Genomic DNA, 56,931 nt, shown 5'->3' with positions numbered 1-56,931 from the left:
TCTCACACGCTGCAAGGTATCTCTTGAAAACTGTGTGCGCACACTTTACCGGCGATTAGCCTATCCTGCAGTAGTCCTTCGTAGCAATCGAGATTTCGTCATGACGAAGAATTTGGGATGCATGGCACTTTCAGATAGTGAGCCAAAGTGAGATAATAAATACCGCCAAAGAGCAGTGCTTTGGTTTTATTCCATGAACGCTGTAACCGCCTCGCTGATGCTTATTACATTATGGGCGCGGCCCTTAAAAGACGGGGCCTACACCGGGTAAGACTGGCGCATAGTCACCCCAAGAACGGTATAGCCGTACCGGGTGCGATTCCTGAGCAGATCGACAGGCCGGACAGACGGCCCAGCGTTCACCATGTCCAATGGAGAGGTGACTATGGGTCTGTTCAAGCGTCTCGCCTTCAAAGGCGTACGGCCATTTAGTTTTGCGACAACGCTCGCGTTGATGCTCGGCTCGCAGCAGGGATACGCGCAAATCCCTGTAACCGTTACTACCCAAGTGACGGATTCCCCCATGACTGTTGCAGAGTTCGCATCTAACACGACTCGCTGGGCCCAACAGGTTCAGCAGATGACATCTCAGATTGATCAGATGAAGCAGCAGTACGGTGCGCTCACAGGGTCGCGTGGACTCGGTCGAGTATTCGATGACCCGCAGCTGCGAGATTATCTGCCCCAAGATTGGCAGGCTGTGTATGACGCAGTGAAGCGTGGCGGCTATTCAGGCCTGAATGGTCGCGCTGGCTCGATCTATGCGGATAACAAGGTGTTCGATGCCTGCGAAAGCCTGGTTCAGGATCAGCAGCGCGATGCTTGCCGAGTACAAGCGGTGAAGCCTTCGCAAGATAAAGCGTTTGCGCTGGAAGCCTATGACCAGGCCGAAGCCCGACTACGTCAGATTGACGAGCTCATGGGGCAGATCAATCAAACACAAGATCCCAAAGGGATCGCAGAGCTGCAAGGTCGCATCGCTGCAGAGCAAGCGATGATCCAGAACGAGCAGACCAAATTGCAGATGTTCCAAATGGTCGCTGAGGCCGAGGGCAAGATTCAGGAGCAGCGGCAACGGGAACTGAATGCCCAGGTGCTCGACAAGAGAGGCTACAAGAATCGCGAATTGCTGAACCTGGGGGGCAACTGAAATGATCTCGTACGCTCATATCCTCCCCTTGGTCGTGTGCTTCTTCATCCTCACTTCCTTACGGCGATTCTGGATTTGCATTGGCCGGTTCGGAGCTTTGAAAGAGGTGTCACGACGTGCACCTGAGTTGATCCAGAGCGATCTCCTGGCGGCGTCGGCCGCGATCATGCCTTTTGTACTGGCGCCTGCCGATTGGTTGCAGATAGTGCCGCCCCGAGCAACTGGGCCAATCTCCTCAACACTCGCCGTTTTCATCTCGTTCGCATGTGCGCTGGGTTCGTCGCTATTGATTTCGAGGTCCGAATATCGCATCGCGGGTAGTTGGGCAGGGACAAGGGAAAGCGCGTTGAGAACGCTTGCAGCCCTCCAGATTATCAACGCTGCTGAGCTGGCCTATTCGCTGAAATTTGCTGGGGAATTCCGTACCGAGGCGGAGCATGTGCTGCCTCGTGATGTGAACGGGACGGATCAGAATCGGGAGGGCCGGAAATGACAGCCTCTCGTTTCTCAATTGTCGTTTTTTTTCTGCTCACAGGCTGCGGGGCGGATGAACCGGTCCATTCTGTCGATTGGTACAAAGCCCACAGCTCGGAGAGGGATATCCGTATATCGGAGTGCGAGCGACACGCCGGGAGTCTGGCCCTTACGCCGAACTGCGTTAATGCCAAGCAAGCCAGGAATGAGCAGCAGCTCGATCAGCGTGGCTATCGGAAGCGTGAGTTGCTGAATTTGGAGGGGCAGTGACTATGGAGTCGAATATCTTCGAATGGATAGGAGGCTCAGTCGACGCAGTGTTGAACAGCTACGTTCAGCTCATGGCACATAGTGTCATTGATGATTTCTCAGGCTTGTTCGTTGTCGGCGGTGGTCTGTTCTTCATGACCCTGGGCCTTTTGTCAGTCGGTGGATTCATCGAGCATCCCCTTCCACATCTCTTCAAGCTGATGCTGAAGTGGGTATTTGTCGGCGCATTGGCACTCAATGCTGATACTTACCTTGGTTGGGTGGTGGACGCGATTAACGGCCTGGAGGTTGGCCTGGCAGATGCATTTTCGCCAAACGGCGACGGTGTAGCTGCGAAATCGGTCTATCAGGTGATTGATAGAGCTATGACAGATGGCATGGATATCTTTTCCGATCTCATTGCTCGTGCAGGACGGCGTGGGATGACCGAGATAGGCATGATTCTTTATGACTGGCTCATCGCTGGAACGATGCTCATTGCAACATTCCTGATGACGGTGCCCGCTGGAGCGATGATCATTACAGCCAAGGTGCTATTGGCATTTTTGCTGGGGTGCGGACCGCTCTTCATTGCTCTGCTGCTGTTCGGACAGATGACCAGCAAGTGGTTCGATCAATGGTTCGCCCAAGTGATGACCTACATCATCCAATGCGCAGCGATCACGTCAGTGCTTACGCTGGGGATGAAGTTCTTTTCGACAATGCTTGCTGATGTGCAGCCCACTGCTGGAAACGGTCCAGCGACCGACGTGCTGGAGATCCTCGCATTGAGTGGGGTCGTGCTCTACATGGTTTATCAGGCTTACTCTTTAGGAGGCCAGCTTGCATGTGGATTGTCGTCCAGTGCGATCACATTGCGGCAGATGGCTCAGGCTGCGTTAAACCCAGCCAAAGCTGTCTTCAACACAGTCAATCCGATGTCAACGCGCCGTGACCTTCAGTCGGGCATGATGACCACTGCAAGAGGTGTGAATCATGTGATCGCGGGAAACAGTGTTTGGAACCCAGCCTACCGGCAGCATGTGATGCAGAACCTGGGCAAGAACTGGGGTAGGGCGAGAGGAGGGAGAGTTGGTAGTTAGCGGGTATCAGTGCCGTGGACACTGCTGCGCGCCCTGGCGGGCTTGCCCAAAGGGGCTCTGCCCCTCTGGACTTCCCGCCCTCGCCGGTAGCAGGGGCTGCTGGGAAAAACACCCAGCAGCCCCGCAAGTAGGATTGGGCGGGCGCAGCGTCAAGGGTGCGCTTCGCCGTCATCCTCGCCCGGTCCCGTTTCACGGGCTGCGGCCTCCGGTGACGCCCTTGACCCTCGTTTATCTGTTCAGCGCTGAAATTGTCTTGCTTTAGTCACCGACACGAGGGGAGGCCCGTGAATACTTCGGAGAGCATCATCATCACGAGTGCTGAGCGGGAGCGGCGTCGGAAGGCTGTCGAGTATGCTTGCGCGTCAATCGGGCTGGAGGGCTTTGTATTGAGCGTTGAAGAAAAGCGACGCGCTCAAGCTTTTGTGGACGGGAAGCTCACCTTGACCGAATTTGTTTCAGCCAGCATCCACGAATAGCTGGAAGCTGGGTCAAGGGCATCACCGCAAGCCGCAGCGGAGCGCAGCCCGGAGTGGCGAGCACCGAACGGGTGAAGATGATGGGCGTAGCCGTACCCTTGATGCAGCTGTAAGCGACCAAGCCTAGCGACAGGGGGAGGAACAAGGCGTAGCCGCCGGACCTGCCCCTGCCGCCCGTCCGGCAAGGATAGGACGCGGGATGCAACCGAAGGGGTTGCCCAAGCGGAGCGCGGAGATGAACGGCGAATAAATGCGAGGTTTCACAGCGCTCCGCTCCTACGCTTGTGGCTGCTGATATTTTCTATTCAGAACTGCGGCTATGTGCTTTGGCATGCCGGAGATGTTTGCATCCGCAACCGATCTCGTTTTAATTACTCGCTTCGTTTTTGGGGGATGGTCCGGCAATGTCGAGTTCTGCTTATTTGCCATGGCGCGTGCAATCGTGGGTGAGAACTTACCTTCCCTGTAGCGTTTGAGAACTGCTTTAAACCATCTGTTAGGTGCCTTAACTCTACCTGCTTCCAGATTGCCTGCTAGCTCATCAAGAAGCATCTGAGCGGCTTGTTGGTCCACATCTATCAACAATGGCTCAATGAGGCTCCGCTCTGTGGCGGCCAGTGTTGGCCATGTGAGCGTATGCTTCGGTGAAATCTCGCTGGTGTTAGGTTTTGTTCTAGTTTCTTTTATAATGGTATGGTTTGTATTGTTTTCTCTTTTTATTGGTATATCCCCCTTGGGGCCAGGGGATGGTTTCCCGGGCAGTGGCTCGCCATGGCATGATCGGCCATCCCCTGGTTTTTGGGGGGATGGTTCACTGGGGGTATACGTGACAAAATTCTCCCAGATGATCTTCCCTGATTCATTCTGGAATCGCTCCTGCTTGAAGTAGCCTAGCGCCCGTAGCTCTTTGCTTGTAGCGCTCCATTGCTGCTCGCTGAGGCCAAATTTTCCACGTATGTGGCCGACTCTAAGCTCCCAGCCTTCGTTCTGACCCAGCATCCAAGACAAGACCACACGCGCGCGCCAGCTCAGCCTGCTCTCGGTTAGGACGCTTGCTGGAACAATGCAGTAGGGCGGCCTTTTGACTTTGAAGGTTTGATCCGTGCTCATGGGATTGCACTTCCACGCTCTCCGTCGAGCGACAATACCTCCTTGACTTGGAGGGTGCGAAAATAAACTCGCCGGCCGATCTTGAGCATCGTAGGTTTGAGTCTTTTAGAAATTTCGGTGTTTGAATAAAGGGCCACTCTAACTCCTCCTGGAGATCGGCCTAATATCGCGGCAAGATCTACGATGCTCATCAGTGGGCCAAAGCGCTCAAGCAAATATTGTTCGGTCGTCATTGTCAATCAACCATAGTTGCTAATAGTTAGGCGTATATTTGGGTAATGATGCACAGTCGTCAAACGGCTACGCCTCGGTTTTCAACCAAGGCGTATTAGTTTGGATTAGAGACTTTACTAATCAGAGATTGCCAAAGTATGTGGTTTTGGCTAGTTGGCAGGTGTGGAAGAGCCAATATATATAGGGGGTTGCCTGAAATCTATTGTCGGTGAATGTGTGATAGAAATTATTTTTTGCCTGTTTTTTTGGCTTTCAAGCCATCAAGCCTCACCACCAGGTCCTCCGCGCGAAGATGCGTATATCGTTTCAACATCTGCATTGACTTGTGGCCGCTGATGCTAGAAACCTCTTGGTCTGAAAGCCCACCTTCAACCAATCGGCTGACTGCCTCATGGCGGAGGTCGTGGAAGCGGAAATCTGGCATGCCCAGCTTAGATTTGAGCAATCCCCAGATTTTCGTGAAGGCATAAGGGCGCCGCTTTCCGTCCTTTCCAGGTTCACCAAAAAAGATCAAATCGCAATCGATGGGGCGCACAGGGTTTTGAAGCGCTGCTTGGAATGTTGCTGCAGCGAGCTTACTAAGTGGCACAGTCCGGGCGCTGTCGTTCTTCGTGACCAGAAGACGTGCTACGCGCTTTTTGACATCGACCTGATGCCGACGTAGCCCTGTGATTTCAGACGACCGCATACCCGTTTCCAAGGCGATGCTGACGATCCATCCGAGCATAGGGTTGCTGTGCTTGTTTACCTCTTTCAGCAAGCGACGTTCCTCGTCTGCTGTAAGCCGACGATTTCGGCCTTCACCTGGGCTCGGTTTCCGAATGTTGAGCACAGGGTTGTATGTGAGTCCGAGGCCCCACTCCTGAATTGCGACAGTGAATAGGTGGCTGAGTAGGGCAAGCTCCAGCCTCACAGTGTTATTGCTCGTGGGTTGACCGCGGTTGGTCAGCGAGCCCAGGCGCGTATCGCGATAGTTGGCGATCACCTCGGATGACAGAGCCGCCAGCGAGTATTTGCCCAGGTGCTTGATCAACTGCTGAGCCTTGGTTGCCTCAGCCTTCTGCGTGGTGGGCTTTTTGGTAGGGCTGACTTCGCGCAGATATCGCTGCAGCGCATTTTCGAGTGTCAGCCGCTCGGACCCGCTGCGCTGGATATAGACACCCCGCACCATTTCATCTTCGGTGCGTCGTGACCAATCTTCGGCGTCGCGTTTGGTGCGAAAGGTTTTGGCGTTGGTCGGCCATCCGGTCTTGCGGATGACGGCCTTCCAGGTGCCGGCAGGGGTTTTGACGATTGTGGCCATCTGAAGGACTCCAAAGGCGTGCAAGCGAAGCCGCACTGTACCTAATTTGTACCTTCGGACCATAGGACTGATCCGGCTGCCACAAACCCAAAAAGCCGAAAGCCGCGTAGTACGCGGCTTCAAGGTTGGTGGGCCCACACGGACTCGAACCGTGGACCAAAGGATTATGAGTCCTCTGCTCTAACCAACTGAGCTATAGGCCCTCAGTCAGGCGGCGGATTATAACGATGGTTTCCGTGCTGTGCTATCCGAAAAGTCTGAAACGGTGATACGAAGAAACGTCGCGCAAAACTCTTCCGGGCGCAGGGGCAGGCTGACGATGTAGCCCTGGATCTGTTCGCAGCCTTCGTCGGCCAGGAATTGCTGCTGTTCGAGGTTTTCAACGCCTTCGGCGATGACGGTCAGTTGCATGCTGCGGCCCAGAGCGATGATGGCGCGCACGATGGCGGCGTCGTGAGGGTCGTCCGGGAGGCCGCGGACGAAGGATTGGTCGATTTTCAGGATGTCCAGTGGCAGGCGTTTGAGGTAGCTGAGCGAGGAGTAGCCAGTACCGAAATCGTCGATGGCCAGTTGTACGCCGAGCTTCTTCAGGCGATGCAGCACCGAGAGGGCTTCTTCGGTCTGGGACATGATGAAGTTTTCGGTGATTTCCAATTGCAGGCAGCCGGGTTGCAGCTCGTATTGTTTGAGCAGGTGTTCGATGCGGTTGACCAGATTGGGCTGGCGCAATTGGGCCCCGGCCAGGTTGACCGAGAGTGGCCCGAAAATGTCATAGGACTGGTTCCATTCATAGAGCTGTTGGCAGGCTTGCTCCAATACCCATTCGCCGATTTGCAGGATCATGCCGTTTTCTTCTGCCAGCGGAATGAACCGTTCGGGGGGGACTTCTCCGAAGGTGGGGTGAGTCCAGCGAATTAGCGCTTCGGCGCCGACCAGTCGCTGCGTCAGCAGGCTGACTTTCGGCTGGAAGGAAAGCGTGAACTCGTTGCGTTCAATGGCGCGGCGCAGTTCATGTTCGAGTGCAATGCGTTCGCTGGCTTGGGCGGTCAGGTCGCGGGTATAGCTTTCTACGCGGTTGCGGCCTTTGGCTTTGGAGCGGTACATCGCCGCATCGGCGTTTTTGATGAGTGTGGCGACGTCTGCGCCATCCGTGGGGAACAACGCAGAGCCGATGCTGGTGCTGATGAAGAATTCATGTTCTCCGGCCTGAAAGGGGGCGGAGAAGCTGTTCAGCAGTTTGGTCGCAATGACTTCCGCGTCATGGCTGGTTTGCAGGCCAGGCAACAGGATGATGAATTCGTCACCGCCCAGTCGGGCGACGGTGTCGATGTCGCGCAGGTTTTCTTTAAGCCGCTGGGCGATGCCTTTCAAAAGCAGGTCGCCCACTGGGTGACCGAGGCTGTCGTTGATGTGTTTGAAGCGGTCGAGATCGAGAAACAGCACAGCGCCCAGGCTGTGAGCCTCTTTGCTGTGCACCAGCGCGGCATGCAGGCGGCTTTCGAACAGCGTGCGATTGGGGAGGCCGGTGAGCGGGTCGTGGTGAGCCTGATAATCCAATCGCGCCTGGGCCTGTTTGAGGCTGGAGATGTCGGCGAATACGGCGACGAAGTGCGTGATGAACTTGTCGCGGTTGCGAACCGCGCTGATGGTCAGCCAGCTCGGGTAAATCTCGCCGTTTTTGCGACGATTGCTGATTTCCCCTTGCCAGTGACCCTCGGCGGTCAACTGGTACCACATCGCCGCATAGAACGCGCTGTCGTGCAGGCCTGACGCCAACAAGCGTGGCGTTTCGCCAATGGCCTCGCCCTCGCTGTAGCCGGTGATTTCACTGAAGGCGCGGTTGACCGCATTGATGCGCTGGCGGGTGTCGGTGATCAGTACGCCTTCGGCAGTGCTCTCGAATACCGTCGCCGCCAGTTGCAGTTTCTCCTGCATTTGATGGCGTTCAGTGATGTCTCGGGCGATGGTCAGCATGCAATCTTCGCCGCCAATGGGGAGTGGTCGTGATGAAATTTCGCACAGGCGAATCTGGCCGTCCCGACGGCGAATGTGGCTGGTGAAGTCCTTGACGAAGCCGTCGCGGCTCAGTTGCTCCAGTAATTGTTGACGCTCGTTGAGATCGACCCAGATGCCGAGGTCCAGCGTCGTGCGATCCAGTGAGAGCGAGCTGTGATAGCCAGTGATGCGGCTGAATCCGTCGTTGATCTCCACCAGCATCCCATCGCTTTGTCGGGAAATGAGCATGCCGTCCGGGGAGGAGTGAAAGGCTTTGGCGAACTTTTCTTCGGACAGTTGCAGCTGTTGCTGCGCCTCTTTGAGCGGGGTGATGTCCCGGACAACCACCACCACGGCAGGTGTGGAGTCCAGGTCGAACGGCTCGGCCGAGAGTAGCCCAGTGAACGTCTGGCCATTGCTGCGACGGAAGGGCATTTCCAGGTTGCGAATGCTGCCCTTTTGCAAGCGTTGCAGCAGGCTTGGGCCGATGTCGGGAATGCCCCAGATGTTCAGTTCGCTGGGCTTGCGGCCCACGACTTCGCTGGCATCGAGACCAATCTGTTCGACGAACGCCTGGTTCGCCTCAAGGAAACAGCCGTCGGACAGTCGTGCGATGACCAGAATGTCAGGACACTGGGCGAATACGGAGGCGAATTTGCCTTCCGAGCGACGCAGGGCTTCTTCGGTCTGCTTGGCCTCGGTGATGTCGATCATCAGGCCACGCATGACCGGTTCGTGACCGTAGCTGATCAGGCTGACAATGTCGCGTACCCACAGCACGTTGCCATTAGCGTCAATGACGCGGTAATCGAGGCTGTGATCGTTGCCTTGTGCTGTTTGCTGATCGCAATACGCTTGTGCGCATGCGAGGTCGGCGGGGTGCACGATGCTGCGCCAGAAGCCCGGTTTGCGCCATTGGTGAAGTGGATAACCGAGCAGGTTTTCAGCGTGAGGGGAGACGTAGTTGTAGGAATAGTCCTGAATATTGGCTTCCCAGGCGATGGCCGACAGGCTCTCGATCATGCCGCGATAGTGGTATTCGCTGCTGCGAAGTTCTTGTTCCAGTGCTACGCGTCGAGAGATTTCCGAGCTGAGACGGCGGTTGATGCGTACCACCACGGCCAGGATGGTCGACAATAGCAACAGGCCAGGCAGTCCGTAGAGCAGAAAATCTCGCCAGAATCTCGCCAGCTCGGAAGGGCGTGCGGTGGGCGTTGTGGGGTTAGCCGAGTTGGTTTCTGGCAGTTCGGTATACGCCAGGGCTTCATGAAGGCGATCATCAATGCTCGAAAGTCCGTCACCCACGGTATCCGGGTGCGAACCGGTCTCGCTGATGCGTTCGATGTCAGGCGACGCAGCGTCCTTACTCTGCATTGTTTCCCTGTGCACGCCCTGCCAGGACAGCGCTCCCTGAGAAGGCGCCGGAGTGTCAGCAAGCGCCGACCCCGTCAAGCACAAGAAAACAATGGCTGGCATCCAAAACATGGCAGCCTCAGTCGTTTCAGTGTTGAGATTGAGTCGAGTGTAGCTGGGCTGAGGGGCAGTGGCACAGTGCCGAAATCTTATTCCCTTAAAATGCAAAACCCCCGGCAGTGCCGGGGGTTCTGGGTAACGCGGATCGCTTACTCGTCCAGGAATGAACGCAAATGTTCGCTCCGGGTCGGGTGGCGCAGCTTGCGCAGTGCCTTGGCTTCGATTTGACGGATACGTTCACGGGTGACGTCGAACTGCTTACCGACTTCCTCAAGGGTGTGGTCGGTGTTCATGTCGATACCGAAACGCATGCGCAAAACCTTGGCTTCTCTGGCGGTCAGGCCGGACAGCACTTCGCGTGTCGCTTCCTTCAGGCTCTCAACGGTGGCGACATCGATTGGCGACTGCATGGTCGAGTCTTCGATGAAGTCACCCAGATGCGAGTCTTCGTCGTCACCGATCGGGGTTTCCATGGAGATCGGCTCTTTGGCGATCTTCAATACCTTGCGGATTTTGTCCTCAGGCATTTCCATGCGCTCGCCCAACTCTTCCGGCGTCGGTTCGCGACCCATTTCCTGCAACATCTGGCGGGAAATGCGGTTGAGCTTGTTGATCGTCTCGATCATGTGCACCGGAATACGGATGGTGCGGGCCTGGTCAGCGATCGAGCGAGTAATTGCCTGACGAATCCACCACGTGGCGTAAGTCGAGAACTTGTAGCCGCGACGGTATTCGAACTTGTCCACCGCCTTCATCAAACCGATGTTGCCTTCCTGAATCAGATCCAGGAACTGCAAGCCGCGGTTGGTGTACTTCTTGGCGATCGAGATCACCAGACGCAGGTTGGCCTCAACCATCTCTTTCTTCGCGCGGCGGGCCTTGGCCTCACCGATCGACATGCGACGGTTGATGTCCTTGATTTCCAGCACGCTCAAGCCGGTTTCTTCTTCCAGCGCGGTCAGCTTCTGCTGGCAACGCTGAATGTCGGCTTGAAGGCGGCCAATGGCTTCGGCGTATTTTGTCTTGCCCTTGGCCAGTGCTTCAGTCCAGCTCTGGTCGACTTCGTTGCCCGGGAACTGGCGCAGGAAGTCAGCGCGCGGCATGCGTGCATCACGGACGCACAATTGCATGATGGCGCGTTCTTGCGCGCGCAGACGCTCCAGAGCACTGCGTACTGTTTCAACCAGGTTCTCGAATTGCTTGGGAACCAGCTTGATCGGCATGAACAGGTCAGCCAGAACCAGCAGTTCCTCGTTGGCCTGTTTGCTGCCGCGACCGTGCTTCTTCAGCGCCTTGAGGGTGATCTCCATCTGCTCGGAGACGGCACCGAAACGCTGGGCAGCAACAACAGGATCCGGCCCGCTTTCGGTTTCTTCCTCGTCGTCGCCGTCGCTTTCTTCGTCTTCTTCGTCGTCCGACTCATCGGCCTTGTCGGCTTTCTGATCCATCGGCATTGGCGCTTCCGAAGGTGGCGCAATGCCGTCGTCCGGGTCGATGTAGCCACTCAGAACGTCGGACAGGCGTCCGCCTTCGCTGGTAACGCGATCGTATTCGGACAGGATGTGCTCGACGGTGCCCGGGAAGTGGGCGATAGCGCCCATCACTTCGCGGATGCCTTCCTCGATGCGTTTGGCGATTTCGATTTCGCCTTCACGAGTCAGCAGCTCAACCGTACCCATTTCGCGCATATACATGCGCACAGGGTCGGTGGTGCGACCGATATCGGTCTCCACCGCTGCCAGCGCGGCGGCTGCTTCTTCCGCAGCGGCCTCGTCGGTATCGGCGTCGGCCAGCATAAGGGCGTCCGCATCCGGAGCACTCTCGTGTACGGGAATCCCCATGTCGTTAATCATGCGGATGATGTCTTCCACCTGCTCCGGATCTGAAATATCCTCGGGCAGGTGGTCGTTGACCTCGGCGTAAGTCAGATACTTCTGCTCACGGCCCAGTTTGATCAACTCAATGATACGAGACTGCTGTTGCGCTTTTCCGGACATAACACCCTATCCACTGAAGGTCTTGGCGGGCAAAAAACAAGCCGAGGATTATACCCGAGCTAGGACCTCACGCGCCAGTTGAGGTCGGGGTTTGTGCAGGAAGATTGCGATTTAACAGGCTGAGCAGCCGAACTTTTTCATCGGCGTTCAATCCTGTCTGCCTTTCCTTCCTGATCAATTCATCCAGGTGGCGCTCGCGTTGGCGAGCGGACAACCTAGTTATAGTGTCGAAAAACTGTTGTTCAAGGTTGTCGGCCGCGATCAGCCATTCCTTTTCCGCCAGTTGTCGTAATAATTTTCCCTGATCGGTTCCATGCCATCGAGCGATGAGTTGCATGGGTTTCAGCTTTGGGTTTTTTTGCATGGCTTCGATCAGGGCCACCAAAAGCTGAGATGTGCTGTGTTCTTCGTCGGCGAACGTGCTCGCATTGGCCACTTTTGCCGAAAGGTCAGGATGATGAAGCAGTGTCCTGAGTGCAGTCAGGATTGGCGCTTCAACGCCTATCGGGACCCAGCGTGGTTCAAAATCCGACCGTTTGCCGTTCTTGTCCCACTTTTTGCCTTTGTCCCAAGGCTTGTTTTCCCATTTCTTTTTCTGGCCGCCACTGCTTGGCGTTTGTGGTGCCCATTCCTGCTGTGGTTCGTAAGCGTCGTGTGGCTGGTAGTCGCCATAATCGGGCACTGAATCGTAATCGAAGCCCGGATCGTAAGGCGGTGGCGCCTCGGCAGGGGCTGATTGCACCAACTGGTTTACCGTCGCCGTATCCAGCCCGGTTATTTCCTTGAGTCGCCGACGCATCAATTCGCGCAGATTGGCGCCTGGCACTTTTTCGATCAGTGGCGCAGCCAGGGTGACCATGTGCGCCTTGCCTTCCAGAGAGCGCGGATCCGCTTCCTTGGTCAGTTGCTCGAAAAAATAATCGGCCAGTGGCTGCGCATGTTGGTTGATTCTCGCCTTGAACGCGTCTGTGCCTTCGGCTCGAACCAGCGTATCCGGGTCTTCACCCTCCGGCAGAAATAGAAAGCGTGCCCGTCGGCCGTCTTGCAGGCTGGAAAGGGTGGCTTCCAGTGCTCGCCAAGCGGCGTTTCGCCCCGCCTGGTCGCCGTCGAAGCAGAACAGCACGTTCGGGACGATGCGATACAGGCGTTTCAAGTGTTCTTCGCTGGTTGCGGTACCCAGCGTGGCGACGGCATTGCGCAGGCCCTGTTGGGCGAGGGCGATGACGTCCATGTAACCTTCGACAACGATGATTTCGTCGAGGTTGCGATTATGTTTGCGCGCCTCGAACAGGCCGTAGAGTTCCTGGCCCTTGTGAAATACCGGCGTCTCCGGAGAGTTCAGGTATTTCGGTTTGTCGTCACCCAACACGCGGCCGCCAAAGGCGATGACTCGGCCTCGCGTATCGCGGATGGGAAACATGACCCTGTCGCGGAAGCGATCGTAGCGCTTGCCGGTTTCGGCATTTTCAATCAGCAGACCAGCGTCGATCATTGCCTTTTGCTGAAGCGTGTCGCTGCTCAAATGCTTGTAGAGATTGTCCCAGCCGGGCGGAGCGAACCCCAGTCCGAAATCACGGGCAATCTCGCCTGACAGGCCACGGCCTTTCAGGTAATCCACTGCAGCTTTGCGTGTCGGATGGCTTTTCAGCGCAGCACGGTAAAAATCGGCAGCGGCGGTCAATAAAGGGTAAAGCGGCGAATCTGTGGGCTGTCTTGGCTTTTGACCTCTGACGCCCTGTTCGCGGGGTACTTCCATGCCCGCGGCTTTGGCCAGTTCCTCGACGGCCTGGGGAAAGTCCAGATTGTCGTGGTCCATGATGAAGCCGAGGGCGTTGCCGCCTGCGCCACAACCAAAGCAGTAATAGAACTGTTTGTCCGGGCTGACACTGAAGGACGGCGTCTTTTCCTTGTGGAAAGGACAGCAGGCGCTGAAGTTCTTCCCGGTTTTCTTGAGCTGGACGCGTGAGCTGACAACATCGACGATGTCGGTGCGGTTCAGGAGGTCGTCAATAAAACCTTGGGGAATCAATCCAGCCATGGCGTTCTCATCATCAGGCGCCCCGCCAGAAAGATCGTGGAGAATCCAAAGCGTAACGACGGTTGCCTGGTCAGTGTAGACCGGTCAGCGTAGCCTGGTTCAGGCTGGAAGAATTTGACTGGGCTTGTCGTGATTACGTCGAGGACGCTGAAAGCCTTTGTCTGTGCTGCGTGGGGCTAAATCTATAACTGCCGACAGCCCGGCTTTGAGGCCGGGCAAGGCAGAAGCTTGCGACAGACGTCTGTATTAGTACAGACGAACGGCGCGGCGCTGTTCGCGCTGAACTTTCTTGGCGTGACGCTTAACAGCAGCAGCTGCTTTACGCTTACGCTCGGAAGTTGGCTTCTCGTAAAATTCGCGGCTACGAACTTCGGCCAGAGTGCCGGCTTTCTCGCAGGAGCGCTTGAAACGACGCAGAGCTACGTCGAAGGGTTCATTCTCTTTAACTTTGACGGCTGGCATCCAGAGCTACCTTCATTCATTACCGGGGTCGACGCCTCGCACAACGCTTGTACTGAGTACGCCGGTTTTAAGGGTTGCGGATGTTAACCCCTCGGCGAGAGGAATGCAAAGCCTCTGATCGAAAAGCACTGGTCGCAGGCATGAGCGGCGACTATCATGCGCGCCTTCGAAATCAGCGTCCACAAGGCGTACCCCATGTTAGTACTGGGTTTGGAAACCTCCTGCGACGAGACCGGCGTAGCGTTGTACGACAGTGAACGCGGTCTGCTCGCCGATGCATTGTTCAGCCAGATCGACCTGCACCGGGTCTATGGTGGCGTGGTGCCTGAGCTTGCCTCTCGTGATCACGTAAAACGCATGCTGCCCTTGATTCGTCAGGTGTTGGCCGAGGCCGACTGTGCCGCGACCGAGATCGATGCGATTGCCTACACCGCAGGCCCTGGGCTGGTCGGCGCCTTGCTGGTTGGGGCCTCCTGCGCCCAGGCACTGGCATTCGCCTGGGACATTCCGGCACTGGGGGTTCATCACATGGAAGGCCACCTGCTGGCCCCCATGCTGGAGGCGCAACCGCCTGAGTTTCCGTTCGTCGCTTTGTTGGTGTCGGGCGGTCACACGCAACTGGTGCGTGTCGATGGCATCGGCCTTTACGAACTGCTGGGCGAGACGCTGGATGACGCCGCCGGCGAGGCTTTCGACAAAACGGCCAAGATGATGGGCCTGAATTACCCCGGAGGCCCCGAAATTTCGCGTCTTGCACTAAAGGGCACCCCAGGGCGCTTTTCGTTTCCACGACCCATGACCGATCGTCCGGGTCTGACTTTCAGTTTCAGCGGTCTGAAAACCTCCGCGCTGAACACGTGGCAGCAATGTCAAAGCGCTAGGGACGACGGCGAGCAAACCCGTTGCGACATCGCGCTGGCCTTCCAGGATGCGGTGGTGGAGACTCTGACCATCAAGTGCAAACGCGCGCTGAAACAGACGGGCCTCAAACGTCTGGTGATTGCGGGGGGCGTGAGTGCGAACAAGGCGCTGCGTCAATCGCTGGAAGAGATGCTGCGCGGTATGGGGGGGAACGTTTTCTACGCCCGTCCGGAATTCTGTACCGATAATGGCGCGATGATCGCGTTTGCCGGATGCCAGCGTTTGCAGGCCGGTCAGAAGGAAGACCTGAGCATCAGTGTTCGGGCCCGCTGGCCGATGGAGCAATTGCCGGGGTTGTAACGTCCGGATGAGATAGAAGAAAAAGGCTCGTATGAGCCTTTTTCATATTCTGGTTTCAGAAATGCCGTTCGCGCCCGGCAAAGAGGTCGCGTAGATTGCCACGATGGCGCCAGACGATCAGCAGGGTCAGAACGCTCATGGGCAACAGCGCGTGAGGTTGCTGCCAGGCGAGTAGCGGCAGGGTCAGCGGCGTGGCAATCAGCGAAGCCAGCGAGCTGGTGCGGGTGAGGTAGAACGTCAGCAGCCATGCGGCAATTGCCAGCAGGGCGGCGGGGGGATACAGGCCGAGTAACATGCCGGCTGCCGTCGCCACGCCCTTGCCACCACGAAAGCGGAAGTACAGTGGAAACAGGTGACCGAGTACCGCGCAAAGCCCGATCCAGGCTTGGCCTCTGGCGTCGAGCCCGGCCCAGGCGGCGATCAGCACGGGAATCAATCCTTTGCAGACATCGCCGATCAGGGTCAGGATAGCGAGCTTCTTGCCTGCCAGACGCAACATGTTGGTCGCGCCCGCGTTGCCCGAGCCACTGTCGCGCGGGTCCGGGCTGCCGTTCAGGCGGCTGAGCAGGATGGCGAAGGACAGCGAGCCGAGCAGGTAGGCGAGGATCGCCAGTAACCAAAACATGCTAACCATTCCGGGCGGGGATGCCCTGATTCTAACGGCGCATTGCGCCCTTGTCGTGCAGCGGAGAGAAAGGCTTGGACAGAGTTTTCATTGAGGGTCTGGAGGTCGATACGGTGATCGGCGCCTATGACTGGGAGCGTGGCATTCGCCAGGTTCTGCGTCTGGACCTGAGTTTTGCCTGGGACAACCGCCCCGCAGCGGCGGGCGACGATCTGAGCAAGGCCCTCGATTACGCCAGTGTGTCTGCACGCATTCAGGCCTTTGCCGACGTCTCTCAATTCCAACTGGTGGAGACCTTCGCTGAGCGGTTGGCAGAGGTATTGATGAGCGAATTCAATATTCCCTGGCTGCATTTGAAATTGACCAAGCCAGGGGCCGTAGCAGCGGCCAAGGGCGTGGGTGTGGAGATCGAGCGCGGATGCCGCTGACACGGGTTTTTCTCGGCCTGGGCAGTAATATCGATCGGCACCGTCACCTGTGTGCCGGGCTTGATGCATTGGCAGGCATTTTGACGGACATGTCGTGCTCTGCGGTGTTCGAGAGCCATCCTGTCGGGATCAAGAGCGGGCCGTTCATCAATCTGGTGGTGTCGGCGCTGACCGATCTGCCGCTGATCGAGCTGGATCGCCGCTTGAAGTTCATCGAGGCGGATAACGGTCGTTACGCGCCTGATCGTAAAGGTCTGCCGCTGGATATCGACGTGCTGCTGTATGGCGAGCACGTGGGGAACTTCGATGGTCTTGTTCTGCCGCGCGCTGAAATCCTGAAAAACGCCTTCGTGCTGTGGCCACTTTCTTTGATTGCGCCGGAAAAGGTGCATCCGGAGACGGGGCTTACGTTTGCCCGGCAGTGGGAAATTGCTCAGATCGAACAGCAGTTGTGGCCAGTGGCGTTTGAGTGGCGGGGGCAGCAGTTGACCCCGGATTCAATCTTGTCTGCGGTCTAATCAGCACCGCATATCTCTCGTGGGAGCGAATGAATTCGCTCCCACAGAGGTCAGATGGCCTCCAGCGAAACCTCGGTCACGCCTGAGATGCCGCCTTGTAGAACGTCAGCGTATCCAGACGTTCACGCTTCAACGCCTCGCCCAACTCTTGCCCTTGATAACCCTTGTCCAGTAGCGGTTGAATCGCCACTTGCCTGGCCGCTTCCGCTGCGCCGCGCAGGTACTCGGCCTGTGGATAACTGCGATCCTCAAAGCCTTTGCGGCCACGGGCGTCCATTTCGCAGGCAATGATGAACTCTTCGAACCGCTGAGGACGGCGGTACACGTCGAAGCTTTGCAACAGGTCCAGAAGGGTCGATGGCTTCAGTTCCAAAGCGCGATGACCATGGGTGTGGTACTGGCCGACCAACAGCGCCAGTTCCTGACACTCTTTCGGCACTTTGAAGCGCAGGTTCACAGCCTTGATCGCTTTCAGTCCCTTCTGTTCATGAGCAATGTGTCGTGGCCAGTCCTCCTGCGGGGTCAGCCCCTTGCCAAGATCATGGAGCAGGCACGCCCAGCGCACGCTAAGTGGCTGGTGATGCAGCGCAGACTGATGCAACACGCTCAGCACATGCACGCCAGTATCGATTTCAGGGTGATGGGCTTCTGGCTGAGGGATGCCGAACAGGGTGTCTATTTCGGGCATGAGCACGTTGAGCGCGCCACAGTCCCGCAGCACCTGAATGAATACCTGAGGCTCCGGCTCCATCAATGCGCGAGAGATTTCCTTCCAACTGCGCTCGGGTGTCAGGGCTTCGAGCTCGCCTGACGCGCTGAGCTCACGCATCAATTCCAGCGTCTCGGGGGCAATGGTGAAACCGTCAGGTGCATAGCGAGCGGCGAAGCGGGCAACCCGCAACACACGCAGTGGATCTTCGGCGAAAGCGGGGGAAACGTGGCGCAAGATGCGTGCTTCGAGATCGCGTTGACCGTGGTACGGATCGGTGAGGTGGCCGTCCTTGTCTTCGGCCATTGCGTTGATCGTCAGGTCGCGCCGAATGAGATCTTCTTCGAGCGTGACGTCGGGGTCGGTGTGGAACACAAAGCCGCCATAGCCTCGGCCGTTCTTGCGTTCGGTGCGCGCCAGCGCATATTCCTCACCCGTGAGCGGGTGGAGGAAAACCGGAAAATCCGTCCCCACCGGGCGATAACCCTTGATCAGCATTTCGTCGGTCGTCGCGCCGACAACCACCCAGTCCGTGTCCGAGACCGGTTTGCCAAGCAGGCGATCGCGAACGGCTCCGCCAACTTTATAGATCTGCATAAAAAACCTCCGTAAGCGCGACAGGATAAACCTTACGTCGCTCTTGCGGAGGTGCAAACCGCTTTATCTTCTAAAGGTGAACGACGGCCAAGTCGAGCCGGGGATATTCACTGTCGGCGTGATCGCCTCTCGGTGGGACGTGATGGGTTTTCATGACCTGGTCGCCTTGCAGTGTTTCCAGATGAATATCGAAACCCCACAGACGGTGCAGGTGTTTGAGCACTTCTTCGGTCGAGTCGCCCAGTGGCTTGCGGTCGTGTTGTTGATGGCGCAGGGTCAGCGAGCGATCGCCACGGCGGTCAATGCTGTAGATCTGCACATTGGGTTCGCGATTACCCAGGTTGTACTGAGCAGCGAGGGTTTCTCTGATCGTTCTGTAGCCTGATTCGTCATGAATGGCGGGAACGAGCAGATCGTCTTTCTGATCGTCATCCAGAATGCTGAACAGTTTCAGGTCGCGAATGACCTTGGGCGACAGGTATTGAAGGATGAAGCTTTCATCCTTGAAGCTGCTCATCGCGAACTTCACGGCGGTCAGCCAATCGGTGCCTGCAAGGTCGGGGAACCAGCGACGGTCTTCTTCGGTGGGGTGCTCGCACATCCGCCGAATGTCCTGATACATGGCGAAGCCCAGCGTATAGGGGTTGATGCCGCTGTAATAAGGGCTGTCAAAACCGGGCTGGAACACCACGCTGGTGTGGGATTGCAGGAATTCCATCATGAACCCGTCTGTGACCAGACCTTCGTCGTACAGGTCATTCATCAGGGTGTAATGCCAGAAGGTTGCCCATCCCTCGTTCATCACCTGCGTCTGGCGTTGCGGATAGAAATACTGGGCAATCTTGCGCACGATGCGCACCACTTCACGCTGCCATGGCTCCAGCAACGGCGCGTGTTTCTCGATGAAATAGAGGATGTTCTCCTGCGGTTCGGCCGGGAAGCGCGCGTTGTCCTCCTTGTCGTTCTTGCTCGCGCTTTTCGGGATGGTGCGCCACAGGTCGTTGATCTGCTTCTGTAGGTGCTCTTCCCGATCCTTCATGCGCCGACGTTCTTCTTCTGCCGAGATCGGATAGGGGCGTTTGTAACGGTCCACACCGTAATTCATCAGCGCATGGCAGGAGTCGAGCAAGTCCTCCACGGCGTCGATGCCATGGCGCTCCTCGCACTGCATGATGTACTGCTTGGCGAACACCAGGTAATCAATGATTGAGCTAGCGTCGGTCCAGGTGCGGAACAGGTAATTACCTTTGAAGAAGCTGTTGTGGCCATAGCAGGCATGAGCCACGACCAGTGCCTGCATGCAGATGGTGTTTTCTTCCATCAGATAGGCGATGCACGGATCGGAGTTGATGACGATCTCGTACGCCAGACCCATCTGCCCTCGCGAGTAGGACTTTTCCGTACTGAGGAAGTGTTTGCCGTAGGACCAATGGTGATAGCCCAGCGGCATGCCGACTGACGCATAGGCGTCCATCATCTGCTCGGCGGTGATCACCTCGATCTGATTGGGATAGGTGTCCAGTGCGTACCGTTCGGCAATGCGGCTGATCTCCCGGTCATAGGCCTGGATCAGTTCGAACGTCCACTCTGAACCCGTGGAAAGGGGTTGGCGTTTCTGTTCTCTACCGGTCATGTCACTAACCTGCGCTGGAAGAGTTCACGGAATACCGGGTAGATGTCCCCGGCGGAGACCAACTGTTGCTGCGCGAAGGTGTCAGCGAAGGCTTCACCGATGCGCTCATATTCGAACCACAGCGCCTGATGTTCGCGCGGGGTAATTTCGACGTAAGTGTAGTACTGCACGAACGGCATGATCTGTTTGATCAAAATGTCTCGGCAGATTGGCGAGTCATCGTTCCAGTTATCGCCGTCCGAGGCTTGCGCTGCGTAAATGTTCCACTCGTTGGTGGGATAGCGCTCGGCCATTATTTCCTGCATCAGTTTCAGCGCACTGGAAACGATAGTGCCCCCGGTTTCCCGAGAATAGAAAAACTCTTCTTCGTCGACCTCGCGGGCGCTGGTGTGATGGCGGATGAACACGACCTCGATCTTGTCGTAGTTACGCTTCAGGAACAGGTACAGCAGGATGAAAAAGCGCTTGGCGATGTCCTTGGTCGCCTGGGTCATAGAACCCGACACGTCCATCAGACAGAACATGACCGCCTTGGAACTTGGGTTGGGCTGTTTGACCAGCAAGTTGTATTTGAGGTCGAAGGTGTCGAGATAGGGCACGCGCTTGATGCGTGCGCGCAACCGTTCGACTTCAGTTTCCAGCTCCTGAATATCACCAAAATTGTCAGGTTCTTCGCGTTTCATGCGCTCAAGTTCGGCGAGCGCTTCCTTGAGTTTGGCGCGGCTGCTGCCGGACAGGGCGATGCGTCGTGCGTGTGCCGAGCGCAATGTGCGAATGATGTTGATGCGCGACGGGTTGCCTTCGTTGCTGATCCCTGCGCGTACGGTTTTGAAGGTGTCGGTACCGGTCAGGTTGCGTTTGACCAGGTTGGGCAGTTCGAGGTCTTCGAACATGAATTCGAGGAACTCTTCCTGGGTGATCTGGAACACGAACTCATCCATGCCTTCGCCGGAGTTGCTCGCTTTGCCAGCGCCTTTGCCACCGCCGCCGCCTTGAGGCCGGGCGATGTGTTCGCCAGTGGTGAACTCCTTATTACCGGGGTGGACGACTGTCTGTTTGCCGCCACGCCCATGATGCAGAACCGGTTCGTCGATATCTCGCCCCGGAATGCTGATTTGTTCGCCGTGTTCCATGTCAGTGATAGAGCGACGACTGACCGCTTCTTCCACTGCTTTCTTGATGTGATCACGGTAACGCCGCAGAAAGCGCTGACGATTTACCGTGCTCTTGTTCTTGCCATTGAGACGTCGGTCGATCACATAGCTCATAAGCCCTCCGGGCAGCTACAAGGTAAAAACAGCCACAAGCTGCAAGCTGATCTGGCCGGACATCAGGCGCCGCTCCGTTCAGCTTGCCGCTTGAAGCTTGTAGCTCACAGCTGTGTTATTGGGACTTACGCACGCGCAGGTACCACTCGGAGAGCAGCCGTACCTGTTTGTCGGTGTAGCCCCGCTCGACCATCCGGGTAACGAAGTCGTTGTGCTTCTGTTGGTCCTCTTTGCTGGCTTTGGCGTTGAAACTGATCACCGGCAGCAGGTCTTCGGTGTTAGAGAACATTTTCTTCTCGATCACCACCCGCAGCTTCTCGTAGCCAAGCCAGGTCGGGTTTTTGCCGTTGTTGTTGGCGCGGGCACGCAGCACGAAGTTCACGATTTCGTTGCGGAAATCCTTCGGATTGCTGATGCCGGCCGGTTTTTCGATCTTTTCCAGTTCCTCGTTGAGCGCAACGCGATTAAGGATCTCGCCGGTTTCCGGATCGCGGTACTCCTGATCCTGAATCCAGAAATCCGCGTACAGCACATAGCGGTCGAAGATGTTTTGACCATATTCGCTGTAGGACTCCAGATAAGCCGTCTGGATCTCCTTGCCGATGAACTCGATGTAGCGCGGCGCCAGGTATTCCTTGATGAAGCGCAGGTAGCGCTCACGGGTTTCGGCCTGGAACTGCTCCTGCTCGATTTGCTGCTCAAGCACGTACAGCAGATGAACCGGGTTCGCGGCGACTTCGTGCGGGTCGAAGTTGAAGACCTTCGACAGAATCTTGAACGCAAAACGGGTCGACAGGCCGTTCATGCCTTCGTCGACACCCGCCGCATCGCGGTACTCCTGAATCGACTTGGCTTTCGGATCGGTGTCCTTGAGGTTTTCCCCGTCGTACACCCGCATCTTGGAATAGATGTTCGAGTTTTCCGGTTCTTTGAGGCGTGACAAAACAGTGAACTGCGCCAGCATTTTCAGCGTGTCGGGCGCGCAATGGGCCTTGGACAGCGAACTGTTGAACAGCAGCTTGTCGTAAATCTTGATTTCGTCGCTGACGCGCAAGCAATACGGCACCTTCACGATGTAAATGCGGTCGATGAACGCTTCGTTGTTCTTGTTGTTGCGGAAGCTGTGCCATTCCGATTCGTTGGAGTGGGCCAGCAGAATACCGGTGAAGGGGATCGCGCCCAGGCCTTCGGTACTGTTGTAGTTACCTTCCTGAGTGGCCGTGAGCAGTGGGTGCAAGACCTTGATCGGCGCCTTGAACATCTCCACGAATTCCATCAGGCCCTGGTTGGCCCGGCACAGCGCGCCCGAGTAGCTGTAAGCGTCGGCGTCGTTCTGTGGGTATTCCTCAAGTTTGCGAATATCGACTTTACCGACCAGTGCCGAGATGTCCTGGTTATTCTCGTCACCCGGTTCGGTTTTGGCCACGGCGATCTGATTAAGGATCGACGGATACAGCTTCACCACCTTGAACTGGCTGATGTCGCCCCCGAACTCAGCCAGACGTTTGGTCGCCCAGGGCGACATGATGGTGTTCAGATACCGGCGCGGGATGCCGTAGTCCTCTTCGAGGATCGCCCCGTCTTCGGAAGGTTTGAACAGGCCCAAGGGCGATTCGAAAACCGGCGAGCCCTTGATGGCGTAGAAAGGTATTTTTTCGACAAGCTGTTTGAGTTTTTCAGCCAGAGACGATTTACCACCGCCTACCGGGCCGAGCAGATAAAGGATCTGTTTCTTCTCTTCCAGACCTTGGGCCGCATGGCGGAAGTACGAGACGATTTGCTCGATGCAGTCCTCCATGCCGTGGAAATCCTCGAACGCCGGATAGCGCCGGATCACCTTGTTGGAGAAGATTCTGGACAGCCTGGAGTTGGTCGACGTGTCGAACAGCTCAGGCTCGCCAATGGCCATCAGAAGACGTTCTGCGGCTGAGGCGTATGCACTGCGATCGGTTTTGCAGAGCTCCAAGTACTCCTGTAGCGAGAGCTCTTCCTGGCGGGTCGATTCAAAGCGTTGTTGGAAGTGGCTAAAAATACTCATGACGTCACCTCGCTCGATACGTGGAGCCGGCGGCGGATCGTCAGTCGATGCTGGATGACGGCTGATCAGTCAGTCGCCATTTACCCCCCAAACACCATAAAAGTAGCTACCGATGACCCACGCGCCGGTGTACCGGCTCTCCCCTGATTCGGATGGCCTGAGGACAAGGATAGTTCGGATTCGCACACAGAAAGAAGGAAGGCGTGTGAATGTGAGGCAACCGTTCGTCAGTTGGATGCGCGAAGCCGCGTAGGACGCGGGCTTGCGCTCGGAAAAAATATTTTTCGATCAGCCTTGCGCGGTTTCGCTCGGAAACGTGGTTTTCCAAAGCTCGAAACCGCCATCCATGCTGTAGACCTCAGAGAAGCCCTGCCCTACAAGATAGGCCGCCGCGCTCTGACTTGAGTTGCCGTGATAGCAGACGACGACGAGTGGTTTGTCCAGATCGGCATTGCGGATGAAATCGGCGACCGAATGGTTGTCCAGGTGGTGCGAGTCAGGGATGTGATTACTGGCGAACGTCTGCGCGTCGCGGACATCGACCAGCACGGCGCCTTTTTCACGCAAGGCATGGGCCTGCTCCGGCGGAATGCGTTTGAAGTCGGTCATGGCATTGGGCTCCTGGGCCAGTGGGTTCTCGACCCGTCGAGAACGAAAAAGGGATTTTAGCGCGGGGATGCGGTCGAGTGCTCGGTCGCTTGGGCGGGGGATGCTGTCGCGATGTTGCCTCGGTCGTCGCACTTGCAGCGGATCATTTCCCGTGTGTCGACATTGAGCATCGACATCGCGCCGCCCCACACACAACCGGTGTCCAGGGCGTAGACGCCAGGTTCGTCGCAGCGGCCTTCAAGGGCTGCCCAATGGCCGAAAATGATGTTCAGGCCTTTGGTCTTGCGATCCTTGTGGCTGAACCAGGGGGCGTATCCAGCAGGTGCGCTGTCCAGGCCTTCCTTGCTCTTGAGGTCGAGCTTGCCGTCGCTGGTGCAGAAGCGCATGCGGGTGAAGTAATTGGTGATCACGCGCAGCCGGGTGACGCCCGTCAGGTCTTTGTCCCATTTGGCCGGTTCGTTGCCATACATGCCATCGAGGAACGGCTCGAAGCGGTTGTCGTCACGCAAGGCTTCCTCGACTTCTTGCGCGCAACGCAGCGCTTTTTTCAGGCTCCATTGGGGCGGAATGCCCGCGTGAACCAGCGCGATATCGCGCTCGGCGTCGTAATGCATGAGCTTCTGCTGGCGCAGCCAGTCGAGCAGGTCGTTGGCGTCGGGCGCTTCGAGGATCTCTCGCAGCGTGTCGCCTTTTTTGAGGCGTTCGATGTTGCGCCCCGCTGCGAGCAGGTGCAGGTCGTGATTGCCCAGTACGCAGACGACAGCGTCACGCATGCTGTAGAGAAAACGCAGGGTTTCCAGCGATTGCGGGCCACGGTTGATCAGGTCACCCACCAGCCACAGCTTGTCGTTGACGGGGTCGAACGCTACTCGTTCGAGCAGGCACTTCAGCGGTTCAAGGCAACCTTGCAGATCTCCGACTGCGTAAACCGCCATCAGTGAAGCGCCCCTGGCACCGCCAGACGGAACGGCGCAATGATGGCATCAAAGTGGGTGCCGTCGTCCGCGAGCATCTGGTAGCTGCCCTGCATGTTGCCGACTTTGGTGTTCATGACCGTGCCGCTGCTGTAGGTGTGGCTTTGCCCGGGCTGAATCAATGGCTGCTGACCCACGACGCCTTCGCCGCGCACTTCTTCGACATTGCCGTCGCCATCGGTAATCACCCAGTGCCGCGAGAGCAGTTTGGCCGGTAGCTCGCCGTTGTTGTGTACCGTGATGGTGTACGCGAAAGCGAAGCGGTTTTGCTCAGGCTGTGATTGTTCTGCGAGAAAGCGGGTCACGACGCTGACGTCGACCTGGTAACGAGGATCAGACATGCAAAAGGCCTTGGAAGCTGGGGCGGAAAAAGCCGGAAAAGCCCGGAGATGAAAGAGTCTAGGACATGTCGCAGGTAAAAGACCAATAGCGGTTCTGACCGGACATGTCCTGAGTGCATCAGCTTGCGACAGATTTATCCGCAAGCTTGTCGGCCAGACGTACGAAAGCGGCCAAGTCCAGTTGCTCAGGGCGTAGGCTGCCGTCCACGCCTGCGTCAGCGATTTCGTCGCTGGTCAGCAGCGCTTTGAGCGTGTTGCGCAAGGTCTTGCGGCGCTGGTTGAAGGCTTCGCGCACGATGCGCTCCAGTACGCGATGATCCTTGGCCGGATGCGGCAGGGTCTCGTGCGGTACAAGGCGCACGATCGCCGAATCGACTTTCGGCGGCGGATTGAACGCGCCAGGCCCAACGTTGAACAAGTGCTCCACGCGGCAGTGGTACTGAACCATGATCGACAGACGGCCCCAGTCGCCACCGCCCGGACCGGCAGCAAGACGCTCGACGACTTCTTTTTGCAGCATGAAGTGCATGTCGCGAATCAGATGCGCGCTATCGAGCAGGTGGAAGATCAGCGGTGTAGAAATGTTGTAGGGCAGGTTGCCGACCACGCGCAGTGTATTGGGCGCTGCGTTCAGGGTGTTGAAGTCGTACTTCAGGGCATCGCCCTGGTGCAGGTTAAAGTTCGGCAAATGGCTGAACTGGCCCATCAGGATCGGCACCAGGTCCTTGTCCAGTTCGACGACGTCCAGCTTGGCGCCGCTGCTCAACAGACCTTCGGTCAACGCACCCTGACCCGGGCCGATTTCCAGCATGCGATCGTCGGCCCTGGCGCGGATGGAGCGCAGGATTTTGTCGATCACGCCCGCGTCATGCAGGAAGTTCTGGCCGAAGCGCTTGCGCGCCTTGTGTTGGTATTGCTCAGTCATTTACGTACGGGTCTCGGCCATCTGATAGGCGTTTTCCAGAGCGACCTTGAGGCTGCCGGTGTCGATTTTTCCGCTGCCCGCCAGATCCAGCGCGGTGCCGTGATCGACAGACGTACGGATGATCGGCAGACCCAGTGTGATGTTGACCGCCGCGCCGAAGCCTTTGTACTTCAGCACGGGCAGGCCCTGGTCGTGGTACATCGCCAGCACTGCATCGCAGTGCTCCAGATATTTTGGGGTAAACAGAGTGTCGGCGGGCAACGGGCCGCGTAGATCTAGGCCGTCGTTGCGCAGACGCTCCAGAGTGGGTTCGATGATGTCGATCTCTTCGCGGCCCAAATGACCGCCTTCTCCCGCGTGCGGATTCAGTCCGCAGACCAGAATGCGCGGCTGGGCGATGCCGAACTTGTTGACCAGATCGGCGTGAAGAATACGTGTAACGCGCTCCAGTCGTTCAGGGGTGATGGCGTCGGCGATGTCGCGCAGTGGCAGGTGAGTGGTCACCAGCGCCACACGCAAATCGCCTGTGGCAAGCATCATCACCACTTGTTCGGTTCGAGTCAGTTCAGCCAGAAACTCGGTATGGCCTGAAAACGCGATGCCGCTCTCGTTGATCACGCCCTTGTGAACGGGCGCTGTGATCATTCCGGCAAAATCGCCGTTCATGCAGCCTAGACCCGCACGGGTCAGGGTTTCGAGCACAAACGGGCCGTTCGCTGTGTTCAATTGCCCGGCAACCACGGGCGCTTGAAGAGCGGTATCCCAGACATACAGGCTGTCAGCCGGTGCTGGGGCGTCAGGCCATGCGTCCGGCGTGACGGGAATCAGTCGAACAGCCACGCCCAGTTGCGCGGCCCGCTCGTTGAGCAGGTCGCAACTGGTGATGGCAATCAGGGGGTAGGGCTGGGATTGCGCGGCGAGCAGCAGGCAAAGGTCAGGACCAATGCCGGCGGGCTCGCCGGGTGTCAGCGCGAAGCGCCGGGGCTTCACTTGGCAGCCTGGTCAGCGCCAGGCAGCTTGATTTCAACGTAGGCTTCGTCGCGTATCTGGCGCAGCCAGGTTTGCAGCTCTTCGTCGTATTTGCGGTTGCGCAGCACGGTCATGGCCTGCTGTTCGCGAGCCTGGGTGGTGCTGTCGGTAGCGCGGCGGCCCAGAACTTCCAGAACATGCCAGCCAAACTGAGTCTGGAACGGTTTGGACACCACGCCTTGTGGCGTTTCGTTCATCACGTCGCGGAATTCAGGGACCAGGTTGCGTGGGTCAACCCAGTTCATGTCGCCGCCATTGAGCGCCGAACCCGGGTCTTCCGAGAAGTTCTTCGCCAGTTCGGCGAAGTCTTCACCGTTCTGAATACGATCGTAGATGCGCTGAGCCAGCATTTTGGTCTCAGCTTCGCTACGGATCTCGCTTGGCTTGATCAGGATGTGACGGACATGAACTTCGTCGCGCATCTGGGTCTCTGTCTCGCCGCCGCGTTTTGCCAACAGCTTGAGAATGATGAAGCCACCCGGCGTGCGGGCTGGAGGCGTCACTTCGCCAGGGCTCATCGAGTTCAGCATGTCGCCGAACGGCGGAGGCAGTTGCGCGGCTTTACGCCAGCCCATGTCGCCGCCGTCCAGTGCGCTTTCACTGGCAGAAGAGGAAATGGCCAGTTGCTCGAAGTTCGCGCCTTGTTGCAGCTTGCCATAGATGTCTTTGGCCTTGGCCGCTGCTTCCTGGATCTGCGACGAAGTTGCGCTGTCCGGTGTAGGAATCAGGATGTTGGCCAAGTGGTACTCTTCGGAAAATTGCGCCTTGCCCAGATCCGAAGCCAGGAAGTTCTTCACTTCCTGTTCCGACACCTGGATGCGCTCGGCCACACGGCGCTGACGCACGCGGCTGATGATCATTTCACGACGAATCTGTTCGCGGGCGCTCTGGTACGACAGACCGTCGTGAGCCAGTGCGGCCTTGAACTGGTCGATGCTCATGTTGTTGCGCTGAGCAATGGTGCCAACGGCCTGGTTCAGTTCTTCATCGGTGATGCGAATGCCGGAACGTTCGCCGATCTGCAGTTGCAGGTTTTCCAGAATCAGACGATCCAGAACCTGAGACTCCAGCGCGCTGGCAGGCGGAACGCCTTGCCCGCGCTTGGCGATGGTCTGTTGAACTTCGCGGGTCCGCTGATCGAGCTGGCTTTTCATGACCACGTCGTTGTCGACGATGGCAACGACACTGTCGATGGGGCGCACTTCTGCGTGCACCACGGTACCGATGAGTAGAGCGCCCAGCATCAGCGGGCGCAGACAATCAGAAAGCTTGGTCTTCACGTTCACGATAACCTTGGATGCCTTTGTCGAGGAAGCTTTCAACTTTCTGGCCAACAACGCCGCCAAGCCCCTTCAACACGATTTGCAGGAAGATGCCGCGGTCGCCTTTTTCGTTCTGCGCGACCTCTTGAGTGGACTCGTCATAATCAACCCAGTAACGGTTGATCAGACGCAGCTTCCAGCAGCAGTTGTCATATTCAAAGCCGCCAAAGGCTTCGAGCGTGCGGCTACGGTTGTAGTCATATTGCCAGCGAGCAATGGCGCTCCACTGTGGTACGACCGGCCAGATGACCGAGAAGTCATGCTGTTCGATCTTGTAGTAGTCCTTGATGACCGAACCATCTGGCAGGACTGCGTCACCACCGCCCACGGTCCAGCGACCGGTGGTCTGGTCATAGCGAACCTGGTCGTTACGGTAGCGGTAACCGGCGTTGAACACTTTGCCCGGCTCGTCTTCAGGCTGGTAGTGGAACATCGCGCTGCCCGAGCGGGTGCTGCGGCTGTCCGGGTCCCAGTTGAAGGTCGAGTTGAGGCGCCAGTCGCGGTTGAAGCGGTATTCGTATTCAAGCGCGTAAGGCGACACGTCAGACTGTGCGTCTTTACGGTCCTGATAGCTGATGCCTGGCAGTTGAACCTTGCGATCTGCAAAATACAACGCTTGACCGATGCTGAAGCGCTGACGCTCGAAGCCGTTGTCTTCGATCCAGCGGTTGGTCACGCCCAGCGACAGTTTGTTCTCGTCGCCGATCCGGTCGGAGCCGACGAAACGGTTGTCGCGGAACAGCGAGGCGTAATCGAACGTGGTTTCACCCGAGTCGAAAATCGGGATGTCGGTCTGATCCTTGTAAGGCACGTACAGGTAGTAAGCCCGCGGTTCGAGCGTCTGGCGATAGTTTGTGCCGAACCAGTTGGTGTTGCGATCGAAGTACAGGCCGCTGTCGATGCTGGCGATCGGTATGGAACGGTCTACGCCGCTGTCGAACTTCTCGCCGTCAAGCAAAGTAGCCTTGCCTTTGCTATCCAGATCCAAGTCGTACTTGGTGTACTGGTACTTCAGCTTCGGTGTGATGTAACCGTAGGAGGCGGTCAACGGCAGGCTGATGGATGGCGCAAGATTCAGGCGGTTACCGTTGGCACGCGCCAGGCCGGCGATGTTCTCGTCCAGTCGGGTTTCGGGAATGTCGTCCTCGTTCGTGTAAGTGCCGGTACGCAAATCACGATCAAAACGAACCAGCTCAGTGTCATAACCGAACTTCAGACCACCCGGGTTGTAGGGCAATACGCCGTTCAGGGTCAGCTGTGGCAGACGGCCGTATGGCGTGATCTGAGTCACTGTCGTCAGTTGATACTGCTGGACATTGAGCATCGCGTTATAGCTGTCGCCGCGATAGAACAATGCGCCCTGTTGGTTCAGGAAGTCATGCTGACTGACGCCTTCCTGGCCGCTCTTCAGATCCTTGAAGTAGTAAGGATCACTGACCTTGGTGTAATCGACCTTGGACGTCAGGCGTGAATCCAGCCCGCTGCGATCCTGCCAGTTGATCATCCAGCGCGTGTCCTTGTAATCGGACTGGTCCTTGCGATCATCGTTGTCGTCGTTCAGGTAAGCCGCACCGAACTGACCTTCGCTGCTCTTGGTCAGGTAACGGAACTCGCCTTCCAGCAACAGACCACGTTTGGCCATGTAGGTCGGGTACAACGTGGCGTCGTAGTTCGGCGCCAGGTTGAAGTAGTACGGGGTGAGCAACGAGAAGCCAGTGTCGCTGCTGGCACCGATGGTCGGTGGCAGGAAGCCGGACTGGCGACGGTCGTCGATCGGGAAATAGATGTACGGCGTGTAGAGGATCGGAATGTCCTTCACGCGCAGGGTGGCGTTGGTCGCCGTACCGAAACCGGTGGCCGGGTTCAGGGTGATGTTGTTGCCCTTCACCGTCCAGGCGTTGCTGCTCGGTTCGCACGTGGTGTACGTACCGTCCTTCAGGCGGATGATGGCGTTTTCTGCACGACGCGCGTACAGCGCATTACCGCGCACGTTGGATTTGTGCAGCACGTATTCGGCGTTGTCGACTTTCGCCTCGCCGGTGTCCAGCTGGATCTCGGCGTGGTCGCCGACGATCAGGGCGCCGTTGTCACGCAGACGGACATCGCCGTTCAGCTCGCCACGGTTTTCGGCCTGGTGCAAACTCGCTTCGTCGGCCTCGACCTGCATCGAACCCTGACGCATGACGACATCACCGGCCAGGCTGGCGATCTGTTCGTCCTGTTGATAGCGCGAAGCCTTGGCACCGATGAAGGTCGGCGCGTCGCTCTTGGCGGTCTTGTCGTCCATGCCAGGGCGAATCGGCTCGATGTAGGCACCGGAGCAATAAGGGCCGGTCTCTGCCAACTGGGCAGCGGTCAGCTTCTCGCGAGGCACCCAGTCCAGGTGGCTGTAGTCGGCGCTGCGCGATTTCAGGCCACGGCCCTTGGCTTCGGTGACCAGCATCGTCTTGGGCACGACCTCACCGCTTTCGGTGGTCGTCGTCGACTCCGTCGTCGCCGTGCTGCTGTTGGACGACACGCTGTTGGCGTCGTGCACAGGGCGCGGAGGCAACTGGGCAGTATTGGTTTTCGGGGAGCAATCCCAGGAACCCGTTGCCGACGCCGCACAGTCGAACTGTTCAGCCGCAAACACGAACTGGGTGGCCAGAGGTTGCATCGCCAGCAAACTGCCGGTTACCAGCAACGGAAATTTTTTACGAAACGCGGGGGATTTCAATGCCATCTTATTAGTCCGGGCTTCCTGCGCGCCATCTGCCCGCGGGGGGCCGCACGCCTCTCGATGGGCTGAAAAAGATGTCGGATAATAAAGCATGACCCGCTTGACGGCTAGCGCCGTCGGAGACCCTTGTAATGCAAGATCAAGATGTACGTCTGCAACACCTGAAAGTCTGGCTCGATGAGCAGTTGCCAAAATTGTTCGCAGCCCAGGGCTGGGGCGCGATTCCCCCGGCCACATTGACCGCGGCCAGCAGTGACGCGAGTTTCCGTCGGTATTTTCGTTGGGAAGGTGAGGGCCGAACTTTTATCGTGATGGATGCGCCACCCCCTCAGGAAAACTGCAAACCGTTCGTGGACATTGCTCATTTATTAAGCAAGTCGGGTATTAATGTTCCGAAAATTTATGCCGAAGACCTGACTCAAGGCTTTCTTCTGCTCAATGATCTGGGTCGAAAAACGTATCTCGACGTGATTGATGAGCAAAATGCCGATCAACTGTTCGCAGATGCCATTGATGCGTTACTGGCCTATCAGCAATTGCCGATGGATACGCCATTGCCCAGCTACGACGTCGCCCTGTTGCGTCGCGAACTTGAGCTGTTTCCCGAGTGGTACGTGAAGCGCCATTTGGGTATCGAGTTTGACGCCTCGCAGCAAGCGAGTTGGCAGCGTGTCAGTGATGTGTTGATCGAGAGTGCCTTGGCGCAACCCAAGGTTCTGGTGCATCGCGACTATATGCCGCGCAATCTGATGGTCAGCGAGCCGAACCCTGGTGTACTGGATTTTCAGGATGCGGTTTATGGCCCGGTGACGTATGACATCACGTGCCTGTTCAAGGACGCCTTCCTGAGCTGGCCGGAAGAGCGTGTCGTCGGTTGGTTGAAGGCGTACTGGGAACGTGCCGCGGCTGTCGGAATTCCGGTGCAGGATGACTTCGAGGAGTTTCGTCGTGCCAGTGACCTGATGGGCGTGCAGCGGCATTTGAAGGTCATTGGTATCTTTGCGCGTATTTGCCATCGTGACGGCAAGCCGCGTTATGTCGCCGATGTCCCGCGCTTCTTCTCTTATATAGAGGCGGTCCTGGCGCGCCGGCCTGAGCTGGTTGAATTGAGCCATTTGTTGATCAGCCTCGCCCAGCCAAAATAAAAGCCATCGTGAAGGGATGGATGTGACGACTGTTTTTAAGAGGGATGCATGAAAGCGATGATTCTGGCAGCAGGCAAGGGCGAGCGCCTGCGCCCGTTGACCCTGCACACGCCCAAACCGTTGGTCCGTGCCGGTGGTGTTCCGCTGATCGAATATCACCTGCACGCGTTAAAGGTAGCGGGTTTTACCGAGGTGGTGATCAACCACGCCTGGCTGGGCCAGCAGATTGAGGCGTATCTGGGCGATGGTCAGCGGCTGGGCTTGAGCATTCGCTATTCCTCCGAAGGCGAGCCGCTGGAAACCGGTGGCGGAATTTTTCGCGCGCTGCCACTGCTCGGCGACGAGCCGTTTCTGGTGGTCAATGGTGATATCTGGACCGACTGCGACTTCACGGCGTTGAATGCGCCGATCAACGGATTGGCCCATCTGGTGCTGGTGGACAACCCGCTGCATCACCCCTCGGGTGATTTCGCCCTGGTGGGTGGTGAAGTACGCGACGATGCCAGCCTTTCACGGCTGACCTACAGTGGTATCGCTGTACTGCATCCACAGTTGTTTGCCGGTTGCAGTGATGGCGCGTTCAAGCTCGCGCCGCTGTTACGTGAAGCGATGGCGAAAGGGCAGGTGACCGGTGAGCATTTCACCGGTCGCTGGGTGGACGTCGGAACCCATGAACGATTGGCGGAAGTCGAGCAGATCCTTGCGGTGAAATCCTAGATGCTCTGGCCATTCACAGTGATCGGCGGTGGCGCCGGGTATGCAATTGCCAGCATCCCCGGCGCAATGCTGGGTGCGCTGCTGGGGCAAGCGCTCGACCGGCGACTGCACGTGCAGAGCCTGGCCGAGTTGCGCGAGCGGGCCAGTGGGCGAAAAGTCCCACGGGACGACGAGCTGATTTTCATCTTGCTGGGCCGCCTGGCAAAGAGTGAAGGGCGGGTAGTCGATGGCCATATCCAGCAGGCGCGTGTCGAAATGCGTCGTCTGGACCTGAGCGAGCCTGCGACGCGTCGTGCGATTGCCGCGTTCAATCGCGGCAAGGATGGCCGCGACAATTTGCGGGTTCACCTGACGCGCCTCAAACCACAGCCCAACGCGGCGGAAGGGTTGCTGCGAGCGTGCTGGCGCATGGCCTGGGCGGACGGCAAGGCGTCCCGCACCGAGCGTGAGCTGATCGTACTGTGGGGGAAGTGGCTGGGTTGGACGGCAGACAAGGTCCAGGCGCTATCGGCGACTGAAGATGATCAACGTGCACGAGCGCCTGCCAGCAGCGGGGGGGAATATCAGGAAGCGCTGCGTTTGTTGGGCGTCAGGGAGGATTCGGAGCCTGCGCAGATCAAACGCGCGTACCGGCGGTTGTTGAGCCGTCATCACCCCGACAAAGTGGCGGGGACGGGGGCCAGTCAGGTGCAGGTGCGTGACGCCACCGAGAAAACCCGTGAGTTGCACAACGCCTATGCGGTGATTCGCGACAGGCGCGGGTTTCGATAAGGGGGGCGCAGGGCAGACTCAAAAGCAATGTCGGGGTTACTCCGCCTCCAGCCACCCACGAACCCGGCGGAATAATTGATCCTGTTCCATCGCCGAATTACCCGGAATCGCACTCAAGGCCACTTGCGTGAAACGCGAGTTCTTCACCCGTTTACTCGCGTCCAGGCGATCCTGAGCCTGCTGGCGGGGCACTGATTTTTCCTTGTTGACGAAGTCCGCCGTCGCCACCTTGAGCGTCGGCAAAATGTCGACCAAGGACGGCGTGTCCTTGCCATTCTCGACGGCAGTGACCATTACCAGCTTTTGAATGGCCGGCGCCGGACGCTCGCTTAAATACCGCGCTGCCCAATACGCCCCTGTGCCGTGCCCCAACAGGACCACGCTACGGGCTTTGTTCTGTTGTGCAAACGCGATGGCGCTGTCGATGCGTGCGAAGATTTTCTCGGCATTGGCCTTGGCGATTTCAGCCTGCGCTGCCGCTTGTGCCGCTGTCGCTGCGGCATCTGCCTCGGCCGCGGCTGCCGGGTCGGGTGCCTTGGTTTTATCTTTGTCAGCCGCAGCCTTGTCGTCCGCCGCAGGCGCGTCCGCTTCCCGTGCGAAAACGCCGTCGTTGTAGGCGTCTGGCAGGCTTAGGCTCAGACTCGCCCAACCCACGTCCGGCAGTTTGCGTCGCAGCGGACCCACCGCGTTTGGCCAGTCCGCTGACTCATCCGCGCCCGGCACAATAATCACCGCGCCTTTAGGGTCGTCCGTATTGGCCTGTTTCCACAGGGCCAGAAAGTTTTCGTCACCGGCCTGCAACTGTTGCTGCTCGGACGGCGGCACCTGGCGTTCCAGCGCTACCGCGTCTTCCTGGCTGCGTGACGGCAGCGCTGCACGTTCGACAGGCGCCTCGGCAGGCTTGTCATCCTTGGCAGGGGCGGGATCGGCTGCCATCACAAGCGACGAGCAAGGTAGTATCAGCGTCAGACAGAGCGCGGGAAACATTGCGCGAAAGGTGTAGGACATCGAATATTCCAAAGGCCAGAAACAATTCTGGCAGCCTAATGGGTTCATGGCGGTTTGTCAGGCAAGCGAATGGCGTCGGCCAATCGTGCCGCGCACCCCACACGTTTGATCAGGATTCAGAAAAGTGGAGATGACAGGTTGAGAATCCCTGTGCGGTGCCTTTGGGTTATCGGCCGTCCAATTGTGCTCTTGATGGCGATGGTCATGAGCACGTTGTTCTCCACAGCGTTTGCGGGCGTGCCGACAGTGTCTCCGGACGCCTTGAACACGGCTCAGCGTGAGTGGCTCAACCAGCGCGGCCAGTTACGTGTGGGGTTGGTGTTGCAGGCGCCGTACGCGCAATACGACAGACGCGCACAGGTGCTGTCAGGTGCGAACGTCGACCTCGTTAATCTGATGGCCAAAACCCTGCAAGTTGAATTGCTGTGGCGTAATTTCAGCGATCAGGCCGAGCTTGAAAAAGCATTGGCCGATGGGCAGATCGATTTCGCGCCGGGGCTGACCCAAACGCCTGCGGGCCTACGCATGTGGCTGTATTCAGACCCCTACATGCGGGTGCCGCAACTGGTGGTCGGTGAGCGTGATGGCTCGGGCGCCGTGGACCTTGAGAAGCTCGACAGCCAGGTGCGGATCGCCGTGCGCATGCCCAGTGCCACTGCCGACTATTTGCGCTCCAACTACACCCATTTGAATATGCAAGGCGTGCCATTGGAGCGACAAGCGCTGCAATTGTTGTTGAGCCAGCAAGCGCGCTATGCGGTGGTCGACGAGGCGCAGCTCAGCCGTTTGTCTCGCGAAAGCGAATTCGCCGGGTTGGCGGTCGTGGGCGACATTGGTTTTCCGCAACTGCTGCGAGTGGCCTCCCGTCGTGACATGCCCATACTGGCTGACATCATCAGTCAGGCACTGAGCGCTATTGCGCCGAAGGATCTGGACCAGCTGCACGCCCAGTGGCTGCAACCCAAGTACCCGCAGGTCAGCGAGATGCCTGGTCTGTGGAAAAACATTTCGTTGTTGCTGCTGGTGCTGCTGATGGCCAGCGCCGCCATCGTGTTCTGGCAGCGCAAAGAACAGCAAATATTGGAACGAGATCTGCTGGCCGCTCGCGAAGACATCGCCAAGCGCCTGGCCAATGAGGAAGCGTTGCGTCTGGCGCAGTTCTCCATCGACCAAAGCACGGTCGGGATTCTCTGGGTCAACTGGGACAGCCACGTGCGCTACGCCAATCAGGCCGCCGAGACCATGCTGGGGTATGCGCCGGGTGGTGTTGTGGATCGGCCGTTGATCGATTTCGAGCCCAACCTGAATATGGACCGCTGGCTCAACCTGTGGAAGAACGCGCGCTCCAGCGATGAGACCCCACAGAACTTCGAGAGCAATTGCGTGCGCGCCGATGGCAGCATTTTGCCCGCCGACGTGTCACTGAGTTTTTTGAGATTCCGGGATGCCGAGTATCTCGTGGTCTTCATCACCGATGTCACCGAACGGCGCCGCTCCCTTGCGGCCTTGCAAGAAAGCGAGGCGCGTCTTCAGGTGTTGGCCGAGCAACTGCGTGAGCTGTCGGCGCACCTGGAAACGGTTCGGGAAGAGGAAAAGGCGCGAATTGCGCGGGAAGTGCACGACGAACTGGGTCAGATGCTGACGGTGCTGAAGCTTGAAACGTCGATGTGTGAACTGGCCTACGCCGATCTCGATCCTGGACTGCGTGACCGATTGAACAGCATGAAGCGTTTGATTGCCCAGTTGTTTCAGTTGGTGCGAGACGTGGCCACGGCATTGCGCCCCCCTATTCTTGATGCGGGCATTGCGTCAGCTATCGAATGGCAGGCGCGACGCTTTGAAGCGCGCACACAAATTCCCTGTCTCGTCCAAGTGCCGGAAAACCTGCCGACCTTGCCTGACGCGACGGCCATTGGTCTGTTCCGTATTCTTCAAGAGTCGCTCACCAACGTCATGCGTCACGCCCAAGCCCATACTGTCGAGCTGAATCTGAGCCTCAGCCACGACGTGTTGTGCATGAGTGTGGCGGACGATGGACGGGGTTTCGATCAACGAGAAGAACGGCCTGCATCGTTCGGTCTGGTGGGAATACGCGAGCGGGTGTTGATCATGGGCGGACGATTGCAACTGGACAGCACGCTGGGAGAAGGCACAACCTTGCGTATCTACATTCCGCTGGAACAGGTCGCTCAGGAGCACGTGCAGTGATTCGCGTATTGGTCGCCGAAGACCACACCATCGTTCGTGAAGGCATCAAGCAGTTGATCGGTCTGGCCAAAGACCTGCAAGTGGCGGGGGAGGCCAGCAACGGCGAGCAGTTGCTGGAGGCCTTGCGTCACACCGAGTGCGAGGTTGTGCTGCTGGACATTTCCATGCCGGGCGTTAACGGGCTTGAGGCCATCCCAAGAATCCGAGCGTTGAACAACCCGCCTGCGATTCTGGTGTTGTCGATGCACGATGAGGCCCAGATGGCTGCCCGCGCGTTGAAGATCGGCGCGGCGGGGTATGCGACCAAAGACAGCGACCCGGCATTGTTGCTGACGGCGATCCGACGGGTGGCGTCGGGCGGGCGTTACATCGATCCAGACCTGGCCGATCGCATGGTCTTCGAGGTGGGGCTGACCGACAGTCGGCCGTTGCACTCGCTGTTGTCCGAACGCGAGTTTTCGGTGTTCGAGCGTCTGGCCCAGGGCGCCAACGTCAACGACATCGCCCAGCAACTGGCGCTAAGTAGCAAGACCATCAGTACCCACAAGGCGCGTCTGATGCAGAAGCTCAACATTACCTCGCTGGCCGAGCTGGTGAAGTACGCGATGGAGCATAAGCTGGTCTGAAAGCGACATCCTCGCCGACGCTGTTTATCCCTGTGGGTGCGAATTCATTCGCGATACGTTGGTTCTGATCACACAGATGTGGCGTCTGAACATCTGTCATCCCGAATGAATTCGGTCCCACAGGTACGGTGTCTGTTCCAGCGAGGTAATCCGTCTGACAAGAGATACAAAAAAGGCCTACAAGCTAACGTATCTATTCCCGCCATCCGTGTAGGGCAATCCCTACACAGAACCTTCCATCTCGCTTAGGCCAATCTCTCCTACGCCCCGATTTGCGCGGCCTGTAGCCTCATCTAGGCTTGTTCCCACGGTTGATTAAACAAAGGTGTGGGTAATGAGCAACGTCGATTCAAGCGCTGGGGCGAATGATGTTCTGGTCAGCTTTCGTGGTGTGCAAAAGAGCTACGACGGCGAAGCCCTGATCGTCAAAGACCTCAACCTGGACATTCGCAAAGGCGAATTTCTCACCCTGCTGGGGCCGTCGGGTTCTGGCAAGACCACCAGCCTGATGATGCTCGCCGGTTTCGAAACGCCGACTGCGGGCGAGATCCTGCTGGCGGGTCGTTCGATCAACAACGTGCCGCCGCACAAGCGCGACATCGGCATGGTGTTCCAGAACTACGCGCTGTTCCCGCACATGACGGTGGCCGAGAACCTGGCCTTCCCGCTGTCGGTGCGTGGCATGAGCAAAACTGACGTCGCCGAGAAGGTCAAACGTGCGCTGGACATGGTGCAGCTCGGCGCGTTGTCCCATCGTTATCCGGCGCAGATGTCCGGGGGCCAGCAGCAACGTGTGGCCCTGGCCCGCGCGCTGGTGTTCGAGCCGCAACTGGTGTTGATGGATGAACCCCTCGGCGCCCTTGACAAGCAATTGCGCGAACACATGCAGATGGAAATCAAACACCTGCATCAGCGCCTGGGCGTGACTGTGGTCTACGTGACCCACGATCAGGGCGAAGCGCTGACCATGTCGGACCGCGTGGCGGTTTTCCATCAAGGCGAAATCCAGCAAATCGCCCCGCCGCGTACCCTCTACGAAGAGCCGAAGAACACCTTCGTCGCCAACTTCATAGGCGAAAACAATCGCATCAACGGCACCTTGCTCAGCCAGACCGGTGACCGTTGCCTGGTGACGTTGGGCCGCGGCGAGAAGGTTGAGGCGCTGGCAGTCAACGTGGGCGCTGCGGGCAGTCCGGTGACGCTGTCGATCCGCCCTGAACGCGTGAATCTGAACGGTCGCAGCGAAAGTTGCGTGAACCGCTTCTCCGGCCGCGTCGCTGAATTCATCTATCTGGGCGACCACGTGCGTGTACGTCTGGAAGTGGCCGGTAAAACCGATTTCTTCGTCAAGCAGCCGATTGCCGAGCTGGACCCGGCATTGAGCGTTGGCGACGTTGTGCCCATTGGATGGCAGGTCGAGCACGCACGCGCGCTGGACCCTTTGCAGGAAGCGCATTGATTCATCTGCGGTATGCGTAACCCGATGCACCCAGAGGCGAACGAATCGCCCCATTGCTTAACCAACATTGTTCGTGGAGAGAAAAACAAATGCTCAAGACATTGAAGCTCACCGCCCTTTCGGTCGGCATGATGTGCGCGGCGCAAGCCATGGCGGCCGACCTGACTGTCATTTCCTTCGGTGGTGCGAACAAGGCGGCTCAGGAAAAGGCCTTCTATGCACCTTGGGAAAAAGCGGGCAACGGCAAGATCATTGCCGGTGAGTACAACGGTGAAATGGCCAAAGTCAAAGCGATGGTCGACACCAAAAGCGTGACCTACGACCTGGTAGAAGTTGAATCCCCAGAGCTGTCCCGTGGTTGCGACGAAGACATGTTCGAAGAGATCGACCCGGCCATTCTGGGCAAGAAAGAAGATTACGTACCAGGCGCCATTCAGACCTGCGGCGTGGGCTTCTTCGTGTGGTCGACCGTGCTGGCTTACAACGCCGACAAACTGAAAACCGCACCAACCAGTTGGGCTGATTTCTGGAACACTGAAAAATTCCCGGGCAAGCGTGGCCTGCGCAAAGGCGCCAAATACACCCTGGAATTCGCACTGATGGCCGACGGCGTTGCACCGAAAGACGTCTACAAAGTGCTGGCCAGCAAAGACGGTCAGGACCGCGCCTTCAAGATGCTCGACAAGCTCAAGCCAAACATTCAGTGGTGGGAGGCCGGTGCTCAGCCGCCGCAATTCCTGCAATCGGGTGACGTTGTAATGAGCTCGGCCTACAACGGCCGTATCGCTGCGGTACAAAAAGAAAGCAACCTGAAAATCGTCTGGACCGGCGGCGTCTACGACTTCGACTCCTGGGCCATTCCGAAGGGCGCGAAAAACGTAGCAGAAGCCAAGAAATTCCTTGCCTACACCCTCCAGCCAGAGCAACAAAAGACCTATTCCGAGAACATCGCTTACGGTCCGGCCAACTCCCAGGCTGTCAGCCTGTTGACCGCCGACAACCAGAAAAACATGCCCACCACCCCTGAGAACATCAAGGATCAGGTGCAGTTGAGCGTGAGCTTCTGGACCGACAACGGCGAGTCGCTGGAGCAGCGCTTCAACGCTTGGGCTGCCAAGTAAGACCCATGCGGTAAACCGCTTGGACAGAAATTGTGGGAGCCGCTTGCTGCGGGCGGCTCCCACAGACGGATTTTCGTCCATGCCATTTTTGCGTCAGACCCGGATGTGACTGTTCTTTCTCATCGAGTAAACAGTCCCATCCTTTGTTGAAAGATTTCGGAGTTCGCTATGGCCACCGCCGTGCCCCTGACTGAAGGCGCCAGCCCGACCTTGAAGCAACGCCTGGCCCGTGCCGAGCGCGTCAACCGCTGGAAGGCTCAGGCGCTGATCGCGCCATTGGCGATTTTCCTGTTGCTGGTCTTTCTCGTGCCGATTGCGGCACTGCTCTACAAGAGCGTGAACAACCCCGAAGTGGTCGGCGGCATGCCGCTCACCGTGACTGAAGTGGCCAAGTGGGACGGTAAAGGCTTACCTCCTGAAGCGGTCTACAAGGCAGCGAGCCAGGATCTGGCCGAAGCCCGTAAAAACCAGACGCTTGGCGACCTGTCTAAACGTCTGAACCAGGAGCTGGCCGGTTATCGCAGCCTGCTGACCAAAACCGCTCGCGCCCTGCCATTCAGCGAAGAACCCGCCTCTTATAAAGAAGGTCTGGAGGCCATCGACGAGCGTTGGGGCGATCCTGCGTACTGGCAGGCGATCCGTCGTAACACCTCAAGCTTCACCGCCTATTATCTGCTGGCGTCGGTCGATCATCGTATCGACGACCTCGGCGAAATCGCCCCCGCGACCCCGGATCAAGCGATCTACCTCGACATCTTCGCCCGCACCTTCTGGATGGGCTTGGTGATCACCGTGATCTGCCTGTTCCTCGCGTACCCGCTGGCTTACCTGCTGGCGAACCTGCCTGCACGCCAGAGCAACCTGTTGATGATTCTGGTGCTGTTGCCGTTCTGGACGTCAATTCTGGTGCGGGTGGCCGCGTGGATCGTATTGCTGCAATCCGGCGGCCTGATCAACGGCGCGCTGATGGCCATGGGCATTATCGACAAGCCGCTGGAACTGGTATTCAACCGGGTCGGCGTGTACATCTCGATGGTCCACATCATGCTGCCGTTCATGATTCTACCGATCTACAGCGTGATGAAGGGCATCTCGCCGACCTACATGCGTGCCGCGATTTCCCTGGGCTGCAACCCATTCGCCAGCTTCTGGCGGGTGTACTTCCCGCAAACCTACGCTGGCGTGGGCGCAGGCTGCCTGTTGGTGTTCATCCTCGCGATTGGTTACTACATCACCCCGGCGCTGCTTGGCAGCCCGAACGATCAGATGGTCAGCTACTTCGTCGCTTTCTATACCAACACCAGTATCAACTGGGGCATGGCGACCGCGTTGGGTGGCTTGCTGCTGCTGGCAACTGTCGTGCTGTACCTGATTTATAGCTGGCTGGTTGGCGCCAGCCGCCTGCGTCTGAGCTGAGGAGAATGACCATGTTGAGCCCTTATTCCTCGCCCACCGAGCGGGTCTGGTACTACACGCTGCGCATCCTGTGCGGGCTGATTCTGCTGTTTCTGGTGCTGCCCGTGCTGGTCATCGTGCCACTGTCGTTCAACTCGGGCAGTTTTTTGGTGTACCCGTTGCAAGGTTTCTCGCTGCATTGGTATCAGGACTTCTTCGGCTCAGCCGAATGGATGCGTTCGCTGAAAAACAGCCTGATCGTCGCTCCGGCCTCCACGCTACTCGCCATGGGCTTCGGCACGCTGGCGGCGATTGGCCTGACCCGCAGCAACTTTCCCGGTAAATCGCTGGTGATGGCGTTGGTGATCTCGCCGATGGTCGTGCCGGTGGTGATCATCGGCGTGGCGAGTTACCTGTTCTTCGCGCCGTTGGGGCTGGGCAACAGCTATATCTCGCTGATTCTGGTGCACGCCGTGTTGGGTGTGCCGTTCGTGATCATCACGGTGTCGGCCACGCTGCAAGGCTTCAACTATAACCTGGTGCGTGCGGCCGCGAGCCTCGGTGCGTCGCCCGTGACCACCTTCCGCCGCGTGACCCTGCCACTGATCGCGCCGGGTGTGATCTCGGGGGCGCTGTTCGCTTTCGCGACGTCGTTCGATGAAGTCGTGGTCACGCTGTTCCTCGCCGGTCCCGAGCAAGCGACCCTGCCTCGGCAGATGTTCAGCGGCATTCGCGAAAACCTCAGTCCGACCATTGCTGCCGCGGCGACCCTGCTGATTGGCTTCTCGGTGCTGTTGCTTCTGCTTCTGGAATGGCTGCGCGGGCGTAGTGAGAAGTTGCGCACCTCGGCGGAGTGATCCGTTTGAGCTGAAATGCTTTCCCCTGGGGAGCCGGCTTGCTGGCGAAAGCGGAATGTCTGTGCCGACTTTGGTGACTGACTCGCCGGATTCGCCAGCAAGCCGACTCCCACAACGTTTTGATCGTGCCCACGCTCTGCGTGGGCATGCATCCCGTGACGCTCTGCGTCGCCCTCCAATCCGTTAAACTTCACCGCTCCTCACCTCGCCACGGAGCCCCTCGGTGAACGTCAACGATGCCAGTTTCGAAGAACTGCTCAACGCTTTGCACGATGGCGTGTACATCACCGACGGCCAGGGCACGACGCTCAAGGTCAACCACGCCTACGAACGGCTCACTGGCCTGAGTGGCGCGGACCTCATTGGCCGTTCGATGCAGGCGTTGGTGAAGGAGGGCGTCATCTCGCAATCGGCGTCATTGCGCGTTTTGCAGGAAGGCCGCCCCGTCTCGGTGATGCAGAGCCTGAGCCAGGGGAAAAAGCTCCTCGTCAGTGCCACGCCAATTCTTGACGCTGATCACCGCATTTCCTACGTCGTCAGCACCGTGCGCGACATGACCGAACTGCTGCGCATGAAGCACGAGCGTGATGAGCTTCAACAGCTCAAACAACTGCGCAACAGCACTGCCAAGCTTCACGCCGGTCAGCGGGACAACTTGCTGCACTCGCCACTGATGGCCGATCAGGAAGTGTCTGGTCGCGTGTTCGCATTGGCCCGTCAAGTCGCCAGCAGCTCGGTCAAAGTCCTGCTGCAAGGCGAGACCGGCGTGGGTAAAACCCTCGTCGCGCAGTTCATCCACAACGCTAGCCCCCGGGCCAGCGAGCCGTTTCTGGCGCTGAACTGTGGTGCGCTGCCTGAGAACCTGATAGAGGCCGAGCTGTTCGGCTATGCCCCCGGCGCGTTCACCGGGGCGGGGCCGAAGGGCAAGCGCGGCCTGCTGGAACTCGCGCATCACGGCACACTGTTTCTCGACGAAATCGGCGATTTGCCGCTCCCGGTGCAGGTCAAGCTGCTCAAGGTCATCGAAGAAAATCGCTTCATCCCCGTCGGTGGGCTGGAGCTGAAGGAAGTGGATGTACGCATCATCAGCGCCACGCATCACGATCTCAAGCAATTGGTGGCCGAAGGGAAGTTTCGCGCCGACCTGTTTTATCGCCTGAACGTCGTGCCGATCGGTATCCCGGCCCTGCGCGAGCGCAGCGAAGAGATCCCGCCATTGCTGCATTACTACCTCGACAGCTTCAACACCCGCTACGAACGGCAGGTGCAATGGAGCCTCGAAGCCCTCGACCTGATGTGCGAGTACGCCTGGCCAGGCAACATTCGCGAGTTGATCAACATTGTTGAGCGATTAGTGGTCACCAACCAGAGCGGCACCATCGAAGCGCTGGATCTGCCCGAGGAGATCCTCAACCTCAATCCGCAGAGCACCGACGACAGCCGTCTGCCGCTGCGCAAAGTATTGGAGAACGCCGAGCGCTCGGCGATCAAGGCGGCGTTGCAGATGCACAAGACCACGCGGCTTGCGGCCAAGGCGCTGGGTGTAAGTCAGGCAACCGTGGTGCAGAAGATGAAGCGCTGGGAACGCTCTGATTAGCATTTCAATCAAGCCCGTCTGATTCGATCAGAAAGCTGATCAAGACTGGCCGGTCAAACCCCTTCAAACACCGCGTGATTCTCGCAAAGCCTTCTAGCACGGGGCTTTGCGAGGGTTGGCACAGCTTTAGCTATTTCCTTCGGCACGTCTTCCAATAAAACAACGCACACAGGACGAGCCCGATGAGCCTCTCTGCCTCTCAAATCAGCGCCTTCAAAATCGCCAACAAACTGATTACTGGCCAAGCCGCCATCGAACAGTTGGCTGGCGAACTGACTCGCCTCAACGTCAATAACCCCCTAATCGTCACAGACGCCATTCTGGTCAAGTCCGGCACCGTCGACCTTGCGCTGGCGCAACTGGGTGGTCGTCGTTACGGCATCTTCGATCAAGTCAAACCCGAGCCTGAAATTTCCATCGTCGAAGACTGTACCCGCGCCTTTCGCGAAGGCGGTCATGATGGCCTCATTGGTCTGGGTGGCGGCAGCGCCATCGACATCGCCAAGGGCGTTGCGGCGTTTGCCGGTCACGAGGGGCCGCTGGCCGAGTTGTTCGGTGTCGATCTGGTAAAACGCAAAGGCCCTGCGCTGATCGCGATCCCGACCACCGCAGGCACCGGTTCGGAAGTGACCAACGTGGCGATCTTCTCCGATAAAGAGGCCCAACTGAAAAAGGGCATCGTCAGCGATTACCTGCTGCCGGATGTCGCCCTCGTCAGCCCGGTCATGACCCTCACTTGCCCACGCAGCGTGACGGCGGCCAGCGGCGTGGACGCACTGGTGCACGCGGTCGAGTCGTACCTGTCGGTCAACGCCTCGCCGATCACTGACGCCATTGCCCTTGGCGCCATCAAGCTGATCGCCAAGGCTCTGCCCAAGGCCTACGCCAACCCGGCCAATCTGCAAGCCCGCGAAGACATGGCCACTGCCAGCCTCATGGCGGGCATGTCCTTCGGCAACGCGGGCGTAGGCGCTGTGCATGCGTTGGCGTATCCCTTGGGCGGTCGTTTCAACATCGCCCATGGCGTCAGCAATGCCTTGCTACTCCCCTACGTGATGGAGTGGAACAAGATGGCCTGCGTCGAGCGTTTCCGTGACATCGCCGAAGCCATGGGCGTGCGGGTTGCTGATCTGAGCGATAAAGACGCCGCCGATCAGGCCGTCAAAGCCATGGCCGACCTGTGCGCCGCCGTCGATATCCCGACAGGCATGCGCAGTTTCAACGTGCCGGAAGACGCGATCCCGGCCATGGCCGAAGAGGCCAGTAAAATCGACCGCCTGATGCGCAACAACCCTCGCCAATTGACCGCCGCTGATATCGAGAAGATCTACCGCGCCGCTTACTGATCCCAGAAACACAACGCCCGATCCAGCGGTTCGGGCGTATGCCGCGACACGACCCAGAAATAAGACCAATAAAACAGGTACACAGCATGTCCAACTCTCCTCAACAGCGGAGCGAAAGCCCGTACATCCCGCTCGGCCCATTCAAGGTCCGGTTGCCGTTCATTCACTACAAGTTCGAGATGCCGGATTACCTGCAAGGTCTGCTGATGTGTGCAGTGGACCTGGCGGCCATTCCGTTGATGACTGAACTGCTCGGCATGCCATTCGAAGTGGCGCTGGCGGTCGTCATGCTCAACGGTTTGCTCTACCTGACACACCACCTGCTGGGCGACCCGACCGTTCCCGGCTGGATCACCCCTGCCGTTCCTTTGCTGATGGCCTACTGCGCGCAATTCCCCATGGGGCCGGAGCGTGTTCATGCGCTGATTGCCTTTCAGTTAATGCTCGGGGTGTTCTCGATAGCACTCGGCGCGACGGGCATGGCGAGGAAGGTCGTCGAATACGTGCCCCCGGCGATCAAGTCTGGAATCATCGTGGGCGCCGGTCTGAGTGCGGTGATTGCAGTATTTCAGGTCGGCGGCAAATTCAACGTACTGCCCTGGACCATTTCCATCGCCGTCGGCATCGCGTTCTACCTGATCTTCTCGCAGCACTTCAACGAGCTGAAACAGCGCAACCGCTTCTGGTGGAACTTCGCCAAACTGGGGATTCTGCCGATCATCCTGCTGGCCGTGGTCATTGCACCGTTGTTCGGCGAAGCGCCGTGGCCGACCATTCAATGGGGCATCAGCAAGCCGGACTTCGCCGGGCTGTGGCACAACTACACCGTTTTTGGGCTGGGCATGCCGCCACTGTCGATGTTCATCTCGGCCCTGCCGACCATGCTGGCGGTGTACATCATCGTGTTTGGCGACGTGCTGAGTGCGAAATCGCTGCTCGATGAGGCGGAAACGGTGCGTACCGACGAAGTCGTCGATTACAACCCGGATCGTGCTCACTGGATCTTTGGCGCGCGTAACGCCTTCATGAGCATCTTTGGCCCGGATGTCGCCATGTGTGGACCGAAATGGGCGGCGATGTTGGTCGTGGTGATCGAGCGTTTCAAAGGCGGCCCGAAAGCCATGCAGTCGATCATCGGCGGCGTGGGCTCGTTCCGTTGGGGCACCAACACCGGTTTGCTGCTGTTGCCAGTCGTGACGCTGGTGCAGCCAATTTTGGGTGTGGCGTTGTCGCTGACTCTGCTGATTCAAGGTTACGTAAGCGTGCGCTTGGGTATCCTCGAAGCCCGTAGCCAGCGCGACTTGGGGATCGCGGGCGTGATCGGCGCAGTGTTGGCGATCAAGGGCGCGAGCTGGGCGTTCGGGATTGGCGTGGTGCTGTGCCTGCTGATCTACGGCAAGAATTTCTTCAAGGGCGAAGTGGACGGCACGTTCAGCAAGGACTTGAAAGCGGTGGATGCCAAGCCAGCGGCCAAGGCTGAGCGCGTGAAGGAAGAAGCGTTGGTGGATTGATCGACACACATCACCTGTGAGCTGTAAACACGGGCCCTGTAGGAGCGAATTCATTCGCGATTGGCCGGTACATCCAATCCATCTCTTTCGGATGTACCACCGCATGTTGATCGTGCCCACGCTCCCACGTGGGAATGCCGCTTGCGACGCTCTGCGTCGCACTGACGCAGGAGCGTCAGGTGCCGCGTGCCCACCGGGAGCGTGGGTACGATCAAGTCCGGCGGACTGCTGCAGGGGGCGTGCGCATCAGTTACATTGCGACTACATGCCCCCGCATTCATCCGCCACACACACCATGTTTCAAACTCTTGGAGTACAATGCGCGCCACCGTGATTTCGCTCAAAAAAGGTGCGTCATGCAGCCCTTCGCTATTGCTCCGTCGATTCTGTCCGCCGATTTCGCCCGTCTGGGGCAGGAAGTCGACAATGTTCTGGCCGCTGGCGCCGACATCGTTCACTTCGACGTCATGGACAACCACTACGTCCCCAACCTCACCATCGGCCCGATGGTCTGCGCGGCACTGCGTAAATACGGCATCACTGCACCGATCGACGTGCACCTGATGGTCAGCCCGGTCGACCGCATCATCGGCGACTTCGTCGAAGCCGGTGCGACCTACATCACTTTCCACCCGGAAGCGACCCAGCACATCGACCGTTCCTTGCAACTGATCCGCGAAGCGGGCTGCAAGTCCGGTCTGGTATTCAACCCGGCGACCCCGTTGAACCTGCTTGAGTACGTCATGGACAAGGTCGACATGATCCTGCTCATGAGCGTCAACCCAGGTTTCGGCGGTCAGAAATTCATCCCCGGCACGCTCAACAAGTTGCGCGAAGCCCGCGCGCTGATCGATGCGTCCGGTCGTGACATCCGTCTGGAAATCGATGGCGGCGTCAACGTCAACAACATCCGCGAAATCGCCGCCGCTGGCGCGGACACCTTCGTGGCAGGCTCGGCCATTTTCAATGCGCCTGACTACAAAGAAGTCATTGAAAAGATGCGTGCAGAACTGGCGTTGGCGCGCTGATGAGCGGCTTCGAACAGCTGTTTCCAGGTCGCCTGCCCAAACTGATCATGTTCGATCTGGATGGCACGCTGGTCGACTCGGTGCCGGATCTGGCCGCAGCTGTGGACAAGACACTGATCCAGCTCGGTCGCGCACCTGCCGGTATCGAGCGGGTTCGCGACTGGATCGGCAATGGCGTGCGGGTACTGGTACGTCGCGCGCTGGCCAACGACATGGATCACTCGGCGGTCGATGAGGCCGAGACCGAGCAAGCCTTGGCCATCTTCATGGAAGCCTACGGCGACAATCACTCGTTGACCCGGGTTTACCCGGGCGTGCGTGAGACGCTCAAGTGGCTGCAAAAGCAGGGTGTCGAAATGGCCCTGATCACCAACAAGCCGGAACGCTTTGTCGCGCCGCTGCTGGATGACATGAAGCTGGGACGATTCTTCCGCTGGATCGTCGGCGGCGACACGCTTCCCCAGCAGAAGCCCGATCCGGCTGCGCTGTTTTTCGTCATGAAAATGTCCGGTATTCCGGGGTCGCAATCGCTGTTCGTGGGTGACTCGCGCAATGACGTGTTGGCGGCCAAGGCCGCTGGCGTAGCGTGTGTCGCGTTGAGCTACGGCTACAACCATGGACGCCCGATTGCCGAAGAATCTCCGGCGCTGGTCATCGACGACTTGCGCAAACTGATTCCCGGTTGCTTAGAGGCTGGGGCTGAGATAACGTTGCCCGACGTTCAAGCCCCCTCCTTTAGAGAATCCATCGTGGTGGTCACTCGCAAACTCTGGATGAAAGTCATCAAGGCCTTGGCCCGCTGGCGTTGGCGCGCCTGACTTGAATCTGGCCGCACCTGCGGCGCGTTTGCACACCTGACCGTTTTACCCTCAGACCACGAGGCTGATCATGACCCGCGAAGAATTCCTGCGTTTGGCCGCTGAAGGCTACAACCGCATTCCGCTTGCCCTTGAAACCATCGCTGACTTCGACACGCCGCTGTCGATCTACCTGAAACTTGCCGATGAGCCGAACTCCTATCTATTGGAGTCGGTGCAGGGCGGCGAGAAGTGGGGGCGTTATTCGATCATCGGCCTGCCGTGCCGCACCGTGATGCGTGTGCACGATCATACCGTCAGCGTGACCCATGACGGTGTCGAGACCGAGCGTATGGAGGTTGAAGACCCGCTGGCTTTCGTCGAGACCTTCAAAGCGCGTTACAACGTGCCGACCATCCCTGGCCTGCCGCGCTTCAACGGCGGTCTGGTGGGTTACTTCGGTTATGACTGCGTGCGTTACGTCGAACCGCGTCTGGGCAAATGCCCGAACCCTGATCCAGTGGGCGTGCCTGACATTCTGCTGATGGTGTCCGACGCCGTGGTGGTGTTCGACAACCTGGCGGGCAAGATGCACGCCATCGTGCTGGTCGATCCGACGCAACCGGAAGCCTTTGAAAATGGTCGCGCGCGCCTCGATCGATTGATGGATAAATTGCGTCAGCCGATCACGCCACGTCGCGGTCTGGACCTGACTCGTCCACAGGCGGCCGATCCGGTATTTCGCTCCAGCTTCACTCAGGGCGACTACGAAAAAGCCGTCGACACCATCAAGGAATACATCCTGGCGGGCGACTGCATGCAGGTGGTGCCGTCGCAGCGCATGTCCATCGATTTCAAGGCCGCGCCGATCGATCTGTATCGCGCGCTGCGCTGCTTTAACCCAACGCCGTACATGTATTTCTTCAACTTCGGCGACTTCCACGTTGTCGGCAGTTCGCCGGAAGTGCTGGTGCGGGTCGAAGACAACCTGATCACCGTGCGTCCTATTGCCGGGACACGCCCTCGCGGCGCGACCGAAGAAGCCGACCACGCGCTGGAAGTCGACCTGCTGTCCGACGACAAGGAAATTGCCGAGCACTTGATGCTCATTGATCTGGGCCGTAATGACACCGGGCGCGTCTCCGAGATCGGTTCGGTGAAATTGACCGAGAAGATGGTCATCGAGCGTTATTCCAACGTGATGCACATCGTGTCCAACGTCACCGGCCAGTTGAAGGAAGGCCTGAGTGCGATGGACGCTTTGCGGGCGATTCTGCCAGCGGGCACGTTGTCTGGTGCGCCGAAAATTCGGGCGATGGAAATCATCGACGAACTGGAGCCGGTCAAACGTGGCGTTTACGGTGGCGCGGTGGGCTATCTGGCATGGAACGGCAACATGGATACCGCCATCGCGATCCGGACCGCTGTGATCAAAAATGGCGAGCTGCACGTGCAGGCGGGCGGCGGTATCGTGGCCGACTCTGTGCCTGCGCTGGAGTGGGAAGAGACCCTCAACAAGCGCCGTGCGATGTTCCGCGCCGTGGCGTTGGCAGAGCAGACGCCTGAGGCCTGATCGCTGCCGGGAACGGCGCCTCGCGCGCCGTTTGTCTCGATGTGCGCTGATCCGCTTTCTGTGCGCTGTTCTGACTGCATCCAATGGGATTTTTCTATCGTAGAATGCGGTTGCGCCGTGTGACCCGGTACGCTAATGTCCCGAAACGTTTAGATGAGACACCTTCCGTGACGACTGTCAGCAAACTCTTGATGCGCGTTATCAAGGCCCACGCCCGCTGGCGTTGGCGCGCCTGACTTTTCTCCTGCCGGACCCTCCGGCTTCGCAATACCCTGCCTTCAAACCGTGACGCCCCCGCTGCCGGATGATCATTTCAGTGATCGGGCACGCTGCGATGAAATCGGGCACGGATTTCGAAGGTTCGCACCAAGTCAGAATTCAAGAGGTTAAGCACACCATGCTGCTGATGATCGATAACTACGACTCCTTTACCTATAACGTCGTGCAGTACCTGGGCGAGCTGGGCGCCGATGTTAAAGTGATCCGCAACGACGAAATGACCGTCGCTGAGATCGAAGCCCTTAACCCGGAGCGAATCGTGGTTTCGCCAGGCCCTTGCACGCCGAACGAGGCGGGCGTTTCCATCGACGTGATCAAACATTTCGCGGGCAAGTTGCCGGTTCTGGGCGTGTGTCTGGGGCATCAAGCCATCGGCCAGGCCTTTGGTGGCGATGTGGTTCGTGCGCGTCAGGTCATGCACGGCAAGACCAGTGACCTGATCCACGAAGATCAGGGCGTCTTTGAAGGCCTGAAGCACCCACTGACCGTGACCCGCTATCATTCGCTGGTGGTCAAGCGCGAAACCCTGCCCGATTGCCTGGAAATCACCGCCTGGACTCAGCTTGAAGACGGTTCTGTCGACGAAATCATGGGCGTGCGCCACAAGACCCTGAACGTCGAGGGTGTGCAATTCCACCCTGAGTCGATTCTTTCCGAGCAGGGCCATGAGCTGTTCGCCAACTTCCTCAAACAGACCGGCGGCACGCGTCAGGGTTAAGGACACTTCGATATGGCAATGGATATCAAAACGGCGTTGGGCCGGGTCGTGAATCAACTGGACCTGACCACCGACGAAATGCGCGACGTCATGCGCGAAATCATGACCGGTCAGTGCACTCAGGCGCAGATTGGCGCTTTCCTGATGGGCATGCGCATGAAGAGCGAAACCATCGACGAAATCGTCGGTGCCGTTTCGGTGATGCGTGAGCTGGCCGATCAAGTTCAATTGCAATCGCTGGATCGCGTGGTCGACATCGTCGGCACCGGTGGCGATGGCGCGAATATCTTCAACGTTTCCACTGCCGCTTCTCTGGTGATTTCGGCAGCAGGCTGCACGGTCGCCAAACACGGCAACCGCGCGGTTTCGGGCAAGAGCGGCAGTGCTGATTTGCTGGAGGCGGCAGGCGTTTATCTGAACCTGACGCCGGTTCAGGTCGCACGCTGCATCGACAGCGTCGGCATCGGTTTCATGTTCGCTCAGACCCATCATCAAGCCATGAAGCATGCGGCGGGACCGCGCAAGGAATTGGGGCTGCGCACTCTGTTCAATATGCTCGGTCCGCTGACCAATCCGGCAGGTGTTAAACACCAGGTGGTCGGCGTGTTCAATCAGGCCTTGTGCCGCCCGTTGGCGGAAGTGTTGCTGCGTCTGGGCAGCAAGCACGTGCTAGTGGTGCATTCGCAGGACGGTCTGGACGAGTTCAGTCTCGCCGCGCCGACCTTCGTCGCCGAACTCAAGAACGGCGAAGTCACTGAATACTGGGTGCAGCCGGAAGATTTGGGCATGAAGAGCCAGAGCCTGTTCGGTCTGGTGGTGGACAGCCCGCAGCAGTCACTGGAGTTGATCCGGGACGCGCTGGGTCGCCGCAAAACCGAACATGGTCAGAAAGCGGCCGAAATGATCGTGCTCAATGCGGGCGCGGCGCTCTATGCTGCTGATCATGCCTCTACATTGAAAGAAGGCGTCGAGCTGGCCCACGATGCGCTGCACACCGGGCTTGCCCGTGAAAAACTGGAAGAGCTGGGTGCTTTTACAGCGGTATTCAAACAGGAGAATGAAGGATGAGCGTGCCGACGGTACTGGAAAAGATTCTGGCCCGTAAGGCCGAAGAAGTTGCGGCGCGCCGCGCCAGCGTCAGCTTGTCCGAGCTGGAAACCCTGGTCGCCACCGCCGACGCACCACGCGGCTTCGCCAACGCCTTGATCGAGCAGGCCAAGCGCAAGCAACCTGCGGTTATTGCCGAAATCAAGAAGGCGTCGCCGAGCAAAGGCGTGATCCGGGAGAACTTCCAGCCTGCCGAAATCGCCAAGAGCTATGAAGCGGGCGGCGCGACCTGTTTGTCCGTGCTGACCGACATCGACTTCTTTCAGGGCGCCGATGCTTACCTGAGAGAAGCCCGTGGGGCGTGCAAGCTGCCGGTCATTCGCAAGGACTTCATGATCGACCCGTATCAGATCGTCGAAGCTCGCGCCTTGGGGGCCGATTGCATCCTGCTGATCGTCTCGGCCCTTGATGATGTGCAGATGGCGGAGTTGGCCGCCGTTGCCAAGGCCAACAAACTTGATGTGCTGGTGGAAGTGCACGACGGTGACGAACTGGAGCGGGCCTTGAAAACCCTCGACACCCCGCTGGTCGGCATTAACAACCGCAACCTGCACACGTTCGACGTCAGCCTGGAGACCACACTGGACCTGCTGCCGCGCATCCCGCGTGATCGTTTGGTCGTGACCGAAAGCGGCATTTTGAACCGCGCAGACGTTGAGCTGATGGAAATCAACGAGGTCTATTCCTTCCTCGTTGGCGAAGCGTTCATGCGCGCCGAGAAGCCGGGTGTGGAATTGCAGCGTCTGTTTTTCCCGGAGAAGGGCACAGCGGCGATCAAGTCCAGCACGCTGGATTGAGTGATTGGAGCATTCGCCAAGACGACCCGTGCCAAAGGGGAGATTCTGTGGTGGCTGCTTAACGGCATTCGCCACCAAGGCGGCTCCCACAAACGCCACGCCGACTTCAATGGTTGTGCTCGACACTGAATCTGTGGGAGCCGGCCGGGCGGCGCTCCGCTTGCTGGCGAATGCGGTGGATCAGTAACGGAGTAATCCTCTGAGAGCCCGCTCACTCAAGACCGCGTTGAGGCTCATCAAGGATTTCTATGAACATGCGTGTAACCGACATCTGCGTAGAAGCAGGCCTCAAGGCCGAACAGGATCTATTGGCTTCCGTCTGCGCCGGTGATGCCGATTACGGGCTGTTGTTCTGGCGCCCCACCGATCATGCGCTGGTCATGCCTCGTCGCCTCAGCCGCCTCGAAGGCTTCACCGAAGCCAGCGAAACACTGGCCGACATCGGCTGGCCCATTCTGTTGCGCGAAAGCGGCGGCGAACCGGTTCCGCAATCCCCGGCCACTGTAAACGTCGCGCTGGTCTATGTTCAGCCTACGACCGACCACGATCGCGATCGCATCGAAAATGCCTACATGCGTTTGTGTCAGCCCATGCTCGACGTGTTGAGCGAATTGGGTGGCGCCGCGTCTTTGGGTGAAGTCGAAGGGGCGTTTTGTGACGGTCGCTTCAACGTTAACCTGAATGGTCGCAAGATGGTGGGCACCGCTCAGCGCTGGCGTCAGAGTCAAGGTGGGCAGCGCCCTGTGGTGCTCGCCCATGGCGCGATGCTGCTGGACAATGAGCGGGTCGACATGGTCAATGCCGTCAACCGCTTCAACGAGATGTGCGACCTTGAGCAGCGTTGCCGCGCTGACAGTCACATTGCCTTGCATGAGTTGTTCGCCGCCCCCGATTTTCTCGACCGGTTGGGTGAGCGCTACGCGGACGTTTTCGCCCGCTTGTAACTGCGCGGTCAGCGAGTGCCGTAGACCACCATGGTCTTGCCGCGTACGTGCACCAGCTTTTGTTCTTCCAGCGACTTCAACACGCGCCCCACCATTTCACGCGAACAACCTACGATACGACCAATCTCTTGGCGTGTGATCTTGATCTGCATGCCGTCGGGGTGAGTCATCGCATCGGGCTGTTTGCAAAGGTCCAGCAGGCTGCGGGCGACACGACCGGTGACGTCGAGAAACGCCAGATCGCCGACTTTACGCGTGGTATTGCGCAGGCGTTCAGCCATTTGTCCGCCCATGGCGTACATCAGTTCAGGATCGTGCTGACTCAGTTCGCGGAATTTGGCGTAGGTGATTTCAGCCACTTCGCACTCGGTTTTGGCACGCACCCAGGCACTGCGTGAACCGCTGTTCACGGGTTGGAAAAGGCCCAATTCACCGAAGAAATCCCCGCTGTTGAGGTAGGCCACGATCATTTCGCGCCCGTCGCTGTCTTCGATCAGAATCGTGACCGAGCCCTTGATGATCAGATACAGCGATTCGGATTGCTCGCCCGCACAAATGATGTTGCTCTTGGCGGGACAGCGACGCCGTTGGGCGTGGGGAAGAAGTTTGTCGACCAGCTTCACTTTGTTCGGAGGGGTCATGGCAACCATAGAGGTATCCCGTAAAAAACTGCGCCCTGCGGCATTCTTATAGGTATCGGCAGTATTTCCGATTTGTCGCAGTTCGGCAGCGGCAATTAGCCATTTTTTCAGAAATTTCCTACATTTCTGTCGCTTATCGGCATTTTCTGACCCGCTCAGCGACACCTCGACCTTGTGCTAAGCTGGCCGCCTTTTTCAAACATGGGAGTCCTGGGGATGAAAGCGCGTATTCAATGGGCGGGTGAGGCCATGTTCCTCGGCGAATCGGGCAGCGGCCATGTGGTCGTGATGGACGGCCCGCCTGAAGCCGGTGGCCGCAACCTGGGTGTGCGCCCGATGGAAATGGTGCTGATTGGCCTGGGCGGTTGCAGCAACTTCGACGTCGTCAGCATCCTCAAGAAAGCACGTCAGCCGGTTGAAAGCTGCGAAGCGTTTCTGGAAGCCGAACGCGCCACCGAAGACCCCAAGGTGTTCACCAAGATCCACCTACATTTCGTGGTCAAGGGGCGTGGGCTGAAAGAGACGCAAGTGAAGCGTGCGATCGAGCTGTCGGCCGAGAAATATTGCTCGGCGTCGATCATGCTGGGCGCGGCGGGCGTTGAGATCACCCACGACTACGAGATCATCGAGCTGGGTTAAGGGCTCTTGTTGATATGCTGTGGGAGCCGGCTTGCTGGCGAAAGCCGGCTCCCACAAGAGCTGCGTTGGCCGCACAGAACTACCTTCAGATGCGATACGTGCTCTTGGTCATCACCTTGGCCAGCAAACTCATCCCGAATTTGACTGGAGCCGGGAAGCGGTAACCGCCTGCCTCGATGGCACCTTCAGCGTGCTGCTCTTCATCTGTGCGCATCTGTTCCAGAATCGCCCGAGACTTTTCATCCTCTACCGGCAACTGCTCCAAGTGCTCGTTCAAGTGCTTGCACACCTGATCTTCGGTAGCGGCTACAAAACCGAGGCTCACTTTGTCGCTGATCAGACCGGCCATTGCGCCAATCCCGAACGACATCCCGTAAAACAGCGGATTGAGCACGCTGGTGTGGCTGCCCAGTTGGCGAATACGTTGCTCGCACCACACCAGATGGTCGATCTCTTCCTCAGCGGCGTGTTCCATGGCCTTGCGCACATGGGGCAACTTGGCCGTGAGGGCCTGGCCCTGGTACAGCGCTTGAGCGCAGACCTCGCCGGTATGGTTGATGCGCATGAGGCCGGCGACATGTTTGCTGTCGGTCTCGCTCATCTTCGAATCAGGCTGGACGATGGCCGGCGACGGACGATGGGAATGCGCGCTGGCAGGCAGCAGCGTTTTCATCGCGGCATCGGCTTGCAGAAGGAAACGGTCGATAGGGGAGTAGTGACGTTCGGTAGCCATGGGCACCTCCGGATAAATCCACGGCGGCCAGTCTACCTCAATCAATGTGACGAGGCTTGTCTTGCGTCAGCCCGCCGGAGCGCCAGATAGACGCTCGGCGGATGTAACTCGTTGAAATCGCGACTCAGCCCGGCGGCCAGGTCATCTGACGCTTGCCCAACACGTGCATGTGAATGTGATAGACGGTCTGGCCGCCTTTCTCATTGGTGTTCATGACCACGCGGAATCCGTCCTCGCAACCTTGCTCTTTGGCCAGACGCTGCGCGGTGAACAAGATGTGACCCAACAGGCCTTTGTCCTCTTCAGTGACGTCGTTCAGGGTCGCGATGGGCTTTTTCGGGATGACCAGAAAATGGATCGGCGCCTGAGGGGCGATGTCGTGGAAGGCCAGTACCTGGTCGTCTTCATAAATGATCTTCGCCGGGATTTCCCGGTTGATGATCTTGGTGAACAGAGTTGTCACAGCCGTGTGTCTCCTTATGAGAGGAATGAGCCGAGTGTACTGAGCAGCTCCTGCTGCGCCCAGCCATTTCTTTGCGGTCGTGCGTTCAGATCGGTGTCCGGGATTTCAGCATCGAGCCCCAGATTTTGCGCGTGAGCCAGCGGCCAACAAGCCGAGGCAGGCGGGTCATGAACCGATTGCGCCAGCCCGGAATGATGATCGCCCGATTCTTGTCGAGCGCGCGCACGGTATAGAGCGCGATCTCTTCAGCGGTCATGGTCTTGTCATCGGTGAATTTATCAGCGTTCAACTGTGCGGTCCGGAAGAACGACGTTCGTGTCGGGCCAGGGCACAGCACGGAGATCTTTACCCCGGTTTTTTTCAGCTCTTCGCGCAGGCCTTCCGAAAAGTGCAGCACAAACGCCTTGCTCGCCGCGTAGGTGCTCATCCAC

The 56,931-nt window shown here is 58.2% G+C and carries 51 protein-coding genes, 1 tRNA gene and 1 pseudogene (1 of these 53 only partly in view); 28 read left to right on the top strand and 25 right to left on the bottom strand.

Annotated features, from left to right (window positions below; all coding sequences use genetic code 11):
• Window positions 1-385: 385 nt before the first annotated feature.
• The 5 genes from virB5 to ACI5GA_RS14020 all read left to right on the top strand — a co-directional run bounded on the left by virB5 (window position 386) and on the right by ACI5GA_RS14020 (window position 3,452).
• Complete coding sequence (gene virB5, locus ACI5GA_RS14040; RefSeq protein ID WP_421423026.1) at window positions 386-1,150, top strand: P-type DNA transfer protein VirB5; 765 nt, start codon at window positions 386-388, stop codon at window positions 1,148-1,150.
• Between the two features lies 1 nt (window position 1,151).
• Window positions 1,152-1,643, top strand: coding sequence for a hypothetical protein (locus ACI5GA_RS14035; protein WP_421423025.1), 492 nt, complete (start codon window positions 1,152-1,154; stop codon window positions 1,641-1,643).
• The gene (locus tag ACI5GA_RS14030; RefSeq protein ID WP_421423024.1) at window positions 1,640-1,894 is read left to right on the top strand and encodes an EexN family lipoprotein; all 255 of its coding nucleotides are present in this window, start codon (window positions 1,640-1,642) and stop codon (window positions 1,892-1,894) included. Before ACI5GA_RS14035 ends, ACI5GA_RS14030 begins: the two co-directional genes overlap by 4 nt.
• Before the next feature lie 2 nt (window positions 1,895-1,896).
• The gene (locus ACI5GA_RS14025; protein ID WP_421423023.1) at window positions 1,897-2,976 is read left to right on the top strand and encodes a type IV secretion system protein; all 1,080 of its coding nucleotides are present in this window, start codon (window positions 1,897-1,899) and stop codon (window positions 2,974-2,976) included.
• Between the two features lie 284 nt (window positions 2,977-3,260).
• Window positions 3,261-3,452, top strand: a complete 192-nt coding sequence (locus ACI5GA_RS14020) for an antitoxin VbhA family protein (protein ID WP_421423022.1) — start codon at window positions 3,261-3,263, stop codon at window positions 3,450-3,452.
• 276 nt (window positions 3,453-3,728) lie between these two features.
• Here ACI5GA_RS14020 and ACI5GA_RS14015 read toward each other — a convergent pair whose 3' ends face one another.
• The 8 genes and pseudogenes from ACI5GA_RS14015 to rpsU all read right to left on the bottom strand — a co-directional run bounded on the left by ACI5GA_RS14015 (window position 3,729) and on the right by rpsU (window position 14,064).
• A complete protein-coding gene (locus tag ACI5GA_RS14015; protein WP_421423021.1) occupies window positions 3,729-4,562 on the bottom strand; it encodes a hypothetical protein in 834 nt (277 codons plus the stop codon).
• Complete coding sequence (locus tag ACI5GA_RS14010; RefSeq protein WP_421423020.1) at window positions 4,559-4,795, bottom strand: plasmid-related protein; 237 nt, start codon at window positions 4,793-4,795, stop codon at window positions 4,559-4,561. The genes ACI5GA_RS14015 and ACI5GA_RS14010 overlap by 4 nt, the downstream gene beginning before the upstream one ends.
• A 227-nt stretch (window positions 4,796-5,022) precedes the next feature.
• Window positions 5,023-6,099: a tyrosine-type recombinase/integrase gene (locus ACI5GA_RS14005; RefSeq protein ID WP_421423019.1), complete on the bottom strand. Its 1,077-nt coding sequence runs from the start codon at window positions 6,097-6,099 to the stop codon at window positions 5,023-5,025.
• 126 nt (window positions 6,100-6,225) lie between these two features.
• Window positions 6,226-6,302: transfer RNA gene (locus tag ACI5GA_RS14000), tRNA-Ile, on the bottom strand.
• 16 nt (window positions 6,303-6,318) lie between these two features.
• Window positions 6,319-9,276: pseudogene (locus ACI5GA_RS13995) on the bottom strand (EAL domain-containing protein); the annotation flags it as partial.
• Between the two features lie 440 nt (window positions 9,277-9,716).
• Complete coding sequence (gene rpoD, locus ACI5GA_RS13990) at window positions 9,717-11,564, bottom strand: RNA polymerase sigma factor RpoD (protein ID WP_421423018.1); 1,848 nt, start codon at window positions 11,562-11,564, stop codon at window positions 9,717-9,719.
• A gap of 67 nt (window positions 11,565-11,631) precedes the next feature.
• Window positions 11,632-13,602, bottom strand: coding sequence for a DNA primase (gene dnaG, locus ACI5GA_RS13985; protein WP_421423017.1), 1,971 nt, complete (start codon window positions 13,600-13,602; stop codon window positions 11,632-11,634).
• A 246-nt stretch (window positions 13,603-13,848) separates the two neighbouring features.
• Entirely contained in the window at window positions 13,849-14,064 is a 216-nt protein-coding gene (rpsU, locus tag ACI5GA_RS13980; RefSeq protein ID WP_108239945.1) for a 30S ribosomal protein S21, read from the bottom strand.
• 195 nt (window positions 14,065-14,259) lie between these two features.
• On the opposite strand from rpsU, the gene tsaD reads away from it, so the two are divergent.
• Entirely contained in the window at window positions 14,260-15,285 is a 1,026-nt protein-coding gene (gene tsaD / locus ACI5GA_RS13975; RefSeq protein WP_421425479.1) for a tRNA (adenosine(37)-N6)-threonylcarbamoyltransferase complex transferase subunit TsaD, read from the top strand.
• Window positions 15,286-15,340: 55 nt separating this feature from the next.
• Here the strand turns inward: tsaD and plsY are convergent, their stop codons facing one another.
• On the bottom strand, window positions 15,341-15,910 hold the full coding sequence (gene plsY, locus ACI5GA_RS13970) for a glycerol-3-phosphate 1-O-acyltransferase PlsY (protein ID WP_404640215.1): 570 nt from the start codon (window positions 15,908-15,910) through the stop codon (window positions 15,341-15,343).
• 74 nt (window positions 15,911-15,984) lie between these two features.
• Between plsY and folB the strand changes: the two genes are divergently transcribed.
• Both folB and folK read left to right on the top strand, forming a co-directional pair.
• The gene (gene folB / locus ACI5GA_RS13965; RefSeq protein WP_404640213.1) at window positions 15,985-16,338 is read left to right on the top strand and encodes a dihydroneopterin aldolase; all 354 of its coding nucleotides are present in this window, start codon (window positions 15,985-15,987) and stop codon (window positions 16,336-16,338) included.
• Window positions 16,329-16,856, top strand: coding sequence for a 2-amino-4-hydroxy-6-hydroxymethyldihydropteridine diphosphokinase (folK, locus tag ACI5GA_RS13960; protein WP_404640211.1), 528 nt, complete (start codon window positions 16,329-16,331; stop codon window positions 16,854-16,856). The genes folB and folK overlap by 10 nt, the downstream gene beginning before the upstream one ends.
• A 76-nt stretch (window positions 16,857-16,932) precedes the next feature.
• On the opposite strand, the gene ACI5GA_RS13955 is transcribed toward folK, so the two are convergent.
• From ACI5GA_RS13955 to ACI5GA_RS13905, 11 genes are all read right to left on the bottom strand, one after another.
• Window positions 16,933-18,162, bottom strand: coding sequence for a multifunctional CCA addition/repair protein (locus ACI5GA_RS13955; RefSeq protein ID WP_421423016.1), 1,230 nt, complete (start codon window positions 18,160-18,162; stop codon window positions 16,933-16,935).
• A 70-nt stretch (window positions 18,163-18,232) separates the two neighbouring features.
• Window positions 18,233-19,795: a SpoVR family protein gene (locus ACI5GA_RS13950; RefSeq protein WP_404640207.1), complete on the bottom strand. Its 1,563-nt coding sequence runs from the start codon at window positions 19,793-19,795 to the stop codon at window positions 18,233-18,235.
• Window positions 19,792-21,063: a YeaH/YhbH family protein gene (locus tag ACI5GA_RS13945; RefSeq protein ID WP_404640205.1), complete on the bottom strand. Its 1,272-nt coding sequence runs from the start codon at window positions 21,061-21,063 to the stop codon at window positions 19,792-19,794. Before ACI5GA_RS13945 ends, ACI5GA_RS13950 begins: the two co-directional genes overlap by 4 nt.
• Before the next feature lie 115 nt (window positions 21,064-21,178).
• Entirely contained in the window at window positions 21,179-23,101 is a 1,923-nt protein-coding gene (locus tag ACI5GA_RS13940) for a PrkA family serine protein kinase (protein WP_404640203.1), read from the bottom strand.
• 288 nt (window positions 23,102-23,389) lie between these two features.
• Window positions 23,390-23,710 (bottom strand): thiosulfate sulfurtransferase GlpE, encoded by a 321-nt coding sequence (gene glpE, locus ACI5GA_RS13935; protein ID WP_404640201.1) that lies wholly within the window; start codon window positions 23,708-23,710, stop codon window positions 23,390-23,392.
• Between the two features lie 56 nt (window positions 23,711-23,766).
• Window positions 23,767-24,645: a symmetrical bis(5'-nucleosyl)-tetraphosphatase gene (locus tag ACI5GA_RS13930; RefSeq protein ID WP_404640199.1), complete on the bottom strand. Its 879-nt coding sequence runs from the start codon at window positions 24,643-24,645 to the stop codon at window positions 23,767-23,769.
• Window positions 24,645-25,025 (bottom strand): Co2+/Mg2+ efflux protein ApaG, encoded by a 381-nt coding sequence (gene apaG, locus ACI5GA_RS13925; RefSeq protein ID WP_421423015.1) that lies wholly within the window; start codon window positions 25,023-25,025, stop codon window positions 24,645-24,647. Before apaG ends, ACI5GA_RS13930 begins: the two co-directional genes overlap by 1 nt.
• 118 nt (window positions 25,026-25,143) lie before the next feature.
• Window positions 25,144-25,950: a 16S rRNA (adenine(1518)-N(6)/adenine(1519)-N(6))-dimethyltransferase RsmA gene (rsmA, locus tag ACI5GA_RS13920; protein ID WP_421423014.1), complete on the bottom strand. Its 807-nt coding sequence runs from the start codon at window positions 25,948-25,950 to the stop codon at window positions 25,144-25,146.
• Window positions 25,951-26,940 (bottom strand): 4-hydroxythreonine-4-phosphate dehydrogenase PdxA, encoded by a 990-nt coding sequence (pdxA, locus tag ACI5GA_RS13915; protein WP_404640193.1) that lies wholly within the window; start codon window positions 26,938-26,940, stop codon window positions 25,951-25,953.
• Window positions 26,937-28,259: a peptidylprolyl isomerase gene (locus ACI5GA_RS13910; RefSeq protein ID WP_404640191.1), complete on the bottom strand. Its 1,323-nt coding sequence runs from the start codon at window positions 28,257-28,259 to the stop codon at window positions 26,937-26,939. The genes pdxA and ACI5GA_RS13910 overlap by 4 nt, the downstream gene beginning before the upstream one ends.
• Complete coding sequence (locus tag ACI5GA_RS13905) at window positions 28,240-31,023, bottom strand: LPS-assembly protein LptD (RefSeq protein WP_421423012.1); 2,784 nt, start codon at window positions 31,021-31,023, stop codon at window positions 28,240-28,242. The genes ACI5GA_RS13910 and ACI5GA_RS13905 overlap by 20 nt, the downstream gene beginning before the upstream one ends.
• Before the next feature lie 128 nt (window positions 31,024-31,151).
• On the opposite strand from ACI5GA_RS13905, the gene ACI5GA_RS13900 reads away from it, so the two are divergent.
• From ACI5GA_RS13900 to ACI5GA_RS13890, 3 genes are read left to right on the top strand one after another with little or no spacing between them, the layout of a single operon-like run.
• Entirely contained in the window at window positions 31,152-32,165 is a 1,014-nt protein-coding gene (locus ACI5GA_RS13900) for an aminoglycoside phosphotransferase family protein (protein ID WP_404640187.1), read from the top strand.
• 48 nt (window positions 32,166-32,213) lie between these two features.
• Window positions 32,214-32,882 (top strand): N-acetylmuramate alpha-1-phosphate uridylyltransferase MurU, encoded by a 669-nt coding sequence (gene murU / locus ACI5GA_RS13895; RefSeq protein ID WP_421423011.1) that lies wholly within the window; start codon window positions 32,214-32,216, stop codon window positions 32,880-32,882.
• The gene (locus ACI5GA_RS13890) at window positions 32,883-33,653 is read left to right on the top strand and encodes a DnaJ domain-containing protein (RefSeq protein ID WP_421423010.1); all 771 of its coding nucleotides are present in this window, start codon (window positions 32,883-32,885) and stop codon (window positions 33,651-33,653) included. It abuts the gene before it with no gap.
• Window positions 33,654-33,689: 36 nt separating this feature from the next.
• Here ACI5GA_RS13890 and ACI5GA_RS13885 read toward each other — a convergent pair whose 3' ends face one another.
• Window positions 33,690-34,661 carry an alpha/beta hydrolase family protein gene (locus ACI5GA_RS13885; RefSeq protein ID WP_404640181.1) on the bottom strand — a complete coding sequence of 324 codons (972 nt, stop codon included), beginning with the start codon at window positions 34,659-34,661 and terminating at the stop codon, window positions 33,690-33,692.
• A 69-nt stretch (window positions 34,662-34,730) separates the two neighbouring features.
• On the opposite strand from ACI5GA_RS13885, the gene ACI5GA_RS13880 reads away from it, so the two are divergent.
• The 16 genes from ACI5GA_RS13880 (at window position 34,731) to ACI5GA_RS13805 (ending at window position 54,024) form a co-directional block, all read left to right on the top strand.
• Entirely contained in the window at window positions 34,731-36,869 is a 2,139-nt protein-coding gene (locus ACI5GA_RS13880; protein ID WP_421423009.1) for a PAS domain-containing sensor histidine kinase, read from the top strand.
• The gene (locus ACI5GA_RS13875) at window positions 36,866-37,495 is read left to right on the top strand and encodes a response regulator (protein ID WP_404640177.1); all 630 of its coding nucleotides are present in this window, start codon (window positions 36,866-36,868) and stop codon (window positions 37,493-37,495) included. Before ACI5GA_RS13880 ends, ACI5GA_RS13875 begins: the two co-directional genes overlap by 4 nt.
• Before the next feature lie 334 nt (window positions 37,496-37,829).
• Entirely contained in the window at window positions 37,830-38,954 is a 1,125-nt protein-coding gene (locus ACI5GA_RS13870) for an ABC transporter ATP-binding protein (protein ID WP_404640175.1), read from the top strand.
• A gap of 89 nt (window positions 38,955-39,043) precedes the next feature.
• Window positions 39,044-40,075: a polyamine ABC transporter substrate-binding protein gene (locus tag ACI5GA_RS13865; RefSeq protein ID WP_404640173.1), complete on the top strand. Its 1,032-nt coding sequence runs from the start codon at window positions 39,044-39,046 to the stop codon at window positions 40,073-40,075.
• A 168-nt stretch (window positions 40,076-40,243) separates the two neighbouring features.
• Window positions 40,244-41,491 (top strand): ABC transporter permease, encoded by a 1,248-nt coding sequence (locus ACI5GA_RS13860; protein ID WP_404640171.1) that lies wholly within the window; start codon window positions 40,244-40,246, stop codon window positions 41,489-41,491.
• Window positions 41,492-41,502: 11 nt separating this feature from the next.
• Window positions 41,503-42,327 (top strand): ABC transporter permease, encoded by an 825-nt coding sequence (locus tag ACI5GA_RS13855; RefSeq protein ID WP_404640169.1) that lies wholly within the window; start codon window positions 41,503-41,505, stop codon window positions 42,325-42,327.
• A gap of 223 nt (window positions 42,328-42,550) precedes the next feature.
• The gene (locus ACI5GA_RS13850; protein ID WP_421423008.1) at window positions 42,551-43,924 is read left to right on the top strand and encodes a sigma-54 interaction domain-containing protein; all 1,374 of its coding nucleotides are present in this window, start codon (window positions 42,551-42,553) and stop codon (window positions 43,922-43,924) included.
• Between the two features lie 182 nt (window positions 43,925-44,106).
• Window positions 44,107-45,270 carry an iron-containing alcohol dehydrogenase gene (locus ACI5GA_RS13845; protein ID WP_421423007.1) on the top strand — a complete coding sequence of 388 codons (1,164 nt, stop codon included), beginning with the start codon at window positions 44,107-44,109 and terminating at the stop codon, window positions 45,268-45,270.
• Window positions 45,271-45,356: 86 nt separating this feature from the next.
• Window positions 45,357-46,781 carry a hypothetical protein gene (locus tag ACI5GA_RS13840; RefSeq protein ID WP_404640163.1) on the top strand — a complete coding sequence of 475 codons (1,425 nt, stop codon included), beginning with the start codon at window positions 45,357-45,359 and terminating at the stop codon, window positions 46,779-46,781.
• Between the two features lie 356 nt (window positions 46,782-47,137).
• Window positions 47,138-47,809, top strand: a complete 672-nt coding sequence (gene rpe / locus ACI5GA_RS13835; protein ID WP_421423006.1) for a ribulose-phosphate 3-epimerase — start codon at window positions 47,138-47,140, stop codon at window positions 47,807-47,809.
• On the top strand, window positions 47,809-48,627 hold the full coding sequence (locus ACI5GA_RS13830; protein ID WP_404640159.1) for a phosphoglycolate phosphatase: 819 nt from the start codon (window positions 47,809-47,811) through the stop codon (window positions 48,625-48,627). The genes rpe and ACI5GA_RS13830 overlap by 1 nt, the downstream gene beginning before the upstream one ends.
• Window positions 48,628-48,697: 70 nt before the next feature.
• A complete protein-coding gene (gene trpE, locus ACI5GA_RS13825) occupies window positions 48,698-50,179 on the top strand; it encodes an anthranilate synthase component I (RefSeq protein ID WP_421423005.1) in 1,482 nt (493 codons plus the stop codon).
• Window positions 50,180-50,576: 397 nt separating this feature from the next.
• Window positions 50,577-51,176, top strand: a complete 600-nt coding sequence (locus ACI5GA_RS13820; protein ID WP_404640155.1) for an aminodeoxychorismate/anthranilate synthase component II — start codon at window positions 50,577-50,579, stop codon at window positions 51,174-51,176.
• An 18-nt stretch (window positions 51,177-51,194) separates the two neighbouring features.
• Window positions 51,195-52,244: an anthranilate phosphoribosyltransferase gene (gene trpD, locus ACI5GA_RS13815; RefSeq protein ID WP_404640219.1), complete on the top strand. Its 1,050-nt coding sequence runs from the start codon at window positions 51,195-51,197 to the stop codon at window positions 52,242-52,244.
• On the top strand, window positions 52,241-53,080 hold the full coding sequence (trpC, locus tag ACI5GA_RS13810; protein ID WP_404640153.1) for an indole-3-glycerol phosphate synthase TrpC: 840 nt from the start codon (window positions 52,241-52,243) through the stop codon (window positions 53,078-53,080). Before trpD ends, trpC begins: the two co-directional genes overlap by 4 nt.
• A gap of 248 nt (window positions 53,081-53,328) precedes the next feature.
• Window positions 53,329-54,024, top strand: coding sequence for a lipoate--protein ligase family protein (locus tag ACI5GA_RS13805; RefSeq protein WP_421423004.1), 696 nt, complete (start codon window positions 53,329-53,331; stop codon window positions 54,022-54,024).
• A gap of 8 nt (window positions 54,025-54,032) precedes the next feature.
• Here ACI5GA_RS13805 and crp read toward each other — a convergent pair whose 3' ends face one another.
• The gene (gene crp, locus ACI5GA_RS13800) at window positions 54,033-54,674 is read right to left on the bottom strand and encodes a cAMP-activated global transcriptional regulator CRP (protein ID WP_404640149.1); all 642 of its coding nucleotides are present in this window, start codon (window positions 54,672-54,674) and stop codon (window positions 54,033-54,035) included.
• Between the two features lie 207 nt (window positions 54,675-54,881).
• Between crp and ACI5GA_RS13795 the strand changes: the two genes are divergently transcribed.
• Window positions 54,882-55,304, top strand: a complete 423-nt coding sequence (locus ACI5GA_RS13795; protein ID WP_404640147.1) for an OsmC family protein — start codon at window positions 54,882-54,884, stop codon at window positions 55,302-55,304.
• An 85-nt stretch (window positions 55,305-55,389) separates the two neighbouring features.
• Here the strand turns inward: ACI5GA_RS13795 and coq7 are convergent, their stop codons facing one another.
• The 3 genes from coq7 to ACI5GA_RS13780 form a co-directional block, all read right to left on the bottom strand.
• A complete protein-coding gene (gene coq7, locus ACI5GA_RS13790) occupies window positions 55,390-56,037 on the bottom strand; it encodes a 2-polyprenyl-3-methyl-6-methoxy-1,4-benzoquinone monooxygenase (protein WP_404640145.1) in 648 nt (215 codons plus the stop codon).
• 124 nt (window positions 56,038-56,161) lie between these two features.
• The gene (locus ACI5GA_RS13785) at window positions 56,162-56,500 is read right to left on the bottom strand and encodes a histidine triad nucleotide-binding protein (protein WP_274136442.1); all 339 of its coding nucleotides are present in this window, start codon (window positions 56,498-56,500) and stop codon (window positions 56,162-56,164) included.
• Between the two features lie 85 nt (window positions 56,501-56,585).
• Window positions 56,586-56,931 carry the 3' end of an SDR family NAD(P)-dependent oxidoreductase gene (locus ACI5GA_RS13780; protein WP_404640143.1) on the bottom strand. The gene runs 440 nt beyond the window's last position, so 346 of the gene's 786 nt are visible here — the last part of the coding sequence; the start codon falls outside the window, past its right edge; it ends in the stop codon at window positions 56,586-56,588.

Source organism: Pseudomonas sp. Pseu.R1, assembly GCF_045764065.1.
Classification (GTDB): Bacteria; Pseudomonadota; Gammaproteobacteria; order Pseudomonadales; family Pseudomonadaceae; genus Aquipseudomonas.
Note: the sequence above shows the minus strand (reverse complement) of the source record. Positions and strands in the feature narration are given on the sequence as shown.

What these genes read in the sequence shown, in the direction of transcription:
- virB5 (WP_421423026.1), top strand. Translation starts at nt 386, where the DNA reads ATGGGTCTGTTCAAGCGTCTCGCCTTCAAAGGCGTACGGCCATTTAGT.
- ACI5GA_RS14035 (WP_421423025.1), top strand. Translation starts at nt 1,152, where the DNA reads ATGATCTCGTACGCTCATATCCTCCCCTTGGTCGTGTGCTTCTTCATC.
- ACI5GA_RS14030 (WP_421423024.1), top strand. Translation starts at nt 1,640, where the DNA reads ATGACAGCCTCTCGTTTCTCAATTGTCGTTTTTTTTCTGCTCACAGGC.
- ACI5GA_RS14025 (WP_421423023.1), top strand. Translation starts at nt 1,897, where the DNA reads ATGGAGTCGAATATCTTCGAATGGATAGGAGGCTCAGTCGACGCAGTG.
- ACI5GA_RS14015 (WP_421423021.1), bottom strand. Translation starts at nt 4,562, where the DNA reads ATGAGCACGGATCAAACCTTCAAAGTCAAAAGGCCGCCCTACTGCATT.
- ACI5GA_RS14010 (WP_421423020.1), bottom strand. Translation starts at nt 4,795, where the DNA reads ATGACGACCGAACAATATTTGCTTGAGCGCTTTGGCCCACTGATGAGC.
- ACI5GA_RS14005 (WP_421423019.1), bottom strand. Translation starts at nt 6,099, where the DNA reads ATGGCCACAATCGTCAAAACCCCTGCCGGCACCTGGAAGGCCGTCATC.
- rpoD (WP_421423018.1), bottom strand. Translation starts at nt 11,564, where the DNA reads ATGTCCGGAAAAGCGCAACAGCAGTCTCGTATCATTGAGTTGATCAAA.
- dnaG (WP_421423017.1), bottom strand. Translation starts at nt 13,602, where the DNA reads ATGGCTGGATTGATTCCCCAAGGTTTTATTGACGACCTCCTGAACCGC.
- rpsU (WP_108239945.1), bottom strand. Translation starts at nt 14,064, where the DNA reads ATGCCAGCCGTCAAAGTTAAAGAGAATGAACCCTTCGACGTAGCTCTG.
- tsaD (WP_421425479.1), top strand. Translation starts at nt 14,260, where the DNA reads ATGTTAGTACTGGGTTTGGAAACCTCCTGCGACGAGACCGGCGTAGCG.
- plsY (WP_404640215.1), bottom strand. Translation starts at nt 15,910, where the DNA reads ATGTTTTGGTTACTGGCGATCCTCGCCTACCTGCTCGGCTCGCTGTCC.
- folK (WP_404640211.1), top strand. Translation starts at nt 16,329, where the DNA reads ATGCCGCTGACACGGGTTTTTCTCGGCCTGGGCAGTAATATCGATCGG.
- ACI5GA_RS13955 (WP_421423016.1), bottom strand. Translation starts at nt 18,162, where the DNA reads ATGCAGATCTATAAAGTTGGCGGAGCCGTTCGCGATCGCCTGCTTGGC.
- ACI5GA_RS13950 (WP_404640207.1), bottom strand. Translation starts at nt 19,795, where the DNA reads ATGACCGGTAGAGAACAGAAACGCCAACCCCTTTCCACGGGTTCAGAG.
- ACI5GA_RS13945 (WP_404640205.1), bottom strand. Translation starts at nt 21,063, where the DNA reads ATGAGCTATGTGATCGACCGACGTCTCAATGGCAAGAACAAGAGCACG.
- ACI5GA_RS13940 (WP_404640203.1), bottom strand. Translation starts at nt 23,101, where the DNA reads ATGAGTATTTTTAGCCACTTCCAACAACGCTTTGAATCGACCCGCCAG.
- glpE (WP_404640201.1), bottom strand. Translation starts at nt 23,710, where the DNA reads ATGACCGACTTCAAACGCATTCCGCCGGAGCAGGCCCATGCCTTGCGT.
- ACI5GA_RS13930 (WP_404640199.1), bottom strand. Translation starts at nt 24,645, where the DNA reads ATGGCGGTTTACGCAGTCGGAGATCTGCAAGGTTGCCTTGAACCGCTG.
- apaG (WP_421423015.1), bottom strand. Translation starts at nt 25,025, where the DNA reads ATGTCTGATCCTCGTTACCAGGTCGACGTCAGCGTCGTGACCCGCTTT.
- rsmA (WP_421423014.1), bottom strand. Translation starts at nt 25,950, where the DNA reads ATGACTGAGCAATACCAACACAAGGCGCGCAAGCGCTTCGGCCAGAAC.
- ACI5GA_RS13905 (WP_421423012.1), bottom strand. Translation starts at nt 31,023, where the DNA reads ATGGCATTGAAATCCCCCGCGTTTCGTAAAAAATTTCCGTTGCTGGTA.
- ACI5GA_RS13900 (WP_404640187.1), top strand. Translation starts at nt 31,152, where the DNA reads ATGCAAGATCAAGATGTACGTCTGCAACACCTGAAAGTCTGGCTCGAT.
- murU (WP_421423011.1), top strand. Translation starts at nt 32,214, where the DNA reads ATGAAAGCGATGATTCTGGCAGCAGGCAAGGGCGAGCGCCTGCGCCCG.
- ACI5GA_RS13890 (WP_421423010.1), top strand. Translation starts at nt 32,883, where the DNA reads ATGCTCTGGCCATTCACAGTGATCGGCGGTGGCGCCGGGTATGCAATT.
- ACI5GA_RS13885 (WP_404640181.1), bottom strand. Translation starts at nt 34,661, where the DNA reads ATGTCCTACACCTTTCGCGCAATGTTTCCCGCGCTCTGTCTGACGCTG.
- ACI5GA_RS13880 (WP_421423009.1), top strand. Translation starts at nt 34,731, where the DNA reads ATGGCGTCGGCCAATCGTGCCGCGCACCCCACACGTTTGATCAGGATT.
- ACI5GA_RS13870 (WP_404640175.1), top strand. Translation starts at nt 37,830, where the DNA reads ATGAGCAACGTCGATTCAAGCGCTGGGGCGAATGATGTTCTGGTCAGC.
- ACI5GA_RS13865 (WP_404640173.1), top strand. Translation starts at nt 39,044, where the DNA reads ATGCTCAAGACATTGAAGCTCACCGCCCTTTCGGTCGGCATGATGTGC.
- ACI5GA_RS13860 (WP_404640171.1), top strand. Translation starts at nt 40,244, where the DNA reads ATGGCCACCGCCGTGCCCCTGACTGAAGGCGCCAGCCCGACCTTGAAG.
- ACI5GA_RS13855 (WP_404640169.1), top strand. Translation starts at nt 41,503, where the DNA reads ATGTTGAGCCCTTATTCCTCGCCCACCGAGCGGGTCTGGTACTACACG.
- ACI5GA_RS13845 (WP_421423007.1), top strand. Translation starts at nt 44,107, where the DNA reads ATGAGCCTCTCTGCCTCTCAAATCAGCGCCTTCAAAATCGCCAACAAA.
- ACI5GA_RS13840 (WP_404640163.1), top strand. Translation starts at nt 45,357, where the DNA reads ATGTCCAACTCTCCTCAACAGCGGAGCGAAAGCCCGTACATCCCGCTC.
- rpe (WP_421423006.1), top strand. Translation starts at nt 47,138, where the DNA reads ATGCAGCCCTTCGCTATTGCTCCGTCGATTCTGTCCGCCGATTTCGCC.
- ACI5GA_RS13830 (WP_404640159.1), top strand. Translation starts at nt 47,809, where the DNA reads ATGAGCGGCTTCGAACAGCTGTTTCCAGGTCGCCTGCCCAAACTGATC.
- trpE (WP_421423005.1), top strand. Translation starts at nt 48,698, where the DNA reads ATGACCCGCGAAGAATTCCTGCGTTTGGCCGCTGAAGGCTACAACCGC.
- ACI5GA_RS13820 (WP_404640155.1), top strand. Translation starts at nt 50,577, where the DNA reads ATGCTGCTGATGATCGATAACTACGACTCCTTTACCTATAACGTCGTG.
- trpD (WP_404640219.1), top strand. Translation starts at nt 51,195, where the DNA reads ATGGATATCAAAACGGCGTTGGGCCGGGTCGTGAATCAACTGGACCTG.
- trpC (WP_404640153.1), top strand. Translation starts at nt 52,241, where the DNA reads ATGAGCGTGCCGACGGTACTGGAAAAGATTCTGGCCCGTAAGGCCGAA.
- ACI5GA_RS13805 (WP_421423004.1), top strand. Translation starts at nt 53,329, where the DNA reads ATGAACATGCGTGTAACCGACATCTGCGTAGAAGCAGGCCTCAAGGCC.
- crp (WP_404640149.1), bottom strand. Translation starts at nt 54,674, where the DNA reads ATGGTTGCCATGACCCCTCCGAACAAAGTGAAGCTGGTCGACAAACTT.
- ACI5GA_RS13795 (WP_404640147.1), top strand. Translation starts at nt 54,882, where the DNA reads ATGAAAGCGCGTATTCAATGGGCGGGTGAGGCCATGTTCCTCGGCGAA.
- coq7 (WP_404640145.1), bottom strand. Translation starts at nt 56,037, where the DNA reads ATGGCTACCGAACGTCACTACTCCCCTATCGACCGTTTCCTTCTGCAA.